Annotated in this window: 41 protein-coding genes; 39 read left to right on the top strand and 2 right to left on the bottom strand. The window is 43.5% G+C overall.

Going from position 1 to position 51,897, the window contains the following annotated elements; genetic code table 11:
- From JXR81_03510 to JXR81_03540, 7 genes are all read left to right on the top strand, one after another.
- Positions 1–1,867: PD40 domain-containing protein (locus JXR81_03510; GenBank protein MBN2753917.1), on the top strand; the 1,867-nt coding region annotated here is incomplete at its 5' end.
- Positions 1,868–2,028: 161 nt separating this feature from the next.
- A complete protein-coding gene (locus JXR81_03515; GenBank protein ID MBN2753918.1) occupies positions 2,029–2,763 on the top strand; it encodes a DNA alkylation repair protein in 735 nt (244 codons plus the stop codon).
- On the top strand, positions 2,763–4,109 hold the full coding sequence (locus tag JXR81_03520; GenBank protein MBN2753919.1) for a hypothetical protein: 1,347 nt from the start codon (positions 2,763–2,765) through the stop codon (positions 4,107–4,109). The genes JXR81_03515 and JXR81_03520 overlap by 1 nt, the downstream gene beginning before the upstream one ends.
- 44 nt (positions 4,110–4,153) lie before the next feature.
- Positions 4,154–4,783 (top strand): hypothetical protein, encoded by a 630-nt coding sequence (locus JXR81_03525; protein MBN2753920.1) that lies wholly within the window; start codon positions 4,154–4,156, stop codon positions 4,781–4,783.
- A gap of 60 nt (positions 4,784–4,843) precedes the next feature.
- On the top strand, positions 4,844–5,668 hold the full coding sequence (locus JXR81_03530; GenBank protein MBN2753921.1) for a substrate-binding domain-containing protein: 825 nt from the start codon (positions 4,844–4,846) through the stop codon (positions 5,666–5,668).
- A gap of 312 nt (positions 5,669–5,980) precedes the next feature.
- A complete protein-coding gene (gene eno / locus JXR81_03535; GenBank protein ID MBN2753922.1) occupies positions 5,981–7,273 on the top strand; it encodes a phosphopyruvate hydratase in 1,293 nt (430 codons plus the stop codon).
- Positions 7,274–7,558: 285 nt separating this feature from the next.
- Complete coding sequence (locus tag JXR81_03540; protein MBN2753923.1) at positions 7,559–8,572, top strand: patatin-like phospholipase family protein; 1,014 nt, start codon at positions 7,559–7,561, stop codon at positions 8,570–8,572.
- A 296-nt stretch (positions 8,573–8,868) separates the two neighbouring features.
- Here JXR81_03540 and JXR81_03545 read toward each other — a convergent pair whose 3' ends face one another.
- The gene (locus JXR81_03545) at positions 8,869–10,992 is read right to left on the bottom strand and encodes a glutamine synthetase III (GenBank protein MBN2753924.1); all 2,124 of its coding nucleotides are present in this window, start codon (positions 10,990–10,992) and stop codon (positions 8,869–8,871) included.
- 205 nt (positions 10,993–11,197) lie between these two features.
- On the opposite strand from JXR81_03545, the gene JXR81_03550 reads away from it, so the two are divergent.
- The 23 genes from JXR81_03550 to JXR81_03660 all read left to right on the top strand — a co-directional run bounded on the left by JXR81_03550 (position 11,198) and on the right by JXR81_03660 (position 36,042).
- Positions 11,198–13,282 carry a sigma 54-interacting transcriptional regulator gene (locus JXR81_03550; protein ID MBN2753925.1) on the top strand — a complete coding sequence of 695 codons (2,085 nt, stop codon included), beginning with the start codon at positions 11,198–11,200 and terminating at the stop codon, positions 13,280–13,282.
- A gap of 347 nt (positions 13,283–13,629) precedes the next feature.
- Positions 13,630–14,850, top strand: a complete 1,221-nt coding sequence (locus JXR81_03555; GenBank protein ID MBN2753926.1) for an ammonium transporter — start codon at positions 13,630–13,632, stop codon at positions 14,848–14,850.
- Positions 14,851–14,865: 15 nt separating this feature from the next.
- Positions 14,866–15,207 carry a P-II family nitrogen regulator gene (locus tag JXR81_03560; protein MBN2753927.1) on the top strand — a complete coding sequence of 114 codons (342 nt, stop codon included), beginning with the start codon at positions 14,866–14,868 and terminating at the stop codon, positions 15,205–15,207.
- Between the two features lie 568 nt (positions 15,208–15,775).
- Positions 15,776–16,456, top strand: a complete 681-nt coding sequence (locus tag JXR81_03565) for a hypothetical protein (GenBank protein ID MBN2753928.1) — start codon at positions 15,776–15,778, stop codon at positions 16,454–16,456.
- 103 nt (positions 16,457–16,559) lie between these two features.
- Positions 16,560–17,780, top strand: coding sequence for an ammonium transporter (locus tag JXR81_03570; GenBank protein MBN2753929.1), 1,221 nt, complete (start codon positions 16,560–16,562; stop codon positions 17,778–17,780).
- 15 nt (positions 17,781–17,795) lie between these two features.
- The gene (locus JXR81_03575; GenBank protein MBN2753930.1) at positions 17,796–18,137 is read left to right on the top strand and encodes a P-II family nitrogen regulator; all 342 of its coding nucleotides are present in this window, start codon (positions 17,796–17,798) and stop codon (positions 18,135–18,137) included.
- A gap of 509 nt (positions 18,138–18,646) precedes the next feature.
- Positions 18,647–19,471, top strand: coding sequence for a nitrogenase iron protein (gene nifH, locus JXR81_03580; protein MBN2753931.1), 825 nt, complete (start codon positions 18,647–18,649; stop codon positions 19,469–19,471).
- Positions 19,472–19,494: 23 nt separating this feature from the next.
- Positions 19,495–19,845, top strand: a complete 351-nt coding sequence (locus JXR81_03585; protein ID MBN2753932.1) for a P-II family nitrogen regulator — start codon at positions 19,495–19,497, stop codon at positions 19,843–19,845.
- Between the two features lie 2 nt (positions 19,846–19,847).
- A complete protein-coding gene (locus JXR81_03590; GenBank protein ID MBN2753933.1) occupies positions 19,848–20,228 on the top strand; it encodes a P-II family nitrogen regulator in 381 nt (126 codons plus the stop codon).
- Positions 20,229–20,267: 39 nt separating this feature from the next.
- The gene (gene nifD, locus JXR81_03595; GenBank protein ID MBN2753934.1) at positions 20,268–21,905 is read left to right on the top strand and encodes a nitrogenase molybdenum-iron protein alpha chain; all 1,638 of its coding nucleotides are present in this window, start codon (positions 20,268–20,270) and stop codon (positions 21,903–21,905) included.
- A 25-nt stretch (positions 21,906–21,930) separates the two neighbouring features.
- A complete protein-coding gene (nifK, locus tag JXR81_03600; GenBank protein ID MBN2753935.1) occupies positions 21,931–23,298 on the top strand; it encodes a nitrogenase molybdenum-iron protein subunit beta in 1,368 nt (455 codons plus the stop codon).
- Between the two features lie 34 nt (positions 23,299–23,332).
- The gene (gene nifE / locus JXR81_03605) at positions 23,333–24,706 is read left to right on the top strand and encodes a nitrogenase iron-molybdenum cofactor biosynthesis protein NifE (protein ID MBN2753936.1); all 1,374 of its coding nucleotides are present in this window, start codon (positions 23,333–23,335) and stop codon (positions 24,704–24,706) included.
- Entirely contained in the window at positions 24,703–26,058 is a 1,356-nt protein-coding gene (locus JXR81_03610) for a nitrogenase (GenBank protein ID MBN2753937.1), read from the top strand. The genes nifE and JXR81_03610 overlap by 4 nt, the downstream gene beginning before the upstream one ends.
- Positions 26,059–26,072: 14 nt before the next feature.
- Positions 26,073–27,389: a nitrogenase cofactor biosynthesis protein NifB gene (nifB, locus tag JXR81_03615; protein MBN2753938.1), complete on the top strand. Its 1,317-nt coding sequence runs from the start codon at positions 26,073–26,075 to the stop codon at positions 27,387–27,389.
- A gap of 55 nt (positions 27,390–27,444) precedes the next feature.
- The gene (locus tag JXR81_03620; protein MBN2753939.1) at positions 27,445–27,750 is read left to right on the top strand and encodes a (2Fe-2S) ferredoxin domain-containing protein; all 306 of its coding nucleotides are present in this window, start codon (positions 27,445–27,447) and stop codon (positions 27,748–27,750) included.
- A 24-nt stretch (positions 27,751–27,774) separates the two neighbouring features.
- Positions 27,775–28,959 (top strand): putative sulfate/molybdate transporter, encoded by a 1,185-nt coding sequence (locus tag JXR81_03625; GenBank protein MBN2753940.1) that lies wholly within the window; start codon positions 27,775–27,777, stop codon positions 28,957–28,959.
- Entirely contained in the window at positions 28,956–29,393 is a 438-nt protein-coding gene (locus JXR81_03630) for a hypothetical protein (protein MBN2753941.1), read from the top strand. The genes JXR81_03625 and JXR81_03630 overlap by 4 nt, the downstream gene beginning before the upstream one ends.
- Positions 29,374–30,954 (top strand): 2-isopropylmalate synthase, encoded by a 1,581-nt coding sequence (locus JXR81_03635; protein ID MBN2753942.1) that lies wholly within the window; start codon positions 29,374–29,376, stop codon positions 30,952–30,954. Before JXR81_03630 ends, JXR81_03635 begins: the two co-directional genes overlap by 20 nt.
- The gene (locus JXR81_03640) at positions 30,944–31,396 is read left to right on the top strand and encodes a GNAT family N-acetyltransferase (protein ID MBN2753943.1); all 453 of its coding nucleotides are present in this window, start codon (positions 30,944–30,946) and stop codon (positions 31,394–31,396) included. Before JXR81_03635 ends, JXR81_03640 begins: the two co-directional genes overlap by 11 nt.
- A 220-nt stretch (positions 31,397–31,616) precedes the next feature.
- Positions 31,617–33,179 (top strand): sigma 54-interacting transcriptional regulator, encoded by a 1,563-nt coding sequence (locus JXR81_03645; GenBank protein ID MBN2753944.1) that lies wholly within the window; start codon positions 31,617–31,619, stop codon positions 33,177–33,179.
- A 414-nt stretch (positions 33,180–33,593) separates the two neighbouring features.
- On the top strand, positions 33,594–34,274 hold the full coding sequence (locus JXR81_03650) for a hypothetical protein (GenBank protein MBN2753945.1): 681 nt from the start codon (positions 33,594–33,596) through the stop codon (positions 34,272–34,274).
- An 89-nt stretch (positions 34,275–34,363) separates the two neighbouring features.
- Entirely contained in the window at positions 34,364–35,692 is a 1,329-nt protein-coding gene (locus JXR81_03655) for an ammonium transporter (GenBank protein MBN2753946.1), read from the top strand.
- 11 nt (positions 35,693–35,703) lie between these two features.
- Complete coding sequence (locus tag JXR81_03660) at positions 35,704–36,042, top strand: P-II family nitrogen regulator (GenBank protein ID MBN2753947.1); 339 nt, start codon at positions 35,704–35,706, stop codon at positions 36,040–36,042.
- A 449-nt stretch (positions 36,043–36,491) separates the two neighbouring features.
- On the opposite strand, the gene JXR81_03665 is transcribed toward JXR81_03660, so the two are convergent.
- Positions 36,492–36,752 carry a LapA family protein gene (locus tag JXR81_03665; GenBank protein ID MBN2753948.1) on the bottom strand — a complete coding sequence of 87 codons (261 nt, stop codon included), beginning with the start codon at positions 36,750–36,752 and terminating at the stop codon, positions 36,492–36,494.
- A 434-nt stretch (positions 36,753–37,186) separates the two neighbouring features.
- Here JXR81_03665 and JXR81_03670 point away from each other — a divergent pair, with 434 nt between their 5' ends.
- From JXR81_03670 to JXR81_03710, 9 genes are all read left to right on the top strand, one after another.
- Positions 37,187–38,134 carry a hypothetical protein gene (locus JXR81_03670; protein MBN2753949.1) on the top strand — a complete coding sequence of 316 codons (948 nt, stop codon included), beginning with the start codon at positions 37,187–37,189 and terminating at the stop codon, positions 38,132–38,134.
- A 103-nt stretch (positions 38,135–38,237) separates the two neighbouring features.
- Complete coding sequence (locus JXR81_03675) at positions 38,238–39,521, top strand: GAF domain-containing sensor histidine kinase (protein ID MBN2753950.1); 1,284 nt, start codon at positions 38,238–38,240, stop codon at positions 39,519–39,521.
- Between the two features lie 276 nt (positions 39,522–39,797).
- Complete coding sequence (locus JXR81_03680; GenBank protein ID MBN2753951.1) at positions 39,798–40,967, top strand: PD40 domain-containing protein; 1,170 nt, start codon at positions 39,798–39,800, stop codon at positions 40,965–40,967.
- A gap of 189 nt (positions 40,968–41,156) precedes the next feature.
- Entirely contained in the window at positions 41,157–41,939 is a 783-nt protein-coding gene (locus JXR81_03685; GenBank protein ID MBN2753952.1) for a hypothetical protein, read from the top strand.
- A 163-nt stretch (positions 41,940–42,102) separates the two neighbouring features.
- The gene (locus JXR81_03690; protein MBN2753953.1) at positions 42,103–42,741 is read left to right on the top strand and encodes a nucleotidyl transferase AbiEii/AbiGii toxin family protein; all 639 of its coding nucleotides are present in this window, start codon (positions 42,103–42,105) and stop codon (positions 42,739–42,741) included.
- 292 nt (positions 42,742–43,033) lie between these two features.
- Complete coding sequence (gene gltB, locus JXR81_03695) at positions 43,034–47,566, top strand: glutamate synthase large subunit (protein MBN2753954.1); 4,533 nt, start codon at positions 43,034–43,036, stop codon at positions 47,564–47,566.
- A gap of 1 nt (position 47,567) precedes the next feature.
- A complete protein-coding gene (locus JXR81_03700) occupies positions 47,568–48,971 on the top strand; it encodes a glutamate synthase subunit beta (GenBank protein MBN2753955.1) in 1,404 nt (467 codons plus the stop codon).
- Positions 48,972–49,593: 622 nt separating this feature from the next.
- A complete protein-coding gene (locus JXR81_03705) occupies positions 49,594–50,505 on the top strand; it encodes a TIGR01777 family oxidoreductase (GenBank protein MBN2753956.1) in 912 nt (303 codons plus the stop codon).
- A gap of 31 nt (positions 50,506–50,536) precedes the next feature.
- Entirely contained in the window at positions 50,537–51,535 is a 999-nt protein-coding gene (locus JXR81_03710; protein MBN2753957.1) for a HAMP domain-containing histidine kinase, read from the top strand.
- Positions 51,536–51,897 lie beyond the last annotated feature (362 nt).

Consider the following 51,897-nt stretch of genomic DNA (forward strand, 5'->3'; position numbering starts at 1 on the left):
AATAGGAATGCGGACAGGAACACTTACCGCGGGCAAAACAGCGTGGTTTGATGATTTTTACTTCCCGGGAAGCGTTGTATCAACGCCCACTTTCACGCATACCCCGACAGACACTTCAACAAGCACCGCGACAGACACTTTAACAAGCACCCCGACAGATACTTCAACAAGCACCGCGACAGACACTTCAACAAGTACCGCGACAGACACTTCAACAAGTACCGCGACAGACACTTCAACAAGCACCCCGACAGACACTTCAACAAACACCCCGACAGACACTTCAACAAACACCCCGACAGACACATACACGCAAACTCACACTTATACAAACTCGGCAACGCCCACGTCAACGCAGAATATATCGTTAACAGGTAAAATATTATTTTCCACAGACAGGGACGGAAACTGGGAAATATATTCGCGTGACCTTGAAACAGGGGTTGAAACAAACCTTACAAACAGCCCGGCAAATGAATTAAACCCGTCTGTATCACCGGACGGTTTGTACGCGGTCTTTTACGGCGACGCGGACGGAGATAATGAAATATATCAGATTAATCTTGCGACGCTGCAGGTAATAAAGCTTACAGACAATACAGCAAGTGATTATGACCCTTCGTATTCGCCGGACGGTTCCAAAATTGTTTTTAAATCAAACCGCGATGACGGGTATGGCGATATTTTTATTATGTCATCTGACGGTACGGGGCAGCTTAACCTTACACCTTTGATGAACACAACCGAAGAGTGGGACCCTTGTTTTACGCGTGACGGAAGCCGCATTGTATTTGTTTCAAGGCTTGGCGCCGCAGCTGACAGCGATGAAATCTATATAATGGAATCAGACGGCCAGGCAATTACAAGGCTTACTGATAACACGGTGCCGGACTGGTATCCTTCGTGCAGCCCTGCTGAAGATAAGATACTTTTTATTTCAAAAGAACCTGCTGACTTGGATGATGGTATTTACACAATGAATTATTCGGGCACGTCAAGGCTGGCGCTGCTGCAGTCAGCGGGGGACGATAATGATCCGGCATATTATGATGACGGGCAGAAGGTTATTTATATAAATAATTCCGGCGGAGATTATGATATTTATATTGCGGATTCAGACGGCTCAAATGCGGCTTTGATTGGCGGTTCTTCTTTTGATGAACTCTGCCCGGTTTGGGTTAATACCGCTGTCTTAACTTTCACGCCCACGGCAACTGAAACGGACACACATACGTACACTTATACGCAGACTTCCACTTCAACCCATACCCCCACATACACGCATACAAACACAAATACCGTTCAGGACACGTTTACATCAACACACACGCACACCAATACAGACACCGTTCAAAACACATTTACCCCGACTTATTCACAGACCGGGACAAGTACTCCCGTAAATACTTTCACCTTCACATATTCGCAGACAAAGACAAACACCCCTCAGGATACTTTTACACAGACGCCGTCAGATACTTACACGATGACACATACCGCAACTTACACAAATACCCCTTCTTTCACGCACACTCCCACGCCTGTAAGCGCGGCGCTGCCGGTGGCCGGGGAAGAAGTTTATATATATCCAAATCCGTTTATACCGGGAAATCACACCGGTATAAATGGCGCTTATAGCGCCAAATACAGGCATGATAAAGTGCGTTTTCTTTTATACACTGTTTCTTTCAGGCTGATAAAAGAATTTGAATATAAAGTGGATAATCAGGCGGGAATAAATACAGTCAGTATTCCGGCAAAAAAACTTGCCGGGCTCAGTAACGGGGCTTATTATTATGTATTAACTGCAGAAGGGGAAAAAGGAATACAAAGGTTTAAAGCGGGCAGGATTATAGTGCTTAAATAATAAAACTCCATATATAGACGGTGCTGTTTATGTTCTTTGAATCTGTTTTGTTCCTGCTGCCATTAAAAACAGTTTTTGACTGCCGGCGCTTTGTTTAATACCATAAGTACAGAAAATAGGTATTGAAAGGGCGGCTGTTTTGGATAATAATAAGTGTATAAATGAATAATGGAGAGCCGATGAACGCTGAAAATCTTGTAAACACCGTCAAAAACCGCCTTAACAAACGCGCGGATAAGAAATACAGGGAAGTTCATGAAAAATCAATTATGGTTAATGCCAAAAAAATCATCGGCGCAAGGCTGCCTGTAATAAACGCGCTTGCCGCGGAGATTTACCAAAAAATAAAAAATACGGATATAGATGGAATTTTTAAGCTGTCGGACGCGCTTATTTCCTCGGGTATTTACGATGTAAGAAAAACAGGGATTGAAGTTATATGGAAGGCGAAAAAAAGATTCGAAAAAAGACATTTTGGATATGTTGGCAGGTGGGTTAAGGAGGAATTGGAAGACTGGGGCGACTGCGATTCTCTTGGCACGCACGTTGCCGCGGAATTTCTGTTTAAGTTTCCGGAGCTTCTGCCGAAAATCTTAAAATGGGCAGACAGTAAAAATTTTATAGTAAGGCGCGCCGCATGCGTTACGTTTATAGTGCCCGGTAAAAAGGGAATGTATTTAAAGGAGATATTCGGGCTTTCCTCAAAGCTGATGAATGACCCGCACGGCCTTGTGTTAAAGGGCTATGGCTGGGCGTTAAAGGAAGCGTCAAAGAAACACCAAAAGGAAGTTTTTAATTTTGTGTACGTTAACCGGCGCGCAATGCCAAGGACGGCGCTAAGGTACGCGATAGAAAAAATGCCGGAAAAATTAAGAAAAATGGCTATGGGGAAATAATGAAAATTATACGTAATAAAATTAAATTTGTTTTATTAATAATGTTTGTGTTGTTCGTTTCATGTGTTTATGCGAATTCGTATAAATATTATACAACGGCACAATACGGCAAGTATTCATCCATAGAAGGGAAATATGAAGTTGATAAAGATAATGTGATGAAGGTTCATGGTTATGAATTTATTATTGATGATACGGGAAGAAATAAGGAAATAACTTATTTTTATGATGGCAAGCCGGCAAAAGATCCGTTTTTTAATGTGTGCAACATAAAATTTAAATATGCTGATAATGAAGAGGTTAGAATATATTATGATGAGAAAGGACAGCCTACAAAAGATAATAGCGGTTCATACGATAGGCATATGCTAATTAATGGTAATGAGGCGGTATGTTATGCTCTAAATAACAGCGGGGATTTAGTTCCTTTTAATGGAGGATCCTACAAATTCTGGATGAAATTCGAAGAAGGTTTGGTTACTGAAATGAAATTTATGGATAAACAAGATAATTTTATTACTGATGATTATTTAGAATTTAAACAAAAAAGGTATTATGATGATGAAGGCAGGCTTAAATCATTAATCAGCTTTAATGATAAAAGTGAAAAAGCGTTGAATAAATTTGGCTATGCGGAAGTTAAATATGAATATGAAGACGAAGGCACGTTTGAAAGTGTGGGTTATTTTGATCAGCGGGGAGATCCGGTGGAAATAAAGGGCGGTTTAAATCGTAAAGTAAAAAAAATGGATAGCAAAGGAAGGGTGTTAATGAATGCAAGGTACAATTTAAAGGGTGAATTAATAACACATCGTTCAATTAAAGAAAGAGATTCATATGGGTCAATACTGAAAGAATATTTAATGGATTGTGACGGTTCTATTGTATCGGGAGAAGATGGTCTGGGAATTATTAAACGTGAATATGACAGTCAAAATCGGAAAGTGTCAGAGAAATATTACGATGCAAATGAAAATCTCATGCTGCTTGATCTTAATGGTTCTGCGGGTTTTCTTTATTTATATGATGAGACGGGAAAATTAGCAAGAATGGTCAGCCTTGGTATCGATGGTGCTCCGGTCTATAACAATAAATTAAATTTTTGTATTAAAGAATATTCCTATTTTCGCAGTGGAGATGTTTCGGAGATAAGATTCTTAGGCCCGGATAATGAACCGCTGGAAAATCCCGCAAATGCAAATGCGGTGAAAATAAAATATGAAAATATACCGGAGCAGGGAAGGCGAGATGCCGTTTTTATAGCACGCGATGGAAGTGAAATAAAACGAAGTTTTTATGGCAATTACTTTGAAACACAAATACTAATCACTAAAGAAAAGAAATAAGCCCGCGTTAGAATGGATTGTTTAAAAAATTAAGGTGGTGTTTTATGAAAAAAACTATTATGGCGGCGTGTATTTTAGTCCTTATATTTGGCGGAATTACAAAGGCTGAATACTGGTACCCGATAAGCGTAAACAGCAGCTGGAATTATGAGGGGTATTTTAAAGCGGAGCCAAAAAAGACCCTTAAAGTAAAGGCAGTAATAGCGGAAGAGCGTAAAATTGACGGTAAGAATTATTTTTTTTATAATGTACCGGGTTTTGATGTAAGGTTTTTTGTGCGCACTGAAGACACCGGCGGATATATGAAACTTATCAGATACCCTTATCCGCTCTTTAAATTCTTAAGCTATGACGTGGTATTAAAAAAAGAGGTCTTGTTTGTTAAGTATCCGTTTGTGGCCGGCGAAAAGTGGCATCAGGAAACAGAAGCCGCGGCGATGCTGTGGCCTATTGTAATAAACCGTAAAGTAAAAATGGACTTTGAAACAGTTGAAGTAAAAAAGGTTATATTTAAAGGCGAAGAAAAAGACGCGTGGCATGTACGTATTTTAATGGATCAGGGTGACGGAAAACCAAAAGAAGAAAATCACTGGTACATTGACGGCGAAGGCTACGTGGGCGGGGAAACTGCCGAACACAAGGTGATGCAGGCGGGTCTAAAGTTTAAGGACTGAAAAAAGCATATTGCGGCACCGGAAGAGAAAAATGACGCGCGGCATTTAACAGGAGGTTGTATGGCTGAAACAAAAAATATAGCGGTAGTGGTTCCAAGCCTTCGCAATATGTACACGGTGCAGATGCTTTGGGCTATACAGGCAAGGGCTTATGATTCCGATTATGACCTGCTTGTTTATACCGTTAAGGCGGCGGACAAAAAAGGCGGGATAGATTACGTTTATAAGAAAATAGCGGATGAAAAAAAGGCACATGCCGCGATAATAATGGCTTATAACCTTAATGATGAACATAAAGCACTTATGGAAAAAGCCGGGGTTGTACCTGTGGTGGTGGAAGGAAAAAGCAATAATACATACAAGGTTTCTTCTGACAGTGAAAAAGGCGGTTATGAAGTCGGAAAATATATGGCACAGTGCGGTTACACTAACATAGGTTTTATTTCCGGAAATAAAGAAACTGCAGATTCTCAGAGAGAAAGGCTTGAAGGGTTTAAAAAGGGTTTAAAGGAGAAAGGTATTGAACTTCCGGAACATATGCAGTTTCAGGTTGAAGAGTATAATTATAAATCCGGAAAAGAGGCTTTTCGGTATATGTTTATGAATGAAGCGCGCGCGGTATTTGTGGCCGCGGGCGATTATGTGGCACAGGGTTTTATAAACGAAGCCAGAAAAAACGGCATAACCGTACCGGAACGTATCGCGGTAATAGGATATGACGATGTGGAAGCGTCAGGAGAACAGGAACTTACAACCGTGCGGCAGCCCATTGATGAAATGGGTAAGCAGGCGTTTGAAATGGCGGTAAGGGGCATTAATGAACCCTGGACCCAGCCTTTTGAAAAGATTATGAGAACAGAGCTTGTGGTAAGGAAGACGGCATAAGAACCGGAGGGACGGAAGGTCGGATGGTCAGAGGGACGGAAGGAACACCGGATGATTGTAGATTTGAAATGTCTGGTTTTAGTATTGGTAGACGCGGGTCTTCAGCCCGCGGCAGTATATATAATAACGTTATCATTGCAAAGATTTCCGGTTGAGGGAAAGATTTTACCGTCCCTCTGTGCATCTGTGCATCCGTCCCTCGTTTTCATTACTTTCCCCTTTACCTGCCCTATTTTTTGTTGTATTATTAACTTCGTTGTTTAAAACCGCAGTAAAATAAACCAATTTTATTAATCTACAGGAGGTAGTGAAATGAGCTGCATAGAACGGATACATGCAAGACAGGTAATAGATTCACGCGGTAATCCTACAGTTGAAGCGGATGTAATTCTTAGCGACGGCACAATGGGAAGGGCTGCAGTGCCTTCAGGCGCGTCCACAGGAACAAAAGAAGCTGTTGAACTCCGTGACGGCGACAAGAAAAAATGGGGCGGCAAGAGCGTATTAAAAGCCGTTGACAATGTTAATGAAAAAATAGCAAAAGAATTAAAGGGAATGAGCGTTTCTGACCAGGCCGGGCTTGATAAAAAGATGATAGAAATTGACGGTACGCCTACAAAGGCAAAACTTGGTGCCAACGCGATTCTTGCGGTTTCAATGGCTGCGGCAAAAGCGGCGGCACAGCTTCATGGTCTTCCGTTATACCGTTACCTTGGCGGATTCAATGCTAAACAGCTTCCGGTTCCTATGGCAAACGTAATAAACGGCGGAGCACACGCTGACAGCAATGTGGACATTCAGGAATTTATGATAATGCCTGTCGGCGCGCCGTCATTCAGCGAAGCCATGAGATGGGGAGCGGAAACTTTTCACGCTTTAAAGTCAGTTATAAAAGCAAGGGGATATAACACGGCGGTCGGCGATGAAGGCGGATTCGCGCCAAGCTGCAAATCAAACGAAGAACCGCTTCAGCTTCTTGTTGAAGCAATTGAAAAAGCCGGATACAAACCGGGTGTTGATATTTCAATAGCAATGGATCCTGCAGCGTCTGAATTTTATGATGAGGCTAAAAAAAGGTATATCTTCAAAAAATCCACAAAAGAAGAATTAACATCAGAACAGATGGTGGATTTCTGGATGAACCTTATCAGCAAATACCCGATTATATCAATTGAAGACGGAATGTCAGAACACGACTGGGCAGGACATAAGCTGTTTACGGATAAAGCGGGAAAGAAAATTCAGCTTGTAGGGGACGATTTATTTGTAACAAATCCGGCTATTCTGAAAAAGGGAATAGAAGCAGATACCTGCAATTCCATCCTTATCAAGGTAAATCAGATAGGCACGCTTACAGAGACGTTTGACGCGATTGAAATGGCAAAACGCGCGGGTTACACGGCTGTTGTATCACACCGTTCCGGTGAAACAGAAGACGCGACAATCGCGGACATTGCTGTCGCGACTAACGCGGGACAGATAAAGACCGGTTCGTTCTCCAGAACCGACCGTATCGCAAAGTACAACCAGCTGTTAAGGATAGAAGAAGAGCTGGGTGATTTAGCACAGTACAACGGCAGGGCAAATTTCTATAATTTAAGGTAGTAATTGATGTTATATAGAAGCCCGGTTTGCGTGGTTAAAGCGCAGCCGGGCTTTTTTTATTTGGATTTTATTTGTATTGGTAGACGCGGGTCTTTAGCCCGCGCGTTTTTGCTTTTTTGAGGTGGTTTATTATTTAATGTAGAGCCGTATCATGATACGGCTCGTTTTAAGGCGCAATACAACTGCCGCGGGCTGAAGACCCGCGTCTACCAGAACATTTTTAATATCTCGCTTCTGCTTAACAGCTTAATTGCTTAAACCGTTATTTTTTATGGGAGGGAAAACATGAAAAAGGAATTCAGAATACTGGCATTAGACGGCGGGGGTTTGCTTGGAATATATACTGCTGCCGTGCTTGCAAGGCTGGAACAGCACTACGGAAAAAAAGCCGCGGACCATTTTGACCTGATTGCCGTTACTTCTGCCGGGGCAATTTCCGGCGCCGCGCTTTCTGTGGGCGTCAGCGGCGTGAAACTGGTGCAGTTCTTCAGGGAAAAAGGGCCGGGAATATTCCATTATAACGTGGAGGGCAGTTTAACTGATTTCTTCAGAAAGATAAAACAGGTGCTGTTCACAAGCAAACATTCCAATGCGGAGCTTTTAAAGGCGTACAGGGAAATATATGGGGAAAAGACTTTTGCTGAAGCTGGTAATTATATGTGTATCTCCTCGTTTAACGTTACAAAAGGAGTGACAAGGGTGTTTAAAACCCCGCACCACCGGAACCTTGAAGAAAACCGCGGAATTAAACTGTGGCAGGCTGTGGCGTGTTCTTCTGCCGCGCCTACTTTTCTGCCGGAATATTTTCCGTGTTTTGCCGGTGAGGAAAACTGCGGCTATGTGGACGGCGGGTCGTGGGCAAATAATCCGGCTATGATGGGGCTTACAGAAGCTTATAAATATTTTGTCGGCAAAAAGAGAAAGTTTAAAAACGTGAAAATAGTATCCATAGCAAGTTTTGCCGAAGAGCTGAAAAGAAAGAAACAATTAAAATCAGTACGCGACTGGAGCTTTGGAATGGACTTTATGGGGCTTTTTATGACCGCGCAGTCCGCGTCTGTTGATTATATGATGGGGAATATGCTTAAAAATGTGAAGAGGGGCTATTTAAGAATAGAACCCGTGGTCACTGAAGAAATGGCAAAGATTTATACGGCTGATAATACATCGCGGGAAGTCCTTGATAAAATGGTGGAAGCCGGAAATAATTCCGCCGCAGAAGCGCTTTCAGGCGGAGAGTCAAAAAAGATGTTAGACGAAATATTTAAAACAAAAAAGGCTACAAATCCAAGGTTTTGATGTTTTGTTCCGGATTTTTTTGTACGGGTAATTTTTGTTAACGTAGAGATGCAATATATTGCGTCCAGGTCTTTTATTTAAAGGCGAGGCGTAATATATTACGCCTCTACGGTAAAATGCAAAACCGCGTTAAGACTTAATCATGCAAAATAAAAAACCCGCACTTTTTAAGGTGCGGGTTTTTTATTTTTTATATCTTATCTTGTTTTACTTCCTTTTTTGTCCTTGTTCCTTTGTTCTTGCCGAGCTGCTGAACTTCCGAGCTGCTGAACTTCCGAGCCGCTGAACTGCTTGTTTTACAGGTTAAACAGCATCTCCGAATATACCGGAACAGGCCATGCGGCTTCCGGCATTATTGTTTCCAGCGCGTCTATATCTTCCCTTAAAGAAGTAAAAGCAGTGAAAACTTTGTCCCTGTAAGTTTCCGCTTTTTTAACTGTTTCATCTATTTTAGCGGCTTTTCCAAGTTCTGCTTCAAGTGCTGCTGTCTTTTTTGAAGCTGACTCAAGAAGGAAAGTTACCTCTTCTAACAGCTGTGACTGCGTTTTTGTTGAAACGCCGGCCTGTTTTGCTTTAATTACAGCATCAGACAGTGATTCTGCGTATCTTATAACAGCGGGGATAAAGAGTGTCTTTGCCATTTTTAATGCTGTCTGGCCTTCTATGTTGATTATTTTAGCGTACTGTTCTATATAAATTTCGTACCTGCTGTGAAGTTCTTCATTGGAAAGCACGCCGTATTTTGCAAAAATATCTTTTGCTTTTTTGGTGGTAAATGCTTTGTGCGCGTCAACGGAGTTCTTAACATTTGGCAGTCCGCGTTTTTCGGCTTCCTTTTCCCATTCCGCGGAATACCCGTTGCCGTTAAAGATTACTTTCTTGTGGTTCTTAAGAACTTCCGCCACAATTGCCGAGGCCTCTTTTTTTACGTTCTTGGATTTTTCAAGGCGCGTCGCGAATTCATCAAATGCTTCCGCGGCTATGGTGTTTAATACTATGTTCGGGCTTGCGCATGACATGGCAGACCCCACCATCCTGAATTCAAACTTGTTGCCGGTAAAGGCAAAAGGCGATGTCCTGTTTCTGTCCGAATTATCAAGCGGGAAGCGGGGAAGAAGGTCAACGCCCATGTGAAGGAAAGAAGCGTCTTTCGCGATGAATTTTTCATTCTTTTCTATCTTGTCAAGAACCGCTGAAAGAAGCTCGCCTAAGTAAATGGAAATAATAGCAGGCGGGGCTTCATTGGCGCCAAGCCTGTGGTCATTGCCTGCAGACGCGCAGGTGCCGCGCAGCATATCCGCGTGTTTGTCAACTGACTGAATTAAAGCCGCAAGGAAAATTAAAAACTGCATATTGTCATGCGGTGTCGCTCCGGGTTCCAGAAGGTTCTGTCCGTCATCTGTGCTTAAAGACCAGTTGTTGTGTTTGCCGGAACCGTTTACGCCTTTAAAAGGTTTTTCATGAAGCAGGCAGACAAGGCCGTGCCTTAATGCTATGCGCTGCATTGTATCCATGACTATCTGGTTATGGTCAACGGCAAGGTTAAGGGTATTAAATACCGGCGCGTTTTCAAACTGTCCGGGGGCAACTTCGTTATGTCTTGTCTTTGACAGTACTCCAAGTTTCCAAAGTTCCTGGTCAAGGTCTGTCATGTAGGCAGACACCCTGTCTTTTATGGAGCCAAAGTACTGGTCTTCCAGTTCCTGTCCCTTGGGAGGGGGCGCGCCAAAAAGCGTGCGGCCTGTCATTATAAGATCCATTCTGGACATAAAGTACTCTTTTTCAATTAAAAAATATTCTTGTTCAGGCCCAAGTGTGGGTGTAACTTTTTTTGTTGTGGTATTGCCAAGGGCTTTTAAAAGCCTTAAAGCGTGTTTGGAAACCACTTCCATTGAGCGAAGTACGGGAATTTTCTTATCAAGCGCGACGCCGGTGTATGAATAAAAAGCTGTGGGGATGTAAAGTGTAAGGTCGCCTTCCGCGTCTTCTTTTAAAAAGCACGGTGAAGTAGGATCCCACGCCGTATAGCCGCGCGCTTCAAAAGTAGCCCTTAAGCCGCCTGACGGAAATGATGAAGCGTCAGGTTCGCCCTGAATTAACTGCTTGCCGGAAAATTCCATTTTAATGGTGCCGTCCGCGACCGGGGTGATAAAACTGTCGTGCTTTTCGGCGGTAATGCCGGTTAAAGGCTGAAACCAGTGTGTGTAGTGGGTTGCGCCGCGGTTTATTGCCCAGTCTTTCATCGCTGTTGCCACCGCGTCCGCGGTTGATTTTGACATGGGAAAGCCAAAGTCCAGGGTTTTCTTAAGTTCCTTAAAAACCGCAGGAGACAGAAGGGCTTTCATCTTCTTTTCGTTAAAGACATTCTCCCCAAAACAATCAGCCGGGTTAGGACTCTTTAATGCTTTTTTCTTTGCCATAATTACACCTCTTTATTTAAGTTTAATTAATTTTATCTCTCAATATGATATAAGCAAATTGTGTGCCGTAAGGTAATTGTAGCAGATAAAGGGGAAAGATGGAAATATAATTGTTAAAGTGGTTAAAAAATAACCATTAATGTGTTGAAAGTGGTTAAATTTTGTTATATATTATTTTAGGTAAGGCATAAACAGGAGAAGCAAAATGATAAAAAAGTCAGATCTATCCCTGCAGGCAGGGCTGGAAGCAAGGATTAACAAGCTTAAGCTTGTTCATTACATTGCCGTTGAAATGAACAAGGCGCATACCACAAACGAACTTCTTGAACTTATCCTGGAACGGTGCCTTGTGTTAACAGGCGCTAAAACAGGAAGCGTTATGCTGACAAACAAAGAAGAAGGCGTGCTGGACATAATAGCGTTTAAAGGGATAGATGAAAAGATAGCGCACCGTACCAAGTTAAAGATAGGCGAAGGAATTACCGGCTGGGCGGCGCAGAGCGGGCTGCCAAAGCTTGTGAATAATACCAGGCAGGACCCGTTATACGTGGCGGTAACAGAAGGGCTGCTGTCAGAAATTGCGGTGCCGATAAGGTCGGAAAATGAGATTATAGGCGTCATAAGTATTGACAGCAATAAAGAAGACGCGTTTTCCGAAGAAGACCTGGAGCTTTTAACTATGGTATCGGAACTTGCGGCGCAGATTATAATACGCCAGGAAATGGGAGACAGGCTTCATTCGAAAATGATGCTGCAGGAAGTCCTTATAGAAACTTTTAATATCATAGAAGCCGGCGATGATTTAACGGCTATCTTTGACAGCATCATGGAAGTGTTAAAGGAAAAAATGGATATCTTAAGGGGTATGTTTGTGCTTTTTGATAAGGACGACCCGTCGTCACTTAAAGTGGAAGCGGGATATAAAATAAGCGGCGAAGCAATGAAAAAAGGTATTTATAAAATAGGCGAAGGTGTTATTGGCAATGCTGTTTTAAAAGGGCAGACAATCGGCGTGCGCGATGTTGAAAAAGAGGGGATGTTTCTTAACCGGTTAAAGATTCAGCGTTCGGGAATGGGGCAGATATCTTTTATTGCCGCGCCCATTAAGGCCGGGGCAAACGTGCTTGGCGTAATCGCGGTGGAAAGAAAGTTTTCCGACGCGGAAAATTTTGACGATATTACAGACACGCTTACGCTTTTAGCGTCGCTTCTGGCGTACAGGGTAAGAAGCCATCAAAGGCAGGAAGAAGCCACAAAAAAACTTATTGATGAAAATACAGAATTAAGAAAAGAGCTTAAGACCGAATCAAGCGTAAAGAATATAGTGGGCAAGAATGAAATAATAAGAAAAGTGATGGAACAGGTAAAAACTGTTGCGGGAACTATGGCGCCTGTTTTAATAACAGGAGAGACGGGCACAGGAAAAGAACTTATAGCAAAAGTGGTGCATTTTTTAAGCGATAGGGCGGACAAAAAAATAATAAGCGTAAACTGCGCGGCGATACCGGAAAACCTTCTTGAATCGGAGCTTTTCGGGTATGAAAAAGGCGCGTTTACAGGCGCGGCTGCAAGAAAAAAAGGAAGGTTTGAAATAGCGGACGGCGGCACGCTTTTTCTGGATGAAGTGGGCGAAATACCGCTTCACCTGCAGAGCAAGCTGCTGCGCGCGATACAGGAAAAAGAGATAGAGCCGCTGGGAAGCGAAAAACCTGTAAAGGTGGATATAAGGATAATATCAGCCACCAACAGGGATCTTGAAAAACTGTCCGCTGAAGGAAAGTTCAGAAGTGATTTATATTTCAGGCTTAATGTGATAAATGTTAAATTGCCTTCGCTGAAGGAAAGAAAAGACGATATACCCCTGCTGGCGGACTTTTTTATAAAAAAGTTCAATAAAATGTATGGTAAAAACGTAATGGGGCTGGATAAAAAAACCGAAGATATGTTTGTGTCATATGAATGGCCCGGTAATATCAGGGAGCTTGAAAACGCGCTTGAACGCGCGGTTATAATGTCAAAGGGAAATTTGATTGATATATCGCTTGTTCCGGATTCTATAAATTCAGAGAGAAAGACAGAAAAAGAAGATTCGGGTATAAAAGGGTATTTAGACAGTGAGATATATAAAGCCCATGAAGGGGAGATTTACGCGAAAGTGATAGGCGGAATAGAAAGAAGGCTTATGGAAGAAATACTTATTAAAACGGATTATAATAAGTCTAAAACCGCTGAAATGCTTGGAATAAACCGAAACACTCTTAAGGCAAAGATGAAAGAGTACGGGCTGTAAGAATTAAAAATATAGCACTTTTGCGTATTAAGCAATAGCGAAATTTGAAAAAACAACACTCTGTTTGTTATCTATTGCTTAACTGCCTATAACTTAATGCGCTATGCTTTCCTCCTGATTAAAAACTAATCAGATTTTCATATCCTAAAATATCAAAAATGCTTATAACCCCGTATATATACAAGTGGCATGGGTTTTGCTTATATTTTGAATAGTTGCATGCTAAAAAGTATTATTTATGGAGGTTATGTATATTGAAAAGGCTTATGTTTATTATTATGGCTGTTTTTATGGGTGCGGGTGTTTCTTTATTTGCCGAAGAAGTATCATCTGCGGCAGGATCCGGTATTAACGGCGCTGATACCGCCTGGGTATTAATGAGCGCAGCACTGGTAATGCTTATGACGCCGGCACTGGGGTTCTTTTACGGCGGGATGGTAAGAAAGAAAAATGTTTTAAGCGTTCTTATGAAAGCGTTTATTACGCTTGCTGTTATCAGTATGCAGTGGATGGTAATAGGCTACAGTTTAAGTTTTGGCGAAGGCAACGGTTTTATAGGGGGGTTTGGCCACTTTATGTTAAACGGCGTCGGCCAGGAAGGCAGTAATTACGCGCCTAACATTCCGGGCCTGGCTTTTATGATATTTCAGGCGATGTTCGCTGTAATCACACCGGCTTTAATTTTTGGCGCTTTTGTGGAAAGGGTGAAATTCTCATCTTTTCTTTTATTTACGGTTTTATGGGCAACTTTTATTTATAACCCTATCTGCCACTGGGTATGGGGAAAAGGCGGATGGCTGGCAGAAATGGGCGCGCTTGATTTTGCCGGCGGTATAGTTGTACATGTAAGCGCCGGCATTGCGGCTTTGGTTACGGCTTTTGTTATTGGTAAAAGAAAAGGTACAGAATCGCTTGGGCCCATACCTCATAATCTTCCTTTTACGGTGCTTGGCGCGGGGCTTTTATGGTTTGGCTGGTTTGGGTTTAACGCGGGTTCGGCGCTTGGCGCGAACGGAATCGCGGCCAATGCTTTTGTAACCACAAATATGGCCGCGTCTTCAGCAGCGGTAACATGGGCCGTTATTGAATGGATACGCAACGGGAAGCCGACGATGCTTGGAACCGTATCAGGAGCTATCGCCGGGCTTGCCACAATAACCCCGTCTGCCGGATTTGTGGACGCAGGCGCGGCTTTAATAATAGGGGTTATCGCGTCTATGTTATGTTTTGTGGCGGTAAGTATTATAAAAATGAAATTTAAATATGATGATTCGCTTGACGCGTTTGGCGTGCACGGTGTGGGCGGAATGATAGGCCCGTTGTTAACAGGTGTATTTGCAAATCCGGCTGTAAACGCGCTTGGCACCGGCCTTTTGTTTGGCAACCCCAAACAGCTGGTTATACAGGCCGCGGCGGTTGGTGCAACCATTGTATACAGTTTTATAGGGACATTTATAATTTTTAAGGTAATTGACCTTTTAATGGGCGTAAGATTAAAAGAGAGGGACGAAAATATAGGAGTGGATTTGTCACAACATAATGAAAGGGCGTATACGCTGATTGAATAAAGAAAGGAAGGCGATATGAAACTTATAGTGGCAATAATACAGCCGTACAGGCTGGAAGAGGTAAAACAGGCGCTTTACAGGAATGACATTAATTTAATGACTGTAAGTGAAGTGCTTGGGCACGGCAGGCAGATGGGCGTTAATGAAGTATACCGCGGAGTAAGGGAAACAGGGAACCTTCTGCGTAAACTGCGCCTGGAAATAGCCGTAAACGATAAATTTGTAGAGCCGGCTGTTGAGGCGATAGTTGCCGGGGCAAAGACAGGCGAGACAGGCGACGGAAAAATATTTATTCTTCCGCTGGAAGAGTGCGTAAGGATAAGGACAGAAGAAAGAGGAAGTAAAGCTATAGGTTAAGTACAAAAAAATAAACGCAGTAAAGAGAAAGCTTCTCCTGCTTCACTGCCTCTCTTTACTGTCGTTTTTGTTCTTTTTGCCGCGGGCGCTGATGCCCGCGGCTTTTTTATTTTAGACTTTGATTAATTGTTTATGTTTTAACATAGAGACGCGATATATTGCGTCTTGGTTTTGATCTTGTTTTTGTATTATTATTTATGTATTAACGTAGAGACGCAATATATTGCGTCTCGCCTTTGATTTTGTTTTTTAATTGTCCGGTTTAAAAGGCAATGCGTAATATATCACACATCTACAATATAATGCAAAACCGTGTTTGAATTTATTCTGTTATTGTCATGCTTCCAAGCATCTAATCTGTTTGCTGCATCCCCTTTGAAATGATTAATAATTAACCAGATAACACATAAGTGATTAATAATTAATCACGTGCTTTTTACGAATGACAAAAAACCTTTATAAATAATACAAATTTAATGGTTGAATATGTGGCACGACTTATGCTAATTAAGGGTTATGGCACGGACGTCATGAACCCGGGTCAAAAAAAACTTCAAGGAGGACTAAGATGAAAAAAATTCTCGCGGTAATGGTTCTTGTACTTTCGTTCTTTTCTTTTTCGGCAGTTGCGGCAGACTTTAGCGCTGACATTTACACGGCAGGTGTTTCAAAGTATTTATGGAGAGGGCAGCAGTTAAGTGAAGGATTTGCAATTCAGCCCGGATTTAACCTTAACCTTGGCAATCTGTCATTTGGTTACTGGGGAAGTTATGATGTGGATGCGGCAAAGTACTCTGAAAGCGATTATACTTTCAGCTACAGTGAAACACTTCCCGGGCTTGATATCATAAGCCTTGGAGCGGGTTTTACAATCTATACTTTTCCCTACGCGGATCCGGCGGCAAATAATGACACTGAAGTATTTGGAACCGTTTCAGCGGATGTTGTTACAGCGCCATATGTAAAGTTCTTTTATGACCCGACATTTGGAGCGGGCGGATATCTTGAAGCCGGAATATCACACAGTATTGAACTGGAAGCGTTTGAGCCTTATGCTTCTGTTACGGGCGGATACAATTTTGGACAGTGGGGCTATGAAAAGTCGCTGTCAGTTGTTCTTGGAACGCTTGGTGTGACGTATACCCTTGATAAATTCAGCGCCACGCTGTCAGGTTCATACCAGCTTGCGCTTGATGAACAATATGAAAATGACGGTTTTGGATCTTTAAGCGTAGCTTACGGTTTCTAATACTATAAAAGGAGAAAATAAAATGAAAAAGCTAATTGGGTTTATCACGGCAGCGCTTGGGTTGTTCAGCATTCCCGCGTTCGCGGAAGAAGCCGTGCCTGCCATAAGCGCCGGCGACACCGCATGGGTGCTTGTAAGCGCGGCGCTTGTAATGCTTATGACTCCGGCACTGGGGTTCTTTTACGGCGGAATGGTAAGAAAGAAAAATGTGTTAAGCGTTCTTATGAAGGCGTTTATAACGCTTGCGGTTATAAGCCTTCAGTGGGTAATAATCGGATACAGTTTAAGTTTCGGAGAAGGCGGTAAATTTATAGGCGGCTTCCAGCACTTTATGTTAAACGGTGTGGGGCAGGAAGGCAGCAATTACGCTTCCAACATTCCCGGCCTTGCGTTTATGATTTTCCAGGCAATGTTCGCCATAATCACTCCGGCTCTGATCTTTGGAGCTTTTGTTGAAAGGATAAAATTCTCTTCTTTCCTTTTATTTACGGTTCTGTGGTCCACGTTTATCTATGACCCTGTATGCCACTGGGTATGGGGAAAGGGCGGTTGGTTAGGTGCCATGGGCGCGCTTGATTTTGCGGGCGGCACGGTTGTTCACATAAACGCTGGTATCGCGGCATTGGTTACAGCTCTTGTAATAGGAAAAAGAAAAAATACCGGTACGCTTGGGCCTATACCGCACAACATGCCTTTTACGGTTCTTGGCGCGGGGCTTTTATGGTTCGGCTGGTTCGGGTTTAACGCGGGTTCCGCTCTTGGCGCTAACGGCCTTGCGGCAAACGCTTTTGTGGTAACAAACACGGCTGCAGCAGCTGCGGCTTTAACATGGGCTGTAATTGAATGGTTCTACAGCGGCAAACCGACTGTGCTTGGCACAGTATCGGGCGCTGTGGCGGGGCTTGTGGCAATAACACCTGCTTCGGGGTTTGTGGATGTGACCGGCGCGATTATTATAGGCGCGGCTGTGGCAGGAGTTTGTTTTGTGGCAGTCAGCATAGTAAAAGGAATATTCAAGTACGACGATTCGCTTGACGCTTTCGGAGTGCACGGTGTGGGCGGAATGGTGGGCGCGCTTTTAACAGGCGTGCTTGCAAATCCGGCTGTTAACGCGCTTGGCACAGGCACAATGTTCGGCAATCCAAAGCAGTTTATGATTCAGTTAATTTCGGTTGTAGCAACAATGGCTTACAGTTTTGTGGGAACGTTTGTAATCTTTAAGTTAATAGATTTAACCATGGGTGTAAGGATAAAAGAGAAAGACGAAAATATCGGGGTTGACCTGTCCGAGCACAATGAAAGGGCATACACACTGATTGAATAACAAAAGGAGGATGATATGAAACTGATAATAGCGATAATTCAGCCGTACAGGCTGGAAGAAGTAAAACAGGCGCTTTACAAAAAAGACATAAATCTTATGACTGTAAGCGAAGTGCTTGGCCACGGCAGGCAGATGGGCGTAAACGAAGTTTACCGCGGAATAAGGGAAACCGGAAACCTTCTCCGCAAGCTGCGCCTGGAAATAGCAGTGAATGACAAATTTGTAGAACCGGCTGTTGAAGCGATAGTAGCCGGCGCTAAGACAGGCGAGACCGGCGACGGGAAAATATTTATTCTTCCTCTGGAAGAGTGCGTAAGGATAAGGACAGAAGAAAAAGGAACCAAAGCTATAGGATAATTATGTAGAAAAATTAAAAACGGCAAGGGGAAACCCTTCTCCTAAAGTGACTACTGCCCTTTGCCGTTAAATAAAAAAACCGCGGGTGTTAAAACCGCGGTTTTTTTATTTTTATACATCAAAATTTTTTATAATAAAAACTCACGCGCAATTTACGGTGTGATTAATATTGTCTGTGTGCCGCGCTATTCTTCCGGCCTTTGGTTCTTTTTCTGTGTGCTATACTTGCCGGCTGTCCGGTATTTTGTTTTTCTAATTTTTACTTTTCGTGCTTACATTCCTGCAGAATTTCTGCGATTCCAAGCCGTTTCTTTATGTCATTCTTAAAATACCACATTAAAGTATTTTTTATTTCTCGTATTACACAAATGTAGGATTGCGGATTAATTAAATTGTTTTTTTTGATATAAAAGCCAGCAAAATAGGGGTTTTTATATTTGTTGTATATGGCACGATAAATGCTATTTACAGTTATGTGGTTTAAAATTCGTTTAAGAAGGAGCGGAGAAATGAGGAAAATAGCGATTTATGGAAAAGGCGGTATCGGGAAATCCACTACCACCCAGAATACTGTGGCGGGATTGGCCGAGATGGGGAAAAAAGTAATGGTCGTGGGATGTGACCCAAAAGCAGATTCAACAAGGCTGCTGCTTGGCGGGCTGCATCAGGAAACTGTTCTGGATACGTTAAGGAATGAAGGGGAAGATGTAGAACTTGAAGATATACGCAAGCCGGGATACAGAAACACTATCTGCGTGGAATCCGGGGGCCCGGAGCCGGGAGTGGGATGCGCCGGACGGGGAATAATCACTTCAATTAATCTCCTGGAACAGCTTGGTGCTTACGCGCCGTCGGAAGCGCTTGATTATGTTTTCTATGACGTTTTGGGTGATGTGGTATGCGGCGGTTTTGCAATGCCGATACGCGAAGGAAAGGCGGAAGAAATATACATTGTATGTTCCGGCGAAATGATGGCAATGTACGCGGCCAATAATATATGCAAGGGTATTGTGAAGTTTGCCGAAGGTGGAAGCGTCCGCCTGGGAGGGATAATATGCAACAGCCGCAAGGTGGACAATGAGCTGGCAATGATGGATGCTTTTGCCCAGAAACTTGGCACACAGCTTATTCATTTTGTGCCGCGCGATAACATGGTGCAGAAAGCCGAAATAAACAGAAAGACTGTAATAGAGTTTGATCCGGAGCATGTGCAGGCGGAAGAATACAGACGGCTTGCTAAAAAAATTGACGGAAACAAAATGCTTGTAGTTCCAAAGCCCATGAACACCGAAGAACTTGAAGCGCTGCTGATAGCGTATGGAATAGCAAATTAAAAAAATCCTAAGGAGGTTTTACGATGTTAAAAATTAAAGCGATAATAAGGCCGGAAAAAACCGATGCGGTGCTGGAAGCGCTTATGGAAGCGGGCTATCCGGCGGTAACAAAGTTAAATGTGGTGGGGCGCGGCAAGCAGCGCGGGATTAAGATTGGAGAAGTTACTTATGATGAAATACCAAAAGAAATGTTAATCATGGTAATGCCGGACAAGGACAAGGATTTCATTCTTAAAATCATAATGGATACGGCAAGGACCGGCACAAAGGGTTCTTTTGGCGACGGCAAGATATTTGTTTCAAAAGTGGAGGAAGTCTACACCGTAAGCTCCGGCATAAAGGAAGCGGATGCCGAAACGGTAAAAGGAGCCTGATTATGAAAGAAGTTATGGCTATAGTCCGGATGAATATGATGAATAAGACCAAAAAAGCGCTTAGCGAAGCCGGTATAAGTTCTATGACTGCCAGGGATGTTCTGGGTCGTGGAAAAGGTATGGTGGATTTTAAAGCTTTAAGCGGTGCTGAAAAAGGTTATGAAGAGGCAATTTCTCAGCTTGGGCAAAGCCAGCGCCTGATACCAAAAAGGATGCTTATAACTGTTATTCCTAACAAACTTGTAAAGACAGCGGTAGAGACCATAATAACTGTAAATAAAACAGGCAAGTCCGGAGATGGAAAAATATTTGTGTCAGATGTTTTGAATGCTTACAGGGTAAGAACCGCGGAAGACGGCGACGCGGTTTTGGACGAAATTTAGAAATGACGCCGGCGCCAAATGACAAAAAGGAGAATCATAATGGAAAAGAAACCTGAGCTTAAACCTGAAGAAGCGGCTATGGAACTTGTGGCTTGTTTTCCCGCGAAAGTCGCCAGGAAGAGGTCAAAACAGATAGTCATAAATGAAGTCGGTCCGGAAGAACAGGTTCCGGAAGTTATGGCTAATGTAAGGACTATCCCCGGAATAATTACCATGAGGGGCTGTTCTTACGCCGGATGCAAAGGTGTTGTACTTGGGCCTACAAGGGATATTCTGCAGATTACCCACGGCCCTATAGGCTGCGGATTCTACAGCTGGGCGACAAGAAGGAATCAGACCAGGCCGGCTACAGGGGAAGATACAAATTTTATGCCTTACGCGCTGTCTACGGATATGCAGGAAGAGCAGATAATATTCGGCGGCGAAAAGAAACTTAAAAAAGCCATAGAAGAAGCCATAGCGTTGTTTAATCCAAAGGCAATCGGTATATTTTCAACCTGTCCGGTTGGTTTAATCGGCGATGATGTCCATTCTGTAGCCAGGGAAATGGAAGCGAAATATCCCGGCATCAATATATTTGGTTTTTCCTGTGAAGGGTATAAAGGTGTCAGCCAGTCGGCGGGGCATCATGTTGCCAATAATAAGGTTTTTACCGATGTGGTGGGTTTAATTGACGAACCCAAGGAAGGCAAATATAAGGTTAATTTACTTGGTGAATATAACATTGGCGGAGATGCTTTTGAAATAGAGAGGATATTTGAAAAGGCCGGCCTGACGCTGCACTCTTCTTTCAGCGGAAATTCCGTATATGAAGAGTTTGCCAGCGCGCACACCGCCGACCTTAATGTGGTTATGTGCCACAGGTCAATTAATTATCTTGCCGAGATGATGGAAAAAAAGTACGGGATACCGTGGTTCAAGGTCAATTTTATAGGCGCTGAAGCTTCCGCGAAATCACTGCGTAAGATAGCGGAATACTACGGCGATAAGGAACTGATGGATAAAGTGGAAGAAGTTATCGCTGAAGAAATGAAAGAGGTTGCGCGGGTGCGTGATGATGTGGCGTCCAGATGCGCGGGCAAGACTGCCATGATGTTTGTAGGCGGTTCGCGCGCCCACCATTATCAGGATATTTTTAAAGAAATTGGAATGAAGACAATAGCCGCGGGATATGAGTTTGCCCACCGCGACGATTACGAGGGGCGCAAGGTTATTCCGTCAATTAAAGTGGATGCCGACAGCCGCAATATAGAGGAACTGAAAGTTACAGCGGATCCGGAAAAATACAGGGACAGGCTTACGGAAGCGGACAGAAAGCGCCTTGGAGATGAGTTTAAATTCAAGAATTATGAAGGCATGATGCCCGATATGGATCCGAAGACGCTGGTTATAGACGACCTTAATCATCACGAAATGGAAGTGCTTATAGAAAAATTTCATCCGGATATATTCTGTGCCGGAGTTAAGGAAAAATACGTGGTCCAGAAATATGGAATCCCCATGAAACAGCTTCACAGCTATGATTACGGCGGGCCTTATGCGGGATTTCAGGGCGCTATAAATTTTTACAGGGATATCGACAAAATGATAAATACAAAAGTCTGGTCCCTGGTAAAAGCGCCATGGGATGACAGTCCGGAATTAACCGCGACATACGCGTGCGACCAGGCAGTATAAATTAAATTCTACAGGAGGCTCTATCATGTTACTTAGGCATACACCAAAAGAAATAAAGGAAAGGTCGGCTTTAACGGTAAATCCGGCAAAGACATGCCAGCCTGTCGGCGCCATGTACGCCGCGCTGGGAGTACATAAATGCCTGCCGCACAGCCATGGTTCGCAGGGCTGCTGCGCGTATCACAGAAGCGCGCTTACCAGACACTATAAAGAACCTGTAATGGCAGGCACAAGTTCTTTTACTGAAGGGGCATCAGTTTTTGGAGGGCAGGCCAATCTGCTGGAGGCTATTAACAATATTTTTACAATATATAATCCCGATGTAATAGCTGTTCACACAACCTGCCTGTCAGAGACTATCGGCGACGATCTGACGCAAATAACCAATAAAGCCAAGGAAGAAGGAAAGGTGCCTGACGGCAAATATGTGATAAAAGCAAATACGCCAAGTTATGTGGGGTCGCATGTCACGGGGTTTGCCAATATGGTGAAAGGGATTGTGGACGCTTTCCCGGTAAATACCGGACATAAAACAAACACAATAAATATAATTCCGGGGTATGTGGAGCCTTCGGATATGTCAGAAATTAAAAGGATTGCTTCGGAAATGGGGATTAAAACAATCGTGTTTCCGGATACTTCAAACGTATTAAATGGGCCGCAGACCGGAAAATATGATATGTACCCGTCCGGCGGCACAAAGATACCAGACCTGATAAAAGCCGGGGATTCGAAAGCCACAATAGCTCTGGGCCCTATCGCGTCGGGTCCGGCCGCAAAAGCGCTTGATACAAAATGCAAAGTCCCGTGTGAAATTTTAAAGCTTCCTATTGGAATAAAGGCCACGGACGAGTTTGTTGACAGGCTTAGAATCCTGGGCGGGGTAAGTGTTTCCGAAGAGATAAAGACAGAAAGAGGGCAGGCAGTGGATGTTATCACTGACATGCAGCAGTATTTTGCCGGGAAAAAAGCGGCGCTTATAGGCGACCCGGACCAGATGGTTTCTTTGGCAGGATTTCTGACTGATATCGGAATGAAGGTCAGACATGTGGTGACCGGCACATCGGGAAAAAAGTTTGAAAAAAGAATTAGAGAAGCAGCCGGGGAAGATGTAAACGTTAAAGAAGGCGGGGATTATTTTTACTTCCACCAGCTGATTAAAAATGAAAAAGTGGATTTGATTTTAGGAAATTCCTACTCTAAATATATCTCGCGCGATGAGGATATCCCGCTTATCAGATTTGGTTTTCCCATATATGACAGGGTGGGACACCAGTATAACCCATGCGTAGGCTATCGCGGGGCGATGAGGCTTCTGGAAAATATCTTAAACGCGCTGCTTGACAGGCAGGACAGGGATGCGCTTGAAGAAAAGTTTGAACTGGTTATGTAAGGCGGTAAAATAATGTAACAATGGAGTTCACGCCGTGGAAAAACTTAAAATACTTGAAGGACGCAGAGGCCAGGTTTTTGAAAAGGGCAAAGATGCCTTTAAGTTAAATTGCGGTGTGAAGAGCACTTCCGGTGCGGTAAGCCAGCGCGCCTGTGTTTTTTGCGGTTCCAGGGTGGTGCTTTACCCTATAACGGACGCGCTTCATCTGGTCCACGGCCCAATAGGCTGCGCGGCCTATACCTGGGATATACGCGGATCTATGTCGTCCGGACCGGTGATTAACCGGCACAGTTTTTCCACGGACTTAAGGGAAATAGACGTGATTTACGGCGGCGCGGAAAAACTTTATAAAGCGGCATCGCAGCTGATTGACAAACATAAACCGGAAGCGGCTTTTATATACTCCACCTGTATCGTGGGGCTTATTGGAGATGATGTTGAAGCTGTCTGTAAAAAACTTTCTGAAGAAAAAAAGATACCGGTTATTAATGTTGATTCTGCCGGATTTAAAGGTACAAAGAAAGACGGTTATAAAGCCGCGTGTGAATCAATAGCAAAACTTGTGGGCACCGGTGATATATCAATGATTGCGCCTTACAGTATAAATATTCTTGGGGAATTTAACCTTGCGGGAGAGGCGTGGATTATTAAGGATTATTATACCCGTATGGGTGTCAACGTGAATGCCGTAATTACCGGCGACGGAAGGGTCGCGGACTTAAAACGGGCCCATGGCGCGGCTTTGAATGTTGTACAGTGCGCCGGCTCCATGACTTATCTTGCGGAAATAATGAAAAAAAAATACAACATCCCTTTTATCAGGGTATCTTATTTTGGGCTTGATGACATGACCTCTGCTTTGTATGATGTCGCGGCTTTTTTTGAAAAAAACCCGGAAATAAATGAGCGCGCCGGGATGGTTGTAAAAGATGAAATGGACGCCATTATGCCGGGGCTGCTAAGGTACAGAAAAGCGCTTAGCGGTAAAAAAGCGGCGCTATATGTGGGAGGGGCGTTTAAGGCGTTCTCGCTTATAAAGGCCTTAAGGGTATTGGGCATGGATGTGGTGCTTGCCGGTTCCCAGACGGGAAATAAAGAAGACTACGAGGACCTTAAAAAAATATGTGATGACGGCGCGATAATTATAGATGACGCGAACCCGCAGGAACTGTCACGGTATATAACGGAAAAAAAAGCGGATGTGCTTATAGGAGGCGTTAAAGAAAGGCCCATCGCCTATAAAATTGGAATAGGCTTCTGCGACCATAATCACGAAAGAAAAATTCCGCTTGCCGGATATGCGGGAATGCTGAATTTTGCCGGGGAAGTGTATTCGTCTGTTATGAGCCCGGTATGGAAACTGGTTCTAAGAAATGATACTTTCGGACAGAAAAGGAGCAGACCATGAAAACTAAAGAAGCGCCTGCAGCTGTTACAAATGCCTGCAAATTATGTTCCCCTCTTGGAGCGGTGCTGGCTTTTAAAGGGATAGAGGGTGCTGTATGCATTCTGCACGGCTCGCAGGGCTGTGCCACTTACATAAGGCGGTACATGATAAGCCACTATAAGGAACCTCTTGATGTGGCATCGTCAAGTTTTTCTGAAGACACAGCCATTTTTGGCGGATCTTTTACTTTAATGCAGGGTCTGGATAATCTTATAAAACAATACAGGCCCGCGCTTATCGGCGTGGCCACTACCTGCCTTTCAGAGACCATAGGCGATGATGCGGGGCGCATATTGCATGACTATAAAAAAGAAAGGGCAGGGCAGGGCCTGCCTGTGCTGATAAAAGTTTCCACTGCCGCTTATAAAGGTACGCATGCCGACGGGTTTGTATCGGCGGTCAGGGAAACGGTGGAAGCGCTTGCGAAAAAAGGGACAAAAAATGATTCCGTGAATATATTTCCGGGAATGCTCTCCCCGGAAGATCTGCGCAATATAAAAGAAACAGCTGAAGTTTTTGGCCTGCGGTATACCTTGTTTCCGGATTACTCTGAAACTTTGGACGCCGGGCAGTGGGGCGGATACGAACTTCTTCCGCCGGGCGGTACGCCGCTTGAAGCGCTGACAGATACTGCAAATGCGGCTGTCACAATTGAACTGGGTAATTCTGCCGGACAGGGTGAGACAGCGGGAAAATACCTGCAAAAAGAATTCGGGGTAAAAAGGGCGTCACTGCCCGTGCCTATCGGCGTAAAGGCCACAGATTTGTTTATGGAAGAGCTTGAAAAAGCCGCAGGCAAGCAGATCCCGGATAAATATCTGAAAGAACGCGGCAGGCTTATAGATTCATATGTGGACGGCCATAAATATGTTTTTGGCGTAAAAGCTGCTGTTTTTGGCGAAGAAGACCTTGTGGTTTCCATGGCTGCTTTTCTTGATGAAATAGGAATGATACCTTCTGTATGCGCGTCAGGCGCGCCGGCGGGAAAACTTGAAAATCTTCTGCGTGAAGCCATTCCTGATTTTGATGCAAAGGAAATAACGGTGCTTGAAGACGCGGATTTTGAATTGATAGAACAGGCTGTAAAAAAAATATCACCTAAAATTATGATAGGCAGCAGCAAAGGGTACAAAATTTCAAGAAAACTGAACATACCGCTGGTCAGGTGCGGGTTTCCCGTGCATGACAGGGCGGGCGGAGCGCGTATCGCTCACGTGCTGTATAAAGGCAGCCAGCAGCTTTTTGACCGGATAGTAAATAAACTGCTTGAAGACGCGCAGGAGAATTCCGCGGCCGGCTTCAGCTATATGTAAAAAGGAGGCACGTTATGTCTATCGACTTAAGTTCACACCCGTGTTTTGACCCGAAAGCAAGGCATAAATACGGCAGGATACATCTGCCTGTTGCCCCCCGCTGCAATGTGCAGTGTAATTTCTGTTCAAGGGATTTTGACTGTGTTAATGAAAGCAGGCCTGGGGTTACAAGCGGTATCCTCCTGCCGGAACAGGCTGTTGAATATCTGGATAAGCTGATGGCGCGTAAAAAAAATATATCGGTGGTGGGAATAGCCGGGCCTGGGGATCCCTTTGCGAATCCCCAAGAGACACTGGAAACCTTAAAACTTGTGCGCGAGAAATATCCGGAAATTCTTCTATGCCTTGCCACAAACGGGCTGAACATACTGCCATACATTGAAGAGTTAAAAAACTACAACATAAGCCACGTAACAATTACGATAAGCGCGGTGGATCCGGAAATCATAAAAAAAATATATGCCTGGTACCGTTACGATAAAAGGGTTCATAACGGTGCAGAAGGGGCGCCTCTTATACTTTCGCGCCAGCTGGAGGCCGTCAGGCAGCTTAAAGCAGCTGGTATAACGGTAAAAATAAATACAATTGTGCTGCCGGGAATAAATGAAAAACATATAGCCGAAGTGGCCCGGGTGGCGGCTGAAAACGGAGCGGATGTTCAAAACTGTATTCCATGTTTCAGAAATACCGGTACGCCTTTTGAAAATATAATACCGCCCACGCCGGAGGAAATGGCAGCTATACGAATGGAAGCCGGAAAATTTATAAAACAGATGTCACATTGTGCCAGATGCAGGGCCGACGCGGCAGGGCTTCTTGGGGAAGCAATGGATCCCGAAGACACGGCAGACCTGAAAATTTCCGCGGAAGGGCAGGGCTGTTCGGGCAGTTATATAGATAACAGCCGGATTGAAAAAGCTGTCTATGAAAGTTTAAAGGCCAGGCCGTATGTCGCTGCTGCAAGCAGGGAAGGGGTGTTTATCAATGCCCACCTTGGAGAGGCCATGTCGTTTATGATTCTTGGAAAAGATGGTGACGGCGGCGTCAAACTTATAGAAATAAGAAACTCCCCGGAATCAGGCGGGGGAATACTCCGCTGGAAGGAGCTTGGCGCTTTGCTTTCCGACTGCGGCGCGGTTTTTGTAAGCGGCGTAGGAGCCAAGCCTATGTACACTCTTATGGCGATGGGGACATATGCGCTTGTATCCGAAGGGCTGGTAATAGACGCGGCTGCCGCGGCGCTGTACGGAAAACCGCTTAAAGGGGTATTAAAAATTCAGAAGAGCCGCTGCGGACAATCATGCGCGGGAACCGGCGGCGGATGCGGATAGCGGGAAGGAAAGGCATGGCGGTAAATCGGTTTACAAAAATAATGGAGGAACAAAAATGCAAAAACCGGACCATCACATCTTAGTATGCTGTAGTTTCAGAACTTCAGGGGCGCCGCAGGGCGTCTGCAATAAAAAAGACGCGCCTCAGCTTCTGGGTTATCTGGAAAATGAGATAGCGGACAGAGGGCTTGCCGTGCAGGTATCAAGTACGGGCTGCCTTAAAGTCTGCGACCGCGGCCCTGCCATGGTAATTTACCCTGACAATATCTGGTACGGAGGAATTGAAAGCACAGATTCAATAGACGAGATACTGGATGCGCTTGAAGAAGGAAAACCAGCGGATAAATATGTCATAGCTTAAAAGCGGCTGGAGGGAGGTAATATTATGAAAAACCCGGTAAAGTTTTTTAGTGAAAGAATCAGGTTTGACAGAAACGAATTTTTAGGAGCGTTTGGCGACATAGGAACTTCCCTGCCGCTTCTTGTTGCTGTCATTGCCGCATCGGGAATAGACGGCGCAAAAGCGTTTATAATGTTTGGACTGATACAGATGGTAACTGCTATTATTTACGGTGTACCCATGTCTATCCAGCCGTTAAAAGCTGTGGCTATGCTTGTGATTGCGCAAAAACTTTCCGGGAATATTATTTTTGGAGCGGGATTGTCTATAGGGATAGTGATGCTGTTTCTTACCCTGACAGGCGTGTTGGAGAAAATCGGAAAAATACTTCCGGCAACGGTCATAAGGGGCATTCAGTTTGGATTGGGGATACAGCTTGCCACTACCGCTTTAAAAGTATACATACCATCAGAAGGAATTCCCGGTTATGTGCTTGCGGGCACCTGTGCCATAATAGGTTTTGTGCTTTTAGGCAACAGAAAATATCCGCCCGCGCTGCTGCTTATAATAACAGGGATTATTTATGCTGTCATAAGCGGTAAAAGTGGTGCAGCTTTATTAAAACCGGAAACGGTGTCCGGCCTGTTATATATCCCGAAGACAGCGGACATAATTGCAGGGTTCCTTCTGCTTGCCATTCCACAGATACCCTTGTCACTGGGGAACTCCATATATGCTACTGAAAAACTGGCAAATGAATATTTCCCTGAAAAGAAGATTACGTCCCGTAAGATTGGGATGACATATTCAATTATGAACATCATCAATCCGTTTTTGGGGGGGCTGCCTGTATGCCACGGTTCCGGAGGTATGGCAGGGCATTATGCTTTTGGCGCAAGGACAGGAGGTTCGGTTTTTATTTATGGCCTTATCATATTTGCAGCCGGAATCATGGGGGGGGACGGAATGTCCGGGTTTATAGCAATGTTTCCTAAACCGGTGCTTGGAGCGATACTTTTTTTTGAAGCTATTGCGCTGATGTCGCTTGCAAGAAATTACGCGCAGGAAAAAAATTCATTTTCTGTAATTTTATTAACGGGAACCATAGCCGCGGCTGTGCCATACGGCTATGTAACAGGAATGATATGCGGGACGCTGCTGCATAATTTCTATATGTCACAGAATACAATACAACAGGGCGTTAAAACTGAAAAGGCGGCGGCAAAATGATACAGACAGAAAAGGATGCATGTATCTCTTACTATAAAGAAGGGCTGCAGTTTTACAAAGCCGCAACAAAGCCCGGCAAGAAACGGATATTTACCCCTGTTTTGCTTTATAACCTGGCATGTATGTCCATAGAAAAATTTTTTATGGCTTTTTTCTTTTTTAATAAGAGCATGCCTGACAACCATACTATGAAAGATTTAGTTGAGAGCGCCGCGAAAATCAGCGATATCAGCGGTGCGCTTAAAGATAACATGCTGTTTCTGGATGGGTTCCAGGATATCTGTCCGGTGCACGCGGTCAATACTGTTCAACCGCAGGAAAAGGATATGTTAAGGACAATTGAAACTCTTGACATGGTAAAAGATTTTGTTGATGGCGTGTTGAAAATAACGGCGGAAAAGACGGGTGCGTTTTATGAAAATAACAATACTTGATACCACGTTAAGGGACGGTGAGCAGTCCCCGGGGATGGCACTGGCGCTGGAAGACAAGCTGAGTATTGCTTTAATGCTTGAAGCTGCGGGTGTGGATATAATAGAAGCCGGATTTCCGGCGGCTTCAGAGAGCGATTTTGAAGCTGTTAAAATAATTGCGGGCGCCGTAAAGAATTCGGCGGTCTGCGCGTTTGCCAGGGTACTGGAAAAAGATATTGAAAAAGCAGCCGGGGCGGTTAAACAGGCCGTAAAAAAACACATACACCTGTCAATTGCCACATCACCTATTCACAGGCAGAATAAACTTAAAATGAGCCGCGAAGAAGTGATAAAAAAAGCGGTGGACGCGGTGTTATTCGCGAAAACAATGTGTGACACAGTTGAAATCGGGGCGGAAGACGCGACAAGGACAGAGCCGGAATTCTTATGCGATTTTTTTTCCGCGGTCACCGAAGCCGGAGCAGTAACAATAAATATAGCGGACACGGCAGGGTACGCGCTTCCGGGCACCTTTGCCGGACTTACAGCGTATATTCTTAAAAATGTCCCGAAGGCAGCGTCCGGGGAGGCTGTCATAAGCGTGCATTGCCACAACGATCTTGGGCTTGCGCTTATAAATACACTTGCCGGAATTTCCGCGGGAGCCGCACAGGCGGAAGTAACGTTAATGGGCATAGGTGAGCGCGCGGGAAACGCAGCGCTTGAAGAAATGGCCGCGGTGTTAAAGGTTAGAAAAGATGTGTTCTCCGGATTTCAGACGGGGATAAATAATAAAATTCTGATACCCGCCTGCGAAATGCTCTCTTCAATAGAAGGTATTGTTCCGGGAATAACAAAGCCGCTTTTTGGCCGTAACTCTTTTTCTCACAGTTCGGGAATGCATCAGGACGGCATGTTAAAAAATAAACAGGCGTATGAAATTATTAATCCCGCAGATTTTGGCGGAGGGGAAACGGAAATACTTTTAAGCAGGCACTCCGGCAGAAAAGGCGTATCCTTAATAATAGAAGAACTTATAGGAATTCTTCCTATGCAGGGGGATATGGCTAAAGTAATGGCTGCTTTTGAAGCCGCGTCAAAGAGGGAAAAAACAGTTTCTTTCACGGAGCTTCTGTACATTTTAAGGGATAAGGGATTATATGACGGGGTTTTATATTCAATTCTGAAAGTTTCGGTGGAAAAAAGCAGAAAAAAAGGCCGTTTCAGCGCAAGGGTGGATTTAAAAGTAAATGAAGCAAATTGTCACGGCTTCATTGGGGAAGATGATAATCCTTTTAAAGCTCTTTTTATGGCGCTTGACAGTGCCATGCCCTGGGGGATTGTTATTAAAAATTACTCTTATGGAATGTTTGGTTCGGAAGATAAACTTTCGGCAAGCGCTGTAATAAAGGCAAAAGCGGTAGGGAAAACTGTCAGGGCGGAATCGTACAACTGTGATATATACAGGGCTATTGCAGGGGCATATGCGGACATTGCGAATTATTCCGCGGCGATTTCAAAAAAGTATTCATACGATGTGCCTGAAAATATAAAAGAAGAAGGGATAGTTTATGGAATATGAATTTCTGGTAAGAAGGGCCGGGTTATCAGACATGCAGGTGCTGGTGGATTTTGTGGAAGCGCTTTTTTTAATTGAAAAGAATTTCAGAACAGGCAGAAAGAACCATGAAAACGGGCTGCTTGAAATCATATGCGGCGGCAGAGGGGCTGTGTTTCTGGCGGAATGTAACGGCAAAGCCGCGGGAATGGCCACTGCACAGATTGTTATATCCACCTCGGCCGGAGGGGTTTCGCTTCTGGTGGAGGATGTATTTGTGGCTGAACAATACAGGGGCAAGGGAGCCGGAAGACTGCTGATGGATGAAGTAAAAAGGTGGGGGTTAAAAAATGGAGCTTTAAGAATGCAGCTTGTAGCTGATAAAACCAACAAATATGTAATAGATTTCTATAAAAAACTTGGATGGGAAGAAAGTATCATGATGGGTTTGTATTACAATTTTTAATCTGTAATCGGAAAATCATTAAAACCTGCCGGATAAAATGATTTTGATTTTAAAAAACTGATGATTAACAATTAATCACATCCGGCGCGGGTTTATTCTTCTTCTATGTGTAAAACCCCATATAAGTAAGGTTAAAAGCAAAGTTGTTTTCAGATAAGAAGCAGGCATGATTATTGCTTATTTGTTTTCTGTTAAAACTGTGCGTATAAGGGAGCTGCTTATGTATTATCATGTGGTTATTGAAAATCTGCTGTATGAAATCAGTCAGATTGTTGTTGAAAATAAGCCGTTAAAAGAGATGCTTGAGATGGTATTATTAAAAACCGCGGAAAAACTTGGCATGAAACGCGGAATGATAGCAATTCTTGACAGAAAAACAAATGAAATAATGATAAGGGCGGCTTACGGGCTTTCCAATATATGGATGGAAAAAGGAAGGTACAAGGTAGGCGAAGGCATTACGGGGCAGGTGGTGGAAAGCGGGGAAACGGTCTTTGTGGCCAATATAGCCAGCGAACCAAAATTTTTAAATAAAACAGGAATCTGGAAAAAAGATGACGGGGAAGGGCTGTCATTTTTATGTATTCCGGTCAAAAGCGGCTGTGAGGTATTAGGAACCATAGCTTTTGATAAAAAGTATGTTAATTTAAAAGACGCTGAAAGCGATATAAAGGTGCTGACAATAATAAGCGCAATGATAACCCAGGCCATGAGGCTTTATCAGGCGGAACACGAGGAAAAGGCCGCCCTTATTGAAGAAAATGAAAGGCTTCAGACGGAATTAAAGAGCAGGTTTAAACCTGCCAATATCATAGGCACATCAAAAGCCATGATGGATGTCTTTACTATGGTGGAAAAAGTGGCATCAACCAATTCGTCTGTTCTTATACTGGGCGAAAGCGGTGTAGGCAAGGAACTGATAGCACAGGAGATTCACTACAACAGTAAAAGGGCGGACAAACCATTTATAAAATTTAATTGTGCCGCGCTTCCGGAGAGCCTTGCGGAAACAGAGCTGTTTGGCTGTGAAAAAGGCGCGTATACAGGGGCGTATCAGTCGCGTAGAGGGCGGTTTGAATCCGCTGACAGCGGTACTTTATTCTTAGATGAAATAGGAGAACTTGGACCATCTGTACAGTCAAAATTTTTAAGGGTACTGCAGGAAAGAGAGTTTGAAAAAGTGGGCGGAAATAACACGGTTAAAGTGGATATAAGGATAATAGCGGCCACCAATAAGGATCTTGCCGAAGAGGTAAAAAATAAAACTTTCAGGGAAGATTTATACTACAGGCTAAGCGTGTTTCCGATAATTGTTCCGCCGTTAAGAGAGCGCAAAACAGATATTCCCATGCTGGCGGATTATTTTATAGATAAGTATTCAAAGATGAACGCAAAGAGTATAAAACGCATCTCCTCTACGGCCATAGATCTGCTTGTAGCTTACCATTGGCCGGGAAATGTGCGTGAATTGGAAAACTGTGTAGAACGCGCTGTAATACTTTCAAATGACGGGGTGATACACGCTTATCATTTGCCGCCAACCCTGCAGACGGATAAGTCCAGTAAAACCGCGTATTCAGGGACGCTTCAAAAAGCGGTGGGGATAGTAGAGCATGAAATGATAGTGGAAAAGCTAAAAGCAGCGGAAGGAAACATGGCGTTGGCGGCTAAAGAACTTGGTTTAACCGAACGTATTATGGGGTTGAGGATGAAAAAGTACGGCATAGATTACCGTCTGTACAGAAAAGTTGTAAGAAATAAAAAATTGAAAAAAACCGGCTGACCGCCTGAAAATATTCAGGGTGTTATGCTGTTTTTTTCCATATGTCCGGCCTTCTATCCCCGGTGTGTTTCAACGTACCTGGCGCTTTTAGGGCATTGTTTTGTTTTTATGTTCTAAAAACAACTTCCGCAGGCTTTTGTATCCGCCAAAGAGTTTTAATTGCTGCGATGGGCGCGAAAGGCCTGCGTCTAACAAAGTTTTGAATAAACCGGAAGCAGATAACAAATAATGGTTAAATATTAATCAAATATTCAATAAGTGGTTAAAATTTGACCTGCGAGAATTTGATTTGTAAAAAAAGTGCTTAAAATAAGCATTAAATGGTGGTTAAAATTGTGGCACGACTTATGCTAATTAAGGGTTATGGCACGGATGTCATGAACCCGGGTCAAAAAAACTTCAAGGAGGACTAAGATGAAAAAAATTCTCGCGGTTATGGTTCTTGTACTTTCGCTGTTTTCTTTTTCAGCAGTTGCGGCAGATTTAAGCGGTAACATTTATACGGCAGGTGTTTCAAAGTATTTATGGAGAGGCCAGCAGTTAAGCGAAGGGTTTGCGGTTCAGCCCGGTTTTAATTTAAACCTTGGTAATTTATCATTCGGATATTGGGGCAGTTATGATATCGAAGCGGGACAATACAGTGAAAGTGATTATACTTTCAGTTTCAGCGAATCTCTTCCCGGCCTTGACATTATAAGCCTGGGAGCAGGTTTTACGGTTTACACTTTCCCATACGCGGATCCGGCAGCTAACAATGACACAGAAGTATTCGGAACAGTATCAGCAGATGTTGTTACATCGCCTTATGTAAAGTTTTTTTATGACCCTACATTTGGAGCGGGCGGGTATCTTGAAGCCGGAATATCATACAGCGTTGAACTGGAAGCGTTTGAACCTTATGCTTCTGTCACAGGCGGATACAATTTTGGACAGTGGGGCTATGAAGCATCCGCATCAGTAGTGCTTGGCACTATTGGCGTAACATACACACTTGATAAGTTCAGCGCAACCCTGTCAGGTTCTTATCAGCTTGCTCTTGATGCTCAGTACGAGAACGACGGTTTTGGAACTTTAAGTGTTGACTACGGCTTCTAATACAAATAATTGGAATAAAATTTGAGTAAGAAAGGAGAACTAAAATGAGCAAACTTATCTTTAAGCTCACCCGCAGGATTTTTCCGGCGATGGCTTTAATCCTTGCGGCATCCGCCTCTATCTTCGCGGATGAAGCATCAATGGCCGGAGATATTGCGGGAATAGCAAAGTCTATAGATTTTGTATGGCTGCTTGTAGCCGCTTTCCTGGTGTTCTTTATGCAGGCGGGTTTTGCAATGGTAGAATCGGGTTTGACACGCGCTAAAAACGCGGGAAATATTCTGATGAAGAATATCATGGATTTTTCACTGGGTTCTGTGGCGTTCTTCGCGGTAGGTTTCGGTATAATGTTCGGAACCTCTCATTCGGGATTGTTTGGAACGGACAACTTTTTTCTAAGCAAAGTACTTCCCGGTGCCGATGATTCGGGATGGCAGTATGCGTTCTGGCTATTTCAGTGTGTCTTTGCTGGAACGGCGGCAACAATCGTATCAGGAGCAATGGCCGAACGTACTAAATTTGTAGGTTACCTTGTCTATTCTTTTGTAATCACCCTGTTAATTTACCCGGTAGTGGGACACTGGGCATGGGGCGGCGGATGGCTTAGCAAGCTTGGGTTCATAGATTTTGCCGGTTCCACAGTTGTTCATTCTGTCGGCGCATGGGCGGCTTTAATGGGCGCTATCGTTCTTGGGCCTAGGATAGGAAAATACGATGCGCTTGGAAGACCTAAGGCTATCAAGGGGCATAACATTCCTCTTGCCACACTTGGCGTATTCATCCTGTGGTTCGGCTGGTTCGGTTTCAATCCGGGAAGCACGCTTTCCGGCAATGCACGCGGCATCGGTATGATAGCGATGAACACATCGCTGGCAGCCGCGGCAGGCGCGATAGTGGCGATGTTTTTTGTATGGATACTGTTCGGCAAACCGGATGTTTCAATGACGTTAAATGGCGCGCTGGCAGGACTTGTAGCAATAACGGCGCCATGCGCATCGGTTTCGCCTGCAAGTGCAATAATTATCGGAGCAATAGCGGGGATCATAGTTGTGCTTTCAGTCGAACTGCTTGATAAAGTCTTAAAGATAGATGACCCGGTTGGTGCCGTATCTGTTCACGGCGCATGCGGGGTATTCGGCACTCTTGCTGTCGGGCTTTTCTCGGAAGTTTCTTATGCCACTCTTGGCGGAGCTGCAGCGGTTAACGGGCTGTTTTTTGGCGGCGGACTTGCACAGTTTAAGATACAGGCAATAGGCGTTCTTGCGGTTATGGCATGGGTTGTTGTAACAGCGCTTGCTCTCTTCATTATTATAAAGTACACGATTGGACTTAGGGTCAGCCGTGAAGAAGAATTGAAGGGCCTGGACATTCCGGAACACGGAAGCGAAGCATATTCCGGCCTTCAGATCCTGGATTGAGGAGGAAAACCATGAAACTAATAGTTGCTTTAATTCAGCCTTACAAACTTGAAGATGTAAAGAGTGCTCTTTTTAAAGCGGAAGTGTCTAAGATCACTGTAATACCGGCTCTGGGCGCAGGCCAGCAGAAAGGCTACTCTGAAAGCTATAGAGGCGTAGTAACAGAAATAAACCTTATGAAAAAGACAAGGATAGAGATAGCCGTTAACGAAGATTTCGTTGACAAAACCGTTGATGCGATAATTGAAGGCGCTTATACGGGAAAAGTGGGAGACGGAAAGATATTTATAACGGATCTGGTGGATGTGATAAGGATTAGGACAAGGGAAAAAGGCAAAAAGGCTATTTAGCACTTAACTAAACTAAGTGTTAAGTTTTATAAGATAAAGGCGGCAGATGCTCTGCCGCCTTTATCCTTTTTCCGTGTAAGTGTATTTAAAGTTTTGTTGTTTAATTATCCGGCAGTCATTTCCTTTCCGGGCTGCTGTGTTTGAATTTGTTTTTGTATGGGCCGGTGCTTGAATTTGGTTATGGTTTATTCAGCTTCCTATTTATAATGCCGATGGAAGAGTGCGTAAGGATAAGGACAGAAGAAAAAGGAAGTAAGGCGATAGGTTAGTTTTCAGATAAATTAAAGCGGCAAAGGGAAAGCTTCTCCTGCTTCACTGCCTCCCTTTGCCGCTGTTTTATTTTATGGGGTATATTTTTTCTGTCATGTCTTAGTTAAATCTCAGGCGTAATAACCGCTTATAAAACGTAAGTTTTCAGCTTTTTTTGACTGACAGTTATACCTGTGGTTTTAATTAAAGTTATTATTATCCGTTTTTTCGGGAATTACCGTGTTTTTATCTTTGGGTTCCGCGGGTTTTTTGTTCATCTTTTTAATCCACAGGGCTATTGCCGCGGAAAACGCGCCGGTAATGAAGAAAAACAGGATTATTATGGATAAAGACGCATCAAATTTCCAGAAAAGGAAAGATACAGAGACTACTGCCGCGTTCTGTACGGCAAAGACAAGCAACAACGCGAATGTAAATAGAATTGCAAGATATCCAAACATATATAACCCCCTTGAAGTTTAACCGCGGTTTCTCAGCTGCGGTTTATATTTAGCCGCAAAAACACGCTGTAAAAATACACTATTTTTTACTTTTAAAGTATAACAGAGCGAGTTTTATATATCAAACTTTTGTTATTTTTATTTAAAAATATGAATAAAGAAAATACGTTAATATTTTTTCCGGTTTTATTTTAAACCGTTTTGATTGTTCGGTTTAAAATGTCTCTTTAGATTATATGGATACGGCCTTTTGAATAAATCCCGTTTAAAGGTGATATAATGATATAGCAATAAGATTGAAGGGCGCGTTATGCCTGATAAAGTAAAAAGTTTTTCAAAGCGCAGGGCTGCAGCGGTTAAAATAAATTTTTATATTTCTTGATGGCGGTAAGTTTTTATATATAATAATCAAAATGCAAAATAGGTGATTAAATATGAAAAATGTTTTCTTTGTGAGTTTATTGTTTTTTTTTACAGCCGGGATTTGTTCCTGTGAAAAAGCGGCAATTCCTTCTGCCGCGGCGCCGGATGATGTAAAACAGCATATAAGCTCGCTTACCGGATTAAGCGGGTTTTCGATAACAAAGCAGTTTGTTACCGGTTTTGAAGCTATAAGTGATTTTGACTCTTTTTATATAGTGCCTGACGGTTATCTTGGAACAACATATCACAGCCTGACCAATTCGTCAAAACACGGCGGTTCATATTCGCACTTTGCTTTTATAAACGGAAGCAATTCTGTCACGCCGTATTTAAACACAAATCACAGGGGATATCCCACGATACAGCTTTATAAAACGCAGGGCGCGTTTCAGGGAGCTGTGTTCTGTGAATTTTACGTAAAACTGAATATTACACTTACCGCGTCAGCGGATATGGAATGGTTTTCTTTTGCCACGCTTACATCATACGGTGATGATTACTGGAGCCGTACAGTCCTTGTAAATCTTGATTATAATAACATTGTAAGGCTTATGCATATGCCTGCTCAGGGGCAAAGCGTCTGTGACATATATCAGACTGATACGGTTACATTTCCGATGAATGAATGGGTGAAGCTTTCTATACTGCTTGACTATACTTCGGATAATGAATATCTAAGCCCGTATGCCAAGGTATGGCAGAATGATGTTCTGGTATCGGGCGCAAGGTTTAATCCGCGTGTTGACCCGTCAACCATTGATACTGGATGGTGGCCGGACTGCCTTACAAGCCCGGTTTTGTGGGCGCCGTCAGACGGAATTGAGGCTGCTGAATCACGGTGCGGATTGAATTATACGGCAGGGCTGGCACAGGCGCATTTTGGAATGTACGCTCCGCCGCTGTTAACAGGCGGGGAAGTCTGGAATGATGATCTTGTGATATACGAAATTACAAGGTGATTTTCGTCCATGGAAGTATAATCTTATAAATTGAATAATTTTTATTGCCGGAACTTTTTACCGATAGTGTATAATAATTAAGAAGTGTTTACCGGAGGTATCAATGAAAAACGAAACCAAAGCAGCTGTCACAGTCAGAGGGGCGGTTTCACCCGCGCTTATTTCAATCACGGACAAAAACAAACCTGCAATTACTGATGCTGTAATTCAGAAATGGCAGAACATTCTTGATGTATTGATAAAGGTCTTTGAAGTGCCGTCCAGCCTTATAATGAAAATTGAAGAAAATGCGATTGCTGTTTTTCTGAAAGGGACCCATAAAGATAACCCTTATGAAGTAAGTGAAAGCGCCAAACTGGGTGAAGGCCTGTATTGCGAGACCGTCCTTGGCCGTGATAAACCGCTTGTTGTACAGGACGCTTTAAATGACCCTGTCTGGCGTGATAATCCGGACGTAAAGTTAAAAATGATATCCTATCTTGGATTTCCCATAAAGTGGCCGGATAAAACTTTTTTTGGAACCATTTGTATACTTGATAATAAAGCGAATGAATACAGCAAAAAATTTATTGATGTAATGAATGTGTTTAAAGAAACCATAGAACAGGACCTTCAGTTGATTATTGAAAATAAGATGCTTAATGACCTTGACACTCTTAAAACTGATTTCACGAATATGATGAATCATGAACTTAGAACCCCTCTTGTTTCCATGAAAGGCGCCGCAAAATTGTTATTAAAGGGAACCGCTGGGCTTTTGAATGATAAACAGGCGGAACTTGTCAGTATTATTTCTGTGAATACTGAAAGGCAGATAAGGCTTGTGAATGAAATGCTGGATATGTCAAGAATTGAAGCGGGGTACTATAAGATACAGCCTGAAAAACGCAACTTGGCAGAGCTGGTTGACGAAGCGGCAGGAACTGTTATCGGACAGGCTGTTGACCGGGGGAATACAATAGTAAAAAATATAGATTTAAAAAAGGCGGAATGGAACCTGGATGGCGATGGATTTGTACATATACTTTCAAATCTGCTAAGTAACGCGCTTAAGTTTTCCCCAAAAGGGGCACAAGTGGTTATTACCGTAAAAGACGGTGACAGGAAAATTATGCCTGTTCCCGAAAAAGAAGCGGAAAAAATAAAAAAAGAAGGTTTTATGCTGCTGGTTTCCGTGAAGGATACGGGAATAGGCATTTCATCGGCAGACCTGCCGGTTATATTTGATAAATACAGGCAGGTTGGTGTAAATGACAGTAATATAAAAGGAAGCGGGCTTGGCCTCTATCTGGCGCGGATGATAGCGGAGGCCCACGAAGGCGTTATATGGGCGGAATCTGAACCGGGCAAAGGGACAGAGATAAAAATATTATTTCCGGAATTATAAAAAAACAAAGCTGACTGACAATTTCTTTATTCCTGTGTTTTTATCTGTATAAGCCTAAAATAATCCGGAAGTAATCGCAGAAAGGGTTCTGCTTGTGCTAATGGGGAGAAGTGTTGGCAGCATGAATTCTACGGAGTGTTTCTATACCGTATATTATATTTATGAAAGTTATGATATGAGTTAATACCGCGCGTAAATTTCACTTTTTTTGCGGCTGCATAAAGTGTTATAATTTATTTTATTAATTAATATAGGACAAAAAAAGGCGGCCGGCGGATGAAAAAAATACTATTAATTGTATCAGTGTTTGTTTTAGCGGCAGTGTTTACGGGATGCGCGCAGATAAAAGGGATTTTTACAACGGACAGCCTTAAGGGGCTTATTGTTTACGCGGGGGTTGAAGGGGACGGCAACGGGACTTTTATTTATGCAATATCGCCTGACGGGAAATGGAAAAAAAGGCTGACAACAGGCGTACGCAGCGATAATTATCCCGCGGTTTCGCCTGACGGCAAAAGCGTGGTTTTTTCATCGGCTGATGAAAAATATAAAAACCGTTTATATATAATGGACAGCGACGGTGGCAAAATCCGGGAGATTGCGTCAACAGAACACGACGCGGAGCTTGCTTCGTGGTCGCCGGACGGCAAGCGTATTGCTTTTTTAGACAGGGATTCCGATCATGTAACTTCAATTTATGTAATTAACAGTAATGGCACAGGCCTGAAAAAGATAGTTTCGGATTGCGCGCATCATGATGATTATCAGTACGTTCCTGAATGGAGCGCTGACGGGAAATACATACTATATAATAAAATTAACACGGATGATAAAGACGGCAATATGCCGGAGTGTCTGTATCTTGTAAATACCGACGGCAGCGGTGAAAAACTGCTTGCGGGAAATGATAATACGCGCATAGACGGGTGCTTTTCTCCTGACGAAAAAAAAGTGGCATATTATATGGAAAGAAAGGAAATGGATTATAACCGTTTTGACAATACGGGAATATTTATAATGAATTTCGACGGCACCGGCGAAACTTATCTTGCTTCCGGATACAGGCCTGTGTGGTCTCCTGACGGAACCTATATCGCGTTTACTGCCGGAAATCTTAATCTGACAAACTGCATTTTATTGATGTACCCGGACGGAACAAGCCCAAAAGGTAGTCAGGCTGAAGATAACGCGGATTCTGAAGAATATGAAGATGAAGAAGGAAATGATGATGAAGGCGAAGACGAATCTTCGTATTTACGGATAACCTTTGACGATGTCAACGGGGTAAAAGACCCTGTGTGGTCGCCGGACAGCAAGAAGATAGCGTATGTTACGGAAACAACAGAAATCGCCGAAGGCGCGTTATGGGTGGCAGATGTTTCCGGCAATTCCCAGATGGCAATAGCAAAAAACGTGCTTGGCAGAAGCAGGCCAAGCTGGAGATAAAAGGTAATAAATAATCTACTATTTGTGTATTGAAAATAATCCAATAGATTATAAACTATACATAAATAGTTGACATATATTGATTTTTTAACCTTTTATGTATATAATATTACTTAGTAGATTATATATTATACATAAAAGGTGGATAAAATGAATAACCAAAAAACCCAGGGTAGGGTAGGGGCTGAATTGATTGATAAGCTCTATGATAGAGAAATGGAAATATTTACGCTGACAGATGTAAATAATCTGCTGAAAAACAATCCTAAAAATAATGCCGAACTTCTACATAAGATGGCTGGAAGAAATTTAATATCCCGCCTTAAGGCCGGAAAATATATAATTATACCTCAGCAATATGGGGTTATAAAAAAGTATATTGGAAACAGATATGTAGCTGCAAAGGCGCTTGCCAATTCCAAAGATTACTATATTGCTTTTTATACAGCCATGAGTTACTGGGGTATGCTGACGCAGCCTATGAATACAACGTTTGTCGCGGTTCCGAAAAGGCAGCAGCCGCCGAAAGCTTTAAAAAATGAATTCAGGTTTGTATATGTTAAAAGGGAAAATATTTGGGGGATAAAAGAAGAAAAATTTATGCAGTCTGAATTTATCCGTGTTTCGGATCCGGAGCGGACGATTATAGACGCGCTTGCGCATCCGGAACTGTGCGGCGGGATAACAGAAATAGCGAAAGGCATATGGATTAAAAAAGGCGTTTTGGATTTTAATAAACTCTGCGATTATAATAAAAGATACGGTAAAAATGTTGTCGGTAAAAGGCTTGGATATCTGCTTGAAATATTAGAGCTTGGGAATAATGATATTTTCAATGAATTAAGATACTATGTGAAAGACAGATATGATGTGTTTGATCCTGTGCTGCCTGTAAGGAAAACGGCTAAAAACAGCTGGAGGCTTATTGATAACGTGGGGCCGCAGCAGATAAAAAATCTGATATGGAGCTGATATGATAAATTACAGGCGCTGTCTTAAATTAGCGGAACAATATGGGGTTAAACCGGAAGTTATAGAAAATGACTATTTTGTCGAGTGTTTTCTGCATGCGCTGGCGGGTGATAAGGAACTTAGCGGAATGCTTATATTCCGGTGAGGAACTTGCCTGCACAAAGTGTATTTTGACAATTACAGGTTTTCTGAAGATCTTGATTTTGTGTATTCAAAAGGCGCAGATTTATCACTTTTGAGGGATAAACTGAATGCTTTGATTGACGGATTGAAAATTTCACTGACAGGTATAAATGTAACTGAAGAAAAAGAGGAAAAGTCCCGGCTGCAGATTATGCTTGGGTATAATCTTGTAAATGAAATAATTGAAGGCGGTAAGCATTTAAAACTTGATATCTGTGAAGCGGAAGATGTACCGGGCAATATTGCCGCGCGCATTAGATATATTCATGATGAATTCAAAAACGCGGATGACAACCTGCTGTGTTATAAACTTGAAGCTGTTGCCGCGGATAAGATTAACAGGATTAACAGCATAAATAAAGAAGCCAGGGACATATACGATATGAAGTTTATTCTGGAGGCTGAAGTTGATATTAACAAGTTAAAAGAAGAATATAAAAGGCGTTTTGCGTATTCTTTAAATTCTGCAGATTTAATTAGAAAAGTAAAGGATAAGGCATATGAAGGCCTGTGGAATTCCAGGCTTGGACATCAGGTTAAAGAACTTCCTGAATATAAGGTATTTATTAAACAACTGGAAAACGTGATAAAAGAGCGTTTTAATATTTTGGACTATTAGGATCAAAACAATAGGTACTATTATATTGAATTTCCCCGAAAAACTTTAGCAGGCAGTTTTTATATTCTGCATCATAAAACTCGTATTCCGCAAAACAACTTGACATTTATCCTGTAATTGAGTATAAATTTAACAAGCAGTGTTCTACTAACCGGCGCAAAGCAGGGATGCATGCTGGTTATCGGATTATCAAAACGACAAGGAAGTCGTGTCTTAAACTCAATGCTGAAATTATTTGATGCTTTTTAAGCGTTATTTTTCTGTCTAAATTTATAGAATGTAAGAATAAAAAATGAAAAGAGGAATAAATATGAGCGGATACCCGGAAAAGCAAGGGCTTTACGACCCGGCGCAGGAAAAAGACGCGTGCGGAGTCGGGTTTATAGTAAATGTGAACGGAGTTAAAACAGCTTCTATTGTTGAAAACGGGCTGCTTATTTTAAAGCGCATGACTCACAGGGGCGCGGTTGGCGCTGACCCCAAAACCGGCGACGGCGCGGGCATACTTATACAGACCCCGCATGAATTTTTTGTGAAAGTGGCATCTGCCATCAAAATTAAATTACCCGGGCAGGGTGAATACGGCACAGGGCTTATATTTCTGCCTTTGGATAAGAATTCCGCGGCTGCGGTTAAAAAAGAAGTGGAAAAAGCGGCAAAGGAATGCGGGCAGGAAGTACTTGGCTGGCGCAGCGTGCCTGTAAATGATTCAATACTTGGGGAAACGGCAAAAGCATCGCGCCCTGATTTTGTACAGGTCTTTATAAAACGTTCGGCTGATATCAATAACGACGAAGACTTTGAAAGAAAACTTTTTCTTATCAGAAAGAAAGCCGAAAATTCCGTCAGGGCTTCTGACATAAAGGACAGGAAAACTTTTTATGTCACAAATTTATCGTGCAGGGTTTTCATATATAAAGGCCTTATGCTGCCGGAGAACGTGGCGGATTTTTTCACTGACCTTAATGACCCCCTGATAAAAAGCGCCATAGCCCTTGTGCATTCAAGATACTCCACCAATACTTTTCCAACATGGGACCTTGCGCAGCCATTCAGATACCTTGCGCATAATGGTGAAATTAACACAATACGGGGCAACATAAACTGGATGAAGTCGCGCGAAGGGCTTTTTAAAAGCTCTGTGTTCGGCGATGATGTTGAAAGCGTAAAACCGGTAATCCGCGATGAACAGCAGAGCGATTCCGCCTCCATTGACAACGCGTTTGAAGCGCTTGTTCAGGGCGGCAGGGATATGCCGCATTCCATGATGATGCTGGTGCCTGAAGCGTGGGAGCATAATAACCTGCTCTCCAATTCCGTAAGAAGTTTTTATAAATATCACGCGTGTTTCATGGAGCCGTGGGACGGCCCCGCGGCGCTTGCCTTTACCGACGGCGTAAGGATAGGTGCGGTGCTGGACAGAAACGGGCTGCGCCCTTCGCGTTACATAGAGACCAATGACGGCACGGTAATACTGTCTTCGGAAACAGGGGTAATTGATATCGCGCCTTCGCAGATAAAACATTCCGGCAGGCTGGAACCCGGCAAAATATTTTTTATAGATACGCAAAGGCAGAGGATAATAGAAGACTATGAAATAAAAAAAGAAATAGCCATGCGCGCGCCTTACAGGGAATGGAGAAAAGAACAGCTGCTTTATCTTGAAGACCTGCCGAAAGCTGACGTTAAGCAGGAAGACCCTGAATTTCTGATGAACAGGCTGAAAGCTTTTGGATATACAAGGGAAGACGTAAAAGAAATCTTAAAGCCGATGGCAAATGACGGCAAAGAACCCATAGGGTCTATGGGCAATGACACGCCGCCTTCCGTGCTGTCGGAAAAACCCAAGCTTCTTTATACTTATTTTAAGCAGCTCTTCGCTCAGGTTACAAATCCGCCCATTGACTCTGAAAGGGAAGATATTGTAATGAGCCTGCGCAGTTTTATAGGGCCGCGTCAGAACCTGTTTGAAGAGACAGAACTTCATACACATAAACTTCAGGTAAGGGAGCCCATACTGACCAACGAAGAACTTGCCGCGATTAAAAATATCACAGTCAGCGGATTTAAAACTAAAACAATAACGCTGCTTTATATGCCGGGCGACACAAAGCGTTTTATTGAAGCGCTTGACAGGGTCTGCAATGAAGCGGTAAAAGCGGCGCAGAACGGTTATTCTATTTTGATACTAAGCGACCGCGGCGTAACCGATGAATACGCCGCAATTCCCGCGCTCTTAGCGCTGGGGGCTGTGCATCAGGAACTGGTAAAACGGTCTTTAAGGACGCATACAAGCATAATTTTAGAAACCGCCGAACCAAGGGAAGTGCACCATTTCTGCGTGCTGTTTGGTTTTGGCGCGGGGCTTGTAAACCCTTACATGGCTTATGACGCCATTAAGTATATGCACGATAAGGGTGAATTAAGCTGCAGTTATAACGACGCTGTTTCTCATTACCGAAAAGCGTGCAATAAAGGCATCTTAAAAGTTATGTCCAAAATGGGAATTTCCACAATTCAAAGCTACAGGGGCGCGCAGATATTTGAAGCGCTTGGAATTGCAAAAGAGGTAATGGACAGGTGTTTTAAAGGCGCGGCTTCAAGGGTGGAAGGCGTTGGATTTGCCGAGATTGCAAAAGAACGCGAGATGATGCACAAAGAGGCGTTTGCCGATATTCTGGACAAGGATGTGCTTTTGGAATCCGGCGGAATATACCAGTGGAAAAAAGACGGCGAATACCATATGTGGAACCCGGATACTATTTCCGCGCTGCAGGACGCTGTAAGAAAAAACAGCTACGAAAAATATAAAGAGTTTGCGTCGCTTATAAATAACCAGGCGGGGCATGCCGCCACTTTAAGGGGGCTTTTAAAGTTTAAAAAGACAGAAGCTGTTCCTCTGGAACAGGTGGAAACAGAAGATGAAATAATAAAAAGGTTTGTGACCGGCGCGATGAGTTTTGGCTCCATCTCCGGGCCCGCGCACCATACCATGGCAATTGCAATGAATAAGCTTGGCGGAAAATCCAACACGGGCGAAGGCGGCGAAGATTCCGCAAGGTTTAAGCCTTACCCAAACGGGGATTCTGCAAGAAGCTCTATAAAACAGGTGGCTTCGGGAAGGTTTGGAGTAAATATTAATTACCTGACAAACGCCGATGAGATTCAGATTAAAATAGCGCAGGGAGCCAAACCCGGCGAAGGCGGACAGCTTCCGGGGCATAAAGTAAGCGAAATTATAGCGCGTACGCGTTACACCACGCCGGGGGTCACTTTAATTTCCCCGCCTCCGCATCACGATATTTATTCCATAGAAGATTTAAAGCAGCTGATATTTGATTTAAAGAACGCGAACCCCCGCGCGCGCATAAGCGTGAAGCTTGTTTCTGAAATAGGCATAGGCACAGTTGCGGCAGGCGTGGCAAAAGGGTTTGCCGACATGATATTAATTTCCGGCGGCGACGGCGGTACGGGCGCGTCTCCGAAGACTTCCATAATGAACGCGGGGCTGCCGTGGGAGCTTGGGCTGTCAGAAACGCACCAAACACTGGTGCTGAATAATTTAAGGACAAGGGTAAGGCTGCAGGCGGATGGGCAGATGAGGACGGGCAAAGACTTAGCCGTAGCGGCGTGCCTTGGCGCGGAAGAGTACGGTTTTGGAACCGCCGCGCTTATAACCATGGGGTGCGTTATGCTGCGCCACTGCCATCTGAATAACTGCGCGCTGGGCGTGGCCACGCAGGAAGATATTTTAAGCAAAAGGTTTGCCGGGCGTCCGGAATACATAATAAATTTCATGCGCTTTGTGGCAAAAGATTTAAGGGAAATAATGGCGTCGCTTGGAGTTAAAAACTTAAATGAACTTGTGGGCAGGTCTGACCTTCTGGAAACTGATACGGACATACTTCCGTGGAAAGCAAAGAATATTGATTTTTCAAAAATTCTTTTCAAGCCGGATTCCAAGGGAGAACCGCTGTACTGCACAAAAACACAGAAGCATGAAATAAAAGATGTGCTGGACCTGCAGCTTATAAAAGAAGCGGCGCCGGCGTTTGATAAAAAGGAACGCGTAAGGATAGAAAAAATAATCAGCAATAAGGACCGCGCTGCCGGCGCTATGTTGTCCGGCGAAGTGTGTAGAAAATTCGGCGAAGAATATCTGCCGGAAGACACTATCTGGTGCAAGTTTAAAGGGGCCGCGGGGCAGAGCTTTGGCGCGTTTTTAGCCGGCGGCATAACTTTTGAACTTGAAGGCATGGCAAATGACTACACAGGCAAAGGGCTTTCCGGCGGAAGAATAATAGTTTATCCTGGCAAAAAGTCGCTGTTTAACGCCGAAGAAAACGTGATTATGGGCAATACTTCATTTTATGGAGCTACATCCGGCGAGGCGTATATAAACGGAACGGCGGGAGAAAGGTTCTGCATAAGAAATTCCGGTATCTACGCGGTTGTTGAAGGCACGGGCGACCATGGCTGCGAATATATGACAGGCGGCAGGGTTGTTATCATCGGAAACACAGGCAGGAACTTTGCCGCAGGTATGTCGGGCGGAATAGCGTATGTCTGCAATAACGATGTGAATTTTCAGGAAAAATGCAATATGAGCATGGTGGAATTTGATGCCATGGATAAAGAAGATATTGATACCATTTACGACATGCTGTCTTCGCATGTGAAGTTTACAGGAAGCGCGGCGGCAAAAGAGATACTCTCTGATTTTCAGCAGAACATAAAAAAGTTCATCAAGGTAATACCGTCAGAGTATAAAAAAGTCATGGCAGTCAGGGCGCAGAGCCTTGCGGCTAAAGAAGCGGAGGTATAACATGGGAAACCCGTCAGGTTTTCTTAAGATAAAAAGAGAAGCTTTAAAATACAGGCCTGTTTGTGAAAGGGTAAAAGATTACGCCGAAGTGGCTGTTCCGAAAACAGATGAAAAAGTAAGCGAGCAGGCGTCGCGCTGTATGGACTGCGGCACGCCTTTCTGCCACTGGGCATGCCCGCTGAATAATCTTGTGCCGGAATGGAATGACCACGCGTACAGAAACCGCTGGGAAGGCGCGTTTAAACTTTTAGATGAAACAAACGTGCTTCCGGAAGTGACAGGAAGGGTATGTCCGGCTTTGTGTGAAGCTGCCTGCGTGCTTGGGGTTAATGACAGCGCGGTAACAATCCGCGACAATGAACTTGCAATAATTGAAAAAGCATTTAAAGAAGGGTATATAAAAGCCCGTAAGAATATAAAACGCACAGGAAAAAAAGCGGCTGTAATAGGCTCCGGACCGGCGGGGATATCCGCTGCGTATCATTTAAACAGGGCGGGGCACAGTGTCACTGTTTTTGAAAAGGAAGACAGGCCGGGCGGTTTTATGCGCTACGGAATTCCGGATTTTAAACTTGAAAAAACCATAATAGACCGCAGGCTTAACCTTCTTAAGGAAGAAGGGATTGTTTTTAAAACCGGAATAAACGCGGGCGTGGATATTAAAGCGGAAGAACTTTTAAAAAATTATGACGCGGTCTGCGTGTCAACGGGGTGCAGAAAAGAACGTGACCTTGCGGTTCCGGGAAGGGAACTTGCAGGTATTTACCAGGCGGTTGCGTATTTAAAACAGTCCAATATGAGGGTGGCAAAAGACGCCATAATAGAAGAATTGATTTTTGCAAAAGGTAAAAAGGTTGTGGTAATAGGCGGCGGGGATACAGGCGCGGACTGTGTGGGTACGGCAAACAGGCAGGGCGCGTCATGCGTGAAACAGATAGAGATAATGCCAAAACCGCCGGAAACACGGCCTGATAATCAGCCCTGGCCAAGATATCCAATGATATTTAAAACTTCCACCAGCCATGAAGAAGGCTCTGACAGGCAGTGGTCGGTGCTGACAAAAAGTTTTTACGGCGAAAACGGTAAAGTAAAAGGAATAAAGTGCGTTGTGGTTGAATTCAGCGGCGGTAAGTTTAATGAAGTACCTGGTTCGGAATTTGAAATTGAAGCGGATTTAGTGCTGCTTGCAATGGGTTTTACAGGACCGGTGAAAGAAGGCCTGCTTGAAGGGCTTGGCGTGGAACTTGACGCAAGGGGAAATATTAAACGCGATGAGAAAAACATGACTTCTGTTAATAAAGTTTTTTCCGCGGGCGACGTATCCCGCGGCCCGTCATTAATTGTATGGGCAATAGCCGAAGGCAAAAAAACCGCAGAGGATATAGACAGGTATCTGAAAAAATAAATTAGTAGTCTTTAGGTTTTTAATGTAGAGGCGTATTATGATACGCCTCGCTGTTGTTCGTAAGTTTTAAAACAGGATTTAATGTGAATTTAGATAAAACAGAGACGCAATATGCTGCGTCTCTGTTTTTGTTTTAAAGGCGAGGCGTAATATATTACGCCTCTACGATAAAATTCCAAACCGTATTTAATGATGTTCTTATTTTGTAGTGGTAGACGCGGGTCTTTAGCCCGCGGTCTTTATTGTTGCGTTTAGGTTTAGTATTTATAATGTAGAGGCGTATCATGATACGCCTCGTTCTTGTTTTTAAATCAATCGGGAGTAATGTATTACGCCTCTACGATACAATTTCAAATCGTATTTAGTGGTGTTATTATTTGTCGTGGTAGCCGCGCCCTTTAGGGCAGGTGATCTTGATTTTGAGACTGTTCTGGTAGATGTGGGTCTTTCCCGGCTGCCGCAGCAATTAATCTGCTATGGCGGAAACGGCAGCCCACGTTGTTTAAAAGTTTTTTTATCTGTCCCTCCGAGCTGCCGAGCTGCGCTCTTGCCAAATCTGTTATTTTTGTTATAATCACCTTATTGTACAAATGGGGGCATTTAGTACAAGGAGAGTTATAAAATGAGAAAGGTTGTAATTACAGGGGGAACAGGTTTTATAGGAAACGCGCTTGCCCACCGTTTTATTAAAAAGGGTTATGAAGTAATTGGTGTCAGCAGGGACCCTTTTAATAAAAAAAGCGCGGACAAGCACATCCGTTATGTGCCATGGGACGAGATGCGTTTTGAAATAGAAGGGGCCGAAGCCGTAATAAACCTTGCGGGCGCACCTATAATAAAATTTCCGCTGAACAGCGCGAATAAAAAATCAATCATTGAAAGCAGGCTGAATGCCGGTGAAGCTGTTACGTTTGCCGTAAAGAAAGCTGAAAAAAAACCAAAAGTGGTTATCCAGGCTTCTGCAGTTGGCTTTTATGGTTCCACGGGTAATGAAGGCCTTGATGAAAACTCCTCGAAAGGCACAGGTTTTCTGTCCGACTTATGCCGGCGCTGGGAAGATTCAACGGCGCAGGTTGAAAGAATGGGTGTAAGGCGCTGTATTATAAGGACGGGTATAGTGCTTGGGCATGGGGGTTTTTTAAATGCCATGTCTCTGCCTTTTAAATTTTTTGCCGGGGGCGCAATCGGCAGCGGCAGGCAGTACCATTCATGGATTCATGTAAAAGACGAAATTCACGCCATAATACATTTAATAGAAAATCCGGACACATCCGGGATTTATAACCTTACAGCACCTGAACCTGTAACCAACCGTGAATTTTCAAAGATGCTTGGCAGGGTTTTAAGAAGGCCGTCTTTTTTCCGTAAACCTAAGTTTTTGGTGAAAATAATAGCAGGTGAACTTGCGGATGAAGTGCTGCTGGCAGGCCAGAAAGTTTACCCTAAAAGGCTGCTTGAAGCAGGGTTTAAGTTTGGTTTCCCGTCTCTTGAAACGGCGCTTAAAGAAATTTATGGCAAAAAGCAGGTGTTATAAAAAACCGTATAAAGGGGGAAACGGCTGAATTATGAAACAATCGGCTTTAAAAATAGCTGCAGTATATTTTATATTCGGGATTTTGTGGATATTCTTTTCCGATAAAATATTATCACTGTTTATGCATACAACACAAGCTTATGCTTTTGCGCAGACCGTTAAAGGATGGGTTTATGTTTTTATAACGGCGGGGCTTGTATATACAATGGTAAGCGCGCATCTGGCAAGGCTTGAAAAAGCGCAGAAAGAATTAAAGGAAAATTACGCGAAACTTCAGGAATATGACAAAATGAAAACCAATTTTATCGCCATAATATCTCACGAGATGCGGACTCCCATAGCTGTTATTAAAGGTTATTCTACATTTCTGAAAAAGAAGAATTCTGAAAATCTGACGCCGGAGCAAAAAGCTTTTGTGGAAGCTATTAACGAAAACACGGAAAGGCTGAGGCTTATTGTTCACGACCTTTCGGATATGGAAAGGATAAAAACGGGTGTAATCAGGATAGAAAAAGTCCGTTTTAATGCGGCGGATTTTATGAACAGCAGGATTGAAGAGATTAAACATAGTGCGGATCAGAACGGCGTGCGCTTTGAACCGTCTGCCGAAGGGGAAGATTTATCGGTTAACGCGGATCCGGACAGGCTGTCCCAGGCGGTGCTTAATATTATGAATAATGCAGTGAAGTTTTCAGAACCCGGAGGCGTGGTAAAAACCAATGTGGCTAAAATTAAAGGCAATGACGCCCGGATACCGGCAAAAATAAGAGCTTCGCTTGACAGCGCAAAAAAGTATATACTGGTATCTGTTTTGGACCATGGCGAAGGCATTCCTGAAAAAGACCGTGAAAAAGTCTTTGAAGAATTTTATCAGTCTGAAAGCCACCTTATAAGAAAACATCAGGGAGCCGGTGTGGGGCTGTTTATCGCGGCAAAAATCATGGAGTTTCACGAAGGTAAAATTTGGGCTGAATCCGGTGAAGGCGGTACCGGGGCTAAAATAAGCTTTGTAATTCCGGCAGGGGATTAAATACTGCCAAAACAGGACATTTCTATTTTGCAAAGCCGTTTAAATTAAAACCCTGCTTTGAAGCCGGGTTTAATGAAAAAGCGTTGTTGTTTAAGAAATACAAAAAAAACAGAAATTTGCCGCAGATTAGCAAATGCCGGCGAAGCATAAGTAAAGAGAAGACAGAAAATTAATTATAAGCAATGCGGAGCATCCAAGCCGGTCTTCTGTCCCTTTGTGCGTCTGTTCCTCTGTTCCTCTGTTCCTCCGGATTTTTTGCCCCGGATTTTTTGCTGCTAAAAAATGTAATATGAAATGCACCACTTAAGTAAATAAAAAGTCCCACCAAGCACTTGTGTTATTATGTTGTTTGCGAAGACACC

The sequence above is a fragment of the Candidatus Goldiibacteriota bacterium genome (assembly GCA_016937715.1).
Classification (GTDB): domain Bacteria; phylum Oederibacteriota; class PGYV01; order PGYV01; family PGYV01; genus PGYV01.

Coding starts and splice junctions, on each gene's coding strand:
- JXR81_03515 (MBN2753918.1), top strand. CDS start 2,029: ATGAATAATGGAGAGCCGATGAACGCTGAAAATCTTGTAAACACCGTC.
- JXR81_03520 (MBN2753919.1), top strand. CDS start 2,763: ATGAAAATTATACGTAATAAAATTAAATTTGTTTTATTAATAATGTTT.
- JXR81_03525 (MBN2753920.1), top strand. CDS start 4,154: ATGAAAAAAACTATTATGGCGGCGTGTATTTTAGTCCTTATATTTGGC.
- JXR81_03530 (MBN2753921.1), top strand. CDS start 4,844: ATGGCTGAAACAAAAAATATAGCGGTAGTGGTTCCAAGCCTTCGCAAT.
- eno (MBN2753922.1), top strand. CDS start 5,981: ATGAGCTGCATAGAACGGATACATGCAAGACAGGTAATAGATTCACGC.
- JXR81_03540 (MBN2753923.1), top strand. CDS start 7,559: ATGAAAAAGGAATTCAGAATACTGGCATTAGACGGCGGGGGTTTGCTT.
- JXR81_03545 (MBN2753924.1), bottom strand. CDS start 10,992: ATGGCAAAGAAAAAAGCATTAAAGAGTCCTAACCCGGCTGATTGTTTT.
- JXR81_03550 (MBN2753925.1), top strand. CDS start 11,198: ATGATAAAAAAGTCAGATCTATCCCTGCAGGCAGGGCTGGAAGCAAGG.
- JXR81_03560 (MBN2753927.1), top strand. CDS start 14,866: ATGAAACTTATAGTGGCAATAATACAGCCGTACAGGCTGGAAGAGGTA.
- JXR81_03565 (MBN2753928.1), top strand. CDS start 15,776: ATGAAAAAAATTCTCGCGGTAATGGTTCTTGTACTTTCGTTCTTTTCT.
- JXR81_03575 (MBN2753930.1), top strand. CDS start 17,796: ATGAAACTGATAATAGCGATAATTCAGCCGTACAGGCTGGAAGAAGTA.
- nifH (MBN2753931.1), top strand. CDS start 18,647: ATGAGGAAAATAGCGATTTATGGAAAAGGCGGTATCGGGAAATCCACT.
- JXR81_03585 (MBN2753932.1), top strand. CDS start 19,495: ATGTTAAAAATTAAAGCGATAATAAGGCCGGAAAAAACCGATGCGGTG.
- JXR81_03590 (MBN2753933.1), top strand. CDS start 19,848: ATGAAAGAAGTTATGGCTATAGTCCGGATGAATATGATGAATAAGACC.
- nifD (MBN2753934.1), top strand. CDS start 20,268: ATGGAAAAGAAACCTGAGCTTAAACCTGAAGAAGCGGCTATGGAACTT.
- nifK (MBN2753935.1), top strand. CDS start 21,931: ATGTTACTTAGGCATACACCAAAAGAAATAAAGGAAAGGTCGGCTTTA.
- JXR81_03610 (MBN2753937.1), top strand. CDS start 24,703: ATGAAAACTAAAGAAGCGCCTGCAGCTGTTACAAATGCCTGCAAATTA.
- nifB (MBN2753938.1), top strand. CDS start 26,073: ATGTCTATCGACTTAAGTTCACACCCGTGTTTTGACCCGAAAGCAAGG.
- JXR81_03620 (MBN2753939.1), top strand. CDS start 27,445: ATGCAAAAACCGGACCATCACATCTTAGTATGCTGTAGTTTCAGAACT.
- JXR81_03625 (MBN2753940.1), top strand. CDS start 27,775: ATGAAAAACCCGGTAAAGTTTTTTAGTGAAAGAATCAGGTTTGACAGA.
- JXR81_03630 (MBN2753941.1), top strand. CDS start 28,956: ATGATACAGACAGAAAAGGATGCATGTATCTCTTACTATAAAGAAGGG.
- JXR81_03635 (MBN2753942.1), top strand. CDS start 29,374: ATGAAAATAACAATACTTGATACCACGTTAAGGGACGGTGAGCAGTCC.
- JXR81_03640 (MBN2753943.1), top strand. CDS start 30,944: ATGGAATATGAATTTCTGGTAAGAAGGGCCGGGTTATCAGACATGCAG.
- JXR81_03645 (MBN2753944.1), top strand. CDS start 31,617: ATGTATTATCATGTGGTTATTGAAAATCTGCTGTATGAAATCAGTCAG.
- JXR81_03650 (MBN2753945.1), top strand. CDS start 33,594: ATGAAAAAAATTCTCGCGGTTATGGTTCTTGTACTTTCGCTGTTTTCT.
- JXR81_03655 (MBN2753946.1), top strand. CDS start 34,364: ATGGCTTTAATCCTTGCGGCATCCGCCTCTATCTTCGCGGATGAAGCA.
- JXR81_03660 (MBN2753947.1), top strand. CDS start 35,704: ATGAAACTAATAGTTGCTTTAATTCAGCCTTACAAACTTGAAGATGTA.
- JXR81_03665 (MBN2753948.1), bottom strand. CDS start 36,752: ATGTTTGGATATCTTGCAATTCTATTTACATTCGCGTTGTTGCTTGTC.
- JXR81_03670 (MBN2753949.1), top strand. CDS start 37,187: ATGAAAAATGTTTTCTTTGTGAGTTTATTGTTTTTTTTTACAGCCGGG.
- JXR81_03675 (MBN2753950.1), top strand. CDS start 38,238: ATGAAAAACGAAACCAAAGCAGCTGTCACAGTCAGAGGGGCGGTTTCA.
- JXR81_03680 (MBN2753951.1), top strand. CDS start 39,798: ATGAAAAAAATACTATTAATTGTATCAGTGTTTGTTTTAGCGGCAGTG.
- gltB (MBN2753954.1), top strand. CDS start 43,034: ATGAAAAGAGGAATAAATATGAGCGGATACCCGGAAAAGCAAGGGCTT.
- JXR81_03700 (MBN2753955.1), top strand. CDS start 47,568: ATGGGAAACCCGTCAGGTTTTCTTAAGATAAAAAGAGAAGCTTTAAAA.
- JXR81_03705 (MBN2753956.1), top strand. CDS start 49,594: ATGAGAAAGGTTGTAATTACAGGGGGAACAGGTTTTATAGGAAACGCG.
- JXR81_03710 (MBN2753957.1), top strand. CDS start 50,537: ATGAAACAATCGGCTTTAAAAATAGCTGCAGTATATTTTATATTCGGG.